Raw genomic sequence first — 57,671 nt, 5'->3', positions numbered from 1 at the left:
ATTAACTCAGCTTTTTCTAACCTTCTAAATGCTGAATATAATGTAGCTTCTTTTAATTCATAAAGATTATTTGTTTTTTCTTTTATTACTTTATTAATGGCGTATCCATAGCTATCGCCTTTTATAAGTTCATTTAATATTATGGTGTCTGTATGTCCCCTTAGTAAATCTGATGTAATTGACAAGAGTAGCATCTCCTTTTTCCTTATTTTACTATTATAGTAACTTTATATACTTCGCCTGTCAAGGTATATACAAAAATATAATATGTTTTTTCTTAGAATATGTTAATAATAAAAAAATAGTAACTATATTAAATATATATAATATAGTTACTATTAACATCGGTTTATATTACTCTTGTACTTTGATGTCGTGCTCAAGCGCAAAATTCCTTATACACCCATTTTTCTTATTTTTTTATAATTAATTAAATGTAAATATTTATAGAAATAATAAATACCCAGTAAACCTACAACATACTTTCGTACAAGCAAAAAGAACTCTAATTGCTAGAGTTCTTCATATACAATTATCTTATATTTTAGATAACTCACTTAGCTTTTTATCTATAATTCTACTTTCCATAATCCATGAAGATTACAATAAGCATATGCTTCTAATACTTTATCATCTTCAGTTAATGTAAATTCTATAATTGGATCACTATCTATTTCTAAATGTTTACGTTGCACACCTTGTGTAGTTAGCAGATATATCCAACTTATATGATGCTCTTGTATCATAGGATGTAATGTGCTTCCAACTTGTACTTTTACTTTATTTTCATTTATATTTAATACTGGTATATGTTTTTCTACTGAGGCTTCTGTTGTATTTGCCACTAGCTCATTCATTGTTTTACCACAACATACTACTTTAGGTCCTTTATGGTCTATCATTTCTATTAAGTTTCCACAAACACTGCATATAAAAAATTTTTTTGAATTGTTCATTCTATAACCTCCTCCATATTAAATCCTCAACTATTAATAATTGTGATTATTTTATAACTTCCAGGTTGTAGCCTCCTAGATAATAATACAAGTATAATTCATCATATACTCTTAATTTTATCTTATATATAATTATAACCACTGTCAATCTCAATCATTCTATCTGACTACTTTCCAAATAATCATTTAAAAGTTTTTTGCTTATAGTAAGCATACCAATGCACTGTTTCTATTAAGTTAAAAATCAAATGAAATAAATAAAACCTTTTTATAATACCTGTTGTTATATTTTGTTAATTTTACTCATAAGACTTTACATTACTATAAAAACAAAAAGGTTGCTATGATCATTTAGCAACTTTTAAATAATTTTAAAATTTATTTAATATTTTTTACTTCATACTAAGCTTTGTATCTTCATCAATTATATTCCTCATTAATCTAAGCTTCCCATTATCTTCAAAATACTGTGATCCATATTTCAAATTAAATTCATAATCAAAATCATCAGGATTTTTCCCTTGGTTGTGTTGAACTATAGTTTCAAGTTTATCCATAGCTTTTACAAGCTTAGCTTCTTTTGTAGAACACTCATTATATTCTTTCCACAAATCATATATTTTACCACTTAAACTTTCTGGTAATGTTGTTAACATTCTTTTCATAGCACTCTCTTCCATATGCGATTTATTATCATCTACACTTTGCAGTTTTGCTGATATATCACCATCATAAAGCTCACCTAAATCATGAATTAAACTCATCTTTATGGCTTTGTTAATATCAACATCTTTAAAATCCTCTTCTAAGACCATTAACAACATTGCCAGCCTCCAAGAATGCTCTGCCGTAGATTCTCTTCGACCAGTTTTTGTCCAAGCAGTTCTTGTAACTGATTTTAAATTTTCTATTTCTTTTATAAATTCAATAACTTGATTAGTATTATTCATAGCAACTCTCCTGTATATATATGTTAATTATACTTTATCATAGACATATTATTAATTTACATGACATATGTCATTCGTGCATATACATTATATGGCCATATTAACTCAGTAAATTTTATTTCACAGGAATATAAAGACCAAAATAATCAATAGGACTTTCATCTTTATATACAGTTAATAACATTTGTCCAAGTATGGGACCAGATACATTAATATTATTTTCTATTACTATTTTTCTTACATATCTTATCCAATTATCATAAGCCTTGTCATCTAAAGCTATTACCGTATACATATATTGTTCTTCTGATATAAATTCAATACTTTTACTTTCTATGTTATCTTTTATTTTTTCTATATTGTCTGTTATAGTAAGGCCCCATTTGATTTTTTTCTCTGCATCATTATCAAATAAATCACCTTCATCTATTAAGAAAGAAAAATTTATATAATCAAATATATATTGATCTATATTTTGAATTTTTTCTACAAGTTCTATAAAATCATTGAACTTATCTTCCTTTGTGATTTCTAAAAAGAAGTAGCTTTCTCTTTCATCTTTTACTAGCTCTACTTTTTTAGAGTCATAAATACACTCTTCCACAGATATTTTCATCATCTCTAGTCTTTGTTGAACCTTCTTTAGTTTTTCGATTTCTTTATGTATGTATATTTCTTTATCTTTAATAAGGCTTAAAACTTGTTCTGGAGAAGAGTCTTTCATTACCTTATCAATATCATTTAAAGAAAGATTTAATGTTTTATAAAAAATTATATCTGTTAAGCAATTTAAATCTTCAATTTTATAATATCTATATCCATTATTTTTATCTTTCTTAGGGCTTAATAAACCTATATTATCATAATGAACCAAGGTGTCCCGGGAAATGTTGAACAGTTTGCTTACCTCTCCAATTAAATATTTATCTTTCATATATACCATCCTTTTTAATCTCATCTCTATACTTATATATTAAAAAAGTGTTTAATATAATGCAATAAATAAGTAAATTTATAATCTTTCAACATAAAAATAAACTACTTAGCACATACCAAGTAGTTTATTTTTTCTTTTTTATAATGGGGTTTTATATATTAATGTTATCAACTATTAAGCTATGTTTTGTTTATTACCCTCAGCTTTTACTTTTCTTACTTTATTAAAGAATATAACTGCGAAAATTAAACCTGCAGCTAAACCTACTCCATTACCTATTGCTGGTGATAATCTAAATCCTTCTGGAGCTTGCATTATATAACTAAATGTTACTACTGTCATAAATATTGCTGGTATAACAGTTATAAAATAGTTTTTATTAGCCTTAAGTAAGAACATTGTTCCTGTCCATAACATTATCATAGCTAATGTTTGGTTTGACCATGCAAAATATCTCCATATTATGTTAAAATCTATAAATGTTAAAGCTACACCTACTGCAAATAAAGGTATTGCTATCATAAATCTATTTTTAATTGCATCTTGTTTTATATTAAATGTGTCAGCTATTGTAAGTCTAGCACTTCTAAATGCTGTATCACCTGAAGTTATTGGACATGCTACAACTCCTAGTATTGCTAGTCCTGCTCCTACTGATCCAAGTAAAGTAACTGACATTTCTTGAACACCTACTGCTGGATTTGTTCCATAAAGTGCTTGTAATTGTGGTTCACCATGGAAGAACGCCATTGCTGCTGCTGCCCATATTAAAGCTATGATGCCTTCTGCTACCATTGATCCGTAAAATACTGGTCTTATTTCTCTTTCATGCTCAACACATCTAGCCATTAAAGGTGATTGTGTTGCATGGAACCCTGATATTGCACCACAAGCTATTGTTATAAATAAATATGGGAAAATTGATTTTCCACCTGGATGTAAGTTAGTTAAAGCTACTTCTGGTATATTGTAACCTTTTACTATTAACCCACCTGCTATACCAACAGCCATTATTATAAGCGCAGCTCCAAATAGAGGATATATTTTTCCTATAACTTTGTCTATTGGAAGTATTGTTGCTAGAATATAATAAGCAAATATCACTACTACCCATACTGTTGTATCGATTTTAGTTAAGTTGTTTAAAAGTCCTGCTGGTCCAGTTACAAATACTACACCTACTAAAACTAATAATACTACACTGAATACTACCATTACTTTTCTTGCATTTTCCCCTAGATAAATACCAACAAGTTCTGATGCTGATACTCCTTTATTTTTAAGTGATAAATAACCTGATAAAAAGTCATGTACACCACCTGCAAATATTGTTCCAAATACTATCCATAAAAATGCTGCCGGTCCAAATAATGCCCCTTGAATTGCCCCAAATATTGGTCCAAGCCCTGCGATGTTTAAAAATTGAATAAGGAATATTTTCTTCCAGTCCATTGGAACATAGTCAACTCCATCTTCTAAAGTTATTGCTGGAGTTTTTAATGAATCATCAATTCCAAATGTTCTTTCTACAAATCGTCCGTATAAGAAATAACCTAAAACTAAAATAACAATTGCACTAAAAAAAGTAATCATAATTCCTACTCCCTCTATAGTTTTTTGTAGAGATTGGTATTCTTTTATCATTTTCCATCTCTATACCAAAATGATACTATTTCTAGTTCGGAAAACTATTTCTTATGTATGAATTGTCATAAATTATACATGAATTGCATTTATATATTCATAAGTTGCCTAAATAATTTCACTCTACCCCTACTTACTGTTATCTCATATTTTCCTTTGTTTAGTTTTAATATATATGTATTGTTAAACCAAGGTATTATTTCTTCTATTTTTTCTAGATTTACTAAATAAGATCTATGGGTTCTAAAAAAACTATCATTATTGATTGTTTTTTCTACTTCTGATATACATTCTCTTATTTCATATTCTTCATCTTTAGTAAAAATATGTGTATATCTTTCTCTTGCTTCACAATAACAAATGTCACTTACATCAACTATATGAATTTTATCATTTTTCCAAAGGCTTATTTTATTGCTAACCTTTTGATACTCGATTTTATCTTTACAATTATCTTCAAGGATAGCATTTTTCAATTTACCTAACATGGAAATTATTCTTTCATCTGAATATGGTTTTAAAATATAGTCAAAAGTATCTAAATTAAATGCTTCCACTGCATAATTATCATAAGCAGTTATAAAAACTATTTTGGGTTTTCTCTCAAATTTATTTATCGTTTTGGCTAAAAGCATTCCATCTAATTTTGGAATATTAATATCTAGAAATATGACATCTAATGTATTTTCCTGTATAAAATTAAGTACATCTAATCCATTATCAAACTCGTCCACAATTTCCATTTCTGTATATTTTTCAATAAAATATCTTAACTCTTTTCTTGCTGGATATTCATCATCAACTATAATAACTTTCATTTCTTACCTCCCCACGTAAAACTCGATCAAGGTTCCACTGTCTAATTTTTTTATGTCTAACCCTCTATGATAATATAATTTTAGCCTTAAATGTACATTATAAAGTCCTATTTTATTTTCAGGCATATTTCCTGAATACAAATCTTCTATAACTTTGTCGTCTATTCCTATGCCATCATCTTTAACAGATACTTTAACTTTTTCTCCTAAATCCTTAACAGAAACAATTACTTGTCCACTTTTATTTTTCTCCTTGCTTAAAATTCCATGAATAATGGCATTTTCAACTAGTGGCTGAATAATTAAACTTGGTATTTTAACATCCACATCATCTATGTCATAAATAACTTTTAGTTTTTCACCGAATCTTGCTTTTTCTATTTCCACAAATGATTTTACCTGATCTATTTCTTTTTTTATACTTATGGGTTTATCATTAAACTCTAAATTGTGTCTAAGATAAGTAGATAAATTTATTATAAGCTCTCTTGCTTTTTGAGGGTCAAAGCGTATAAATGATGCTATTGTATTCAAAGCATTGAATATAAAATGTGGGTTAATCTGCCTTTGAAGGGATGTTATTTCTGCTTTTTTCCTTTCTTCTATCTCTTTTTTATCTTTTTCTATTACTTGTACAATAGAAACCATAAATCCTATCCCCAATTGTCCAACAATAAGAGGTAAATATATGGCCCTTATAATATCAATAGCTAAATTTGTAGGTTTTGAAATAAAATATATTAAAAATATTGTTATATTTTCCGAAATCATACCAATTAAAATTCCCCAAAAAGCCCTTGATGATTTTGGTATTTTTTTGTGTGCGATACCAGATAATATTCCAGCCATAACACTAGATATAAAACAAGGTACAGATGTCATTCCACCTGGATCAATAAAATATCTATGTGCTCCTGCAATAAATCCTGCTGGAATACTAACAACAGGCCCAAATAATACACCACCAGATACTATAGAAATTATTCTTGTATTTACAATAGATCCTTTATAGTGAATTCCGTTATAGGTTGCCATTATTGCCAAAGAAGTAAATATTATAGATATAACAGCTAAATCTTTTTTACTGTATTTTTCTTTTTCAAAAATTCTTTTAAACGTATTTAATCTACTAATTAATAAAAATAGCATTACTAACAAACTTGTCTTTTCCATCAATGCTATTAAATAATCTGTTTTCATATGATTCCTCCATTTCCCTCCACATTAAGTATATATTACTACTTTATTTTATTTCAAATAAACAATCAATTAATATATATTTCATTTCATTAAAAAAGGGTGCATCAATAATGATGCTACCCTTAATAAGTTTAAATTTTATAATAATATGTTTACTTCTTTTAATTCTTTTTTTATTTCTTCTAAAGTATTTTCATCTGGTACTTCTATTGTGTGAACATGATAATCTTGTGTTAAACTGGATAATTGTTTAAATCCATTCTTTTTACTATTTTCCATAAATATTTTGAGATCTCTATTTGATGCAAGATTTAATTCAGCTTTTATAGTTCCATATGTAGGATGATCTACTATAACATCCTTCACCTTTCCACCTAAATCAATAATTGTTTGTAATTCTAATAAAATATGCTCCTCATTATAATGATTCTTACATTTTATTTTAAATTCTTGATTTCTTATAGTGTATATTATATATCCAGTAGATGTAGCTAATATATCAATTCCAGAAGCTCTTAATAATGCAATATCTTTTACAACAATCTGTCTTGTTACATTAAGTTCTTTTGCTAAATCCACACCTTTAACTGGTCTATTATATGTTTTTAGTATATGTAGTAATTTTTCTCTTCTTTCATTGCTATTCATAACACACCTTCTTCTTAAATAATTAGTTTATCTATCTTTTTACTATTCTATATAGATTTTTAATATAAATCAATAGGTCATTTATTATACTTAATATACAATATATCAACATTGCATATTATTAAGTTTTTAACTATTGTATTTTTTGTTGTGTAGTAATAACTGCGGTGTTATAATGTTTTTACAAGTGTATATACACTTGTAAAAACATTATAACAGAAAAGGGTGTAAATATGAGGAATATTTTAAAAGAAAATATTTTGCAGTTAAAAAAAGAAAAAAACGCTATAATACTTGCTCATCTATATGAGCCTGATGAAATACAAGAAATCGCTGATTATGTTGGAGATTCATATTATTTGAGCAAAATTGCTCGTGATTGTGAGGAAGAATTAATTATATTCTGCGGAGTAAAATTTATGGGGGAAAGTGCTAAAATTTTATCTCCACACAAAAAAATCATCTTACCAGCTACTAATGCTGGATGTCCAATGGCTGATATGGCTAATGCTTCTGATTTAGAAGAAATGATGGAAAAATATCCAAATGCTTTTAAAGTATGTTATATAAACTCATCTTATGAAGTTAAAGCCCTTTGTGATGTTTCTGTTACTTCATCTAGTGCTTTAGACATTCTAAAAAATGTGCCTAATAAAGAAATTTTATTTTTACCAGATAGAAATTTAGGTGGCTACATAGCTGAATTTTTCCCAGAAAAAGAGTTTATTTTGTGGGAAGGTTTCTGCCCTACTCATGAAAGACTTACTTCCGAGGAAGTATTAAATGCTAAGAAAGATCATCCAAATGTAAAAATTTTAGCTCATCCAGAATGTAACAAGCCAGTTAGAGACTTGGCTGATTATATAGGAAGCACAAGCGGAATCATAAACTATGCTACAAAATGTGAAGATGAAGAATTTATAATTTGTACAGAGGAAGGTATTTTATATGAATTAAATAAAAGAAATCCTAGTAAGAAGTTTTATTTCCCTGAAAGAATGATTTGTCCTAACATGAAAAAAACTTCTTTGGAAAAAGTTTATGATGCTTTATGTGGCAAAATAGATGAAGTGATTCTAGATAAAGAAATATCAGAAAAAGCTTTAACATCTCTAGAAAACATGCATAAATTAGGGGAGATGGTTCTTTGTGGAAAATAAATATGTAGACGTTTTAGTAGTTGGATCTGGTGTAGCTGGATTGTATTGTGCTCTAAATCTTCGTCAAGATTTAGATGTAATGGTAGTTTCAAAGGATAAAATAGATTGTACTAATACATCTTTGGCTCAGGGTGGTATTTCTGTAGCCAGAGATTTGGATGATGTTCCATTTTTCACGGAAGATACTTTAAAAGCTGGTAAATACGAAAATGATATTCAAGCTGTAAGTGTGCTAACAAAGGAGTCTATTGAAAATGTGGATTACCTAGTCTCTTTGGGACTTGATGTTGATAAAGATGAAAATGGTAATTGGGATTATACAAAAGAAGGTGCTCACTGTGTAAATAGAATTATACACACACAAGATAACACTGGAGAGAACGTTGAGAAAACTCTTGTAAAAAATGCTTTTCAACGTAAAAATGTAAGAATTTCAGAAGATACATTCCTTGTTGATATAATTGAACGAAACGATAAATGTATTGGTGCTATCTTATTAAAAGATAAAGAACAAATCAATGTATTTGCTAAATTTGTAGTTCTTGCTTGTGGTGGAATTGGTGGTTTATATAAAAACTCTACTAGCCAAAGAATTTTAAGAGGCGATGGTTTGGCTGTAGCTCTTAGACATGAAATAGAACTTAAAGATATTAATTATATTCAAATTCATCCAACTGCTTTTTATGATGAATCTGGTGATGAAAGAAGATTTTTAATATCTGAGTCTGTAAGAGGTGAAGGTGGAAAGCTTTACAATATTAATGGAGAGAGATTTGTGGACGAACTTCAACCTAGAGACGTAGTATCTGAGGCAATTTTCAATGAAATGAAAAAAACTAATACACCTTATGTGTATCTTGATATTAGTTTCTTAAATGAAGAATATCTTAAAAATCGCTTCTCTACTATTTATAATAAATGTTTAGAAAAAGGCACTAATATTACAAAAGAGCCTATAAAAGTTTCTCCTGCTCAACATTATTTTATGGGCGGTATAAAAGTTGATTTAAGCAGTAAAACTTCCATGAAAAATCTATATGCTGTTGGCGAAACTGCTTGCACAGGAATTCATGGTGCCAATAGACTTGCTAGTAACTCTTTGCTTGAAGGCCTTGTTTTCTCTAAAAGAGCTGCCAAAAATATTAATGAAAGTATAGATGAATTTAATCTAACAAAAGTAGATATTGATGAAATATATACTAGCAGAGAAGAAATCGAAGAAGCAAATAGACTCATAGTTGTGAATGCTATTAAAGATAAAGGTGGAGTTATAGATGATTAATTTTTTAGTAGTAGATAAAATAATTAAAGATGCTCTTGTGGAAGATATCCCAGGAGAAGATATAAGTACAAATTCTGTAATTAATGAAGATAGTAATTCTACTGTAGATTTAATTTGTAAAGAAGAAGGAATCATCGCTGGACTTAAAGTTTTTGAAAGAGTTTTCAAAATTCTTGGCCATATTGAAGTTACTTTTTTAAAAAATGATGGAGATAAAATTTATCCCGGTGATAAAATAGCTCTTCTAAAAGGTAATACTAGAGTTATTCTTCAAGGCGAGCGTGTTGCTCTAAATTTATTACAAAGAATGAGCGGCATTGCCACACTTACTAATAAATATGTCAAAGAAATTGAGCATACAAATGCTAAATTATTAGATACGAGAAAAACTACACCTAACTTAAAAATCCTTGAAAAATATGCTGTTAAAGTTGGTGGTGGTCATAATCATAGATTTAATTTATCTGATGGTGTTATGCTAAAAGACAATCACATTGCAGCAGCTGGTGGTATTACTAATGCTGTTAAGCTTTGTAGAGAAAATTCATCTTTTGTTAGAAAAATTGAAGTTGAAACTGAAACCTTAGATATGGTTAAAGAAGCTTTACAAGCTAAAGCCGATATTATTATGTTAGATAATATGAGTTTGGAAGTGGCTAAAGAAGCAATAAATATGATTGGTGATAAAGCCATTATAGAGTTTTCTGGTAATGTAAGATTAGAAAACATTAAATCTATTGCTGAGATTGGTGTTGATTTCATATCTGTGGGTGCTCTTACTCATTCTGTAAAAAATCTTGATCTTAGTATGAAAAACTTAAAAAATATATGAAGATGAGCAGTAATAGTTTTAGATAATTTCAATCTAAAACTATTACTCTTTTTATTTATCAAGTAATTTTATATATTAAACTAAATTCCCTCTTGACAACTATAGTTGTCAAAGTTAATATTTAATTATGACAACTATAATTGTCATATTCACAATGTGATTAGTTAGGAGGATTATATGCCATTAAATAATCGTTTAAAAGAATATCGAGCTAAGATTAATGTAAATCAAACTCAGATGGGAAACCTAGTTGGAGTATCTAGACAGACCATTAGCCAAATTGAACGTGGAGATTATTCCCCTTCAGTTACTTTAGCATTAAAAATAGCAAAGATTTTCAATGCTAGTGTGGAGGATATTTTTAGTTATGAGGAGGATGAGGTTATTGAATAATATTCGAGAAATTGAAATAAAAAAAGAAGATAAAAAAGCTTTTAAAGGTTTCGCTATAGTATTAGTTGTGTCTTTCATTTTTGGAGGTATTTTAGGGGGTATGTCTGGATATTTAAAGGAGATTCTTGGAGATAGCGTTCCTAGTCTATTGATAAATATACTTAAGATAATTACACCATTTGCAAGTCTTGTATTTTCTATATTAGTAATAATAGCATATAAAATTGTATACACTAATTCAAAAAAAGAGTATGAATTATGGAAAGAAACAAGTGAAGATGATCATACAATAGATAAAATAGAGGAAAAATTATCTTATATCCTATTGGCTGTTTCAATAAACATGATTATTGGATTATTTTTCTTTGGAGTAGGTACTATATTACTACCTTTTGATAATGTAAGCGGTGAACTAAGCATTATAAAAATTATTTGTTACATTATAGGATTTGTAATATGTATTGTGTCTTCTATATTAATCCAAAAGAAAATAGTTAATTTAGAAAAAGAAATTAATCCTTTCTTAAAAGGTAGTATATATGATACAAAATTTAGTGAAAAATGGATAGATAGCTGTGATGAGGCTATAAAGCTAGGTATATATAAAAGCTCTTATAAAGCATTTTCCTCTGTATCTACAACATGTGTTATACTTTGGATATTTTGCGTTTTAGGCTCTTATTTATGGGGTTTTGGACTTCTTCCTTTGACAATGGTGACAATTATATGGCTAGTTCAAACAGTTTCTTATTGTATGGAGTCAATTAAATGTTCAATATCAAAGTAAAAAACTTCAGAAATATGGAGGCCTTATGAACAATATAGATTATTATGGAAAAATATTATGGAATTACCATATTCTAAATCAAAAACCTGAGAAAGTTGGAGTTATTTTAGGACTTGGAAGCCATGACATACATGTTCCCAAAAGATGTGCTGAACTTCTTTTAAAAGGATATGCTGATAATATAATTTTCACAGGTGGTTTCGGCAGAATTACAAAAGATCTATGGAGTATGACTGAAGGAGATAAATTTGCAGAAATTGCTATGAACATGGGTGTTCCCAAAAACAAAATTATTATCGAAAATGAAGCTTCAAATACTGGTGAAAATATAAGTAAAACAAAAAAAATATTAAAAAATTTAGGCTTGCACCCTTCATCTTTTTTAATAGTAGATAAACCTTATAGAGAAAGAAGGACCTTTGCTACCATAAAAAAACAGTGGCCAGAAATTAATTTTCTTATTACATCTCCTCAACATAGCTATGAGGAATACTGTTCTTTTTATTCTAGTGGAGAGATTTCAAAAGATGAATTTATAAGCATTATGGTTGGTGATTTACAGCGAATTGATTTATATGGAAAAAATGGATTTCAAATTAAGCAAGATATCCCTTGTGAAGTTTATAATGCTTATGAAAAATTAATTAACTTAGGATATGTTAAGCACTTATTATCAACAAAATAATAAAGAGAACTCTCTTAAGGAGTTCTCTTCATCTTAAACTTATATTATTGTGTACGATTATAGTAATATCCTTTTATATAGTCTAAATCTTTATTTATCTTTTCATGTAAAATATTATTATTTTTTTTACTTTGAGAAGAGTTTTTTATCTCTAGTTTTAGTTCACTTATATCTAATTTAATTGTTTCTATTTCTTTATTTATTGGTATAAGTTTTTCATCTAATAATTTATTTATGTTGCTTAATAATTCTTTATCCATAGTCATACCTCCAGAATTCATTCTATATATATTATTAGCTTTTTTAGTTTATAATAATAAAAAATGTCAACATTATGTTGACATTTTTATATTTAAATAAATTTTATACTCTTTTATACTTTCCTTATATTACAACTAACTGTTCTTTATTCAATAGTACCTCTTACATATCTCTATTAATGTATTTTTTATGATAAGTTTACTACCATGGTATAATCATAAATAACCATGCTGCTAGAGCGCCACCTATGATTGGTCCTAATATTGGTACTATAGCATAATCCCATCTAGAACTTCCTTTTCCTTTGATTGGTAGAATTGCATGAGCTATTCTTGGTCCTAAATCCCTAGCTGGGTTTATAGCATATCCAGTTAATCCACCTAAAGACATACCTATTGATACTATTATTCCAAATACAAATAGATAATTTAATCCCATATCTCCAACACCGGCAACATTACCAATTCCTTTTATTGCAAATACTAAAACAAAAGTTCCTATTATTTCACTTAAAAAATTATATGGTTTATTTTCTATTGATGGTGCAGTGCAAAATACACCTTTTAATGTATTTGGATCATCTGTTTCATCAAATTGACATTTAAATAATATATATACTAAGCATGCACCTACAAATGCTCCTGCTATTTGTGCAATTATATATCCTGGTACCATAGACCAAGCAAATGATCCATCAATTGCTAATGCTATAGTTAAAGCTGGATTAAAATGAGCTCCTGATGCTGCTCCAAATATAAATGCTGGTAATAATACTGCAAGACCCCAAGCTATTGTAATCTGTATTGATCCTGCACCTTTCATTCCTGATTTATTCAGATTTACATTGGCAACTACACTGTCTCCTAATAAAATTAGAATCATCGTACCTAAAAATTCTCCTATGTATGGTAACATTTAGATTCACTCCCTTATTTAATTTAATTATTAGCTTAAGCTAGTTGCCTCTTTTGCATCTTCTTTATCTTCTTTTGCCCATCCATATGAACGTTTAACTGCCTTGTTCCATCCTTCAATTTTTTCTTTTCTTTCTTCACATGATATAGCTGGTTCAAATATTTCGTCTATTCCCCAGTTTTTTATTACATCTTCTTTACTTTGCCAATACCCAACAGCAAGTCCTGCTAAGTATGCTGCCCCCATTGCTGTAGTTTCTACACAAACTGGGCGTTTAACTGGTGCATCAATCATATCACTTTGCATTTGCATTAATAAATTATTAGCACTTGCTCCACCATCAACTTTTAATGCTTCTAGCTCTATTCCTGAATCAGCTTTCATAGCTTGTAATACATCATTTACCTGGAATGCTAGTGACTCTAATGTAGCTCTTATTATGTGGTATTTACTTACACCACGTGTAAGACCTACTATTGTACCTCTTGCATATTGATCCCAGTGTGGAGCCCCAAGTCCTGTAAATGCAGGTACCACATAACATCCATTAGTATCCTCTACCTTTTTAGCCATATATTCAGAATCAGCTGCTGAATCTAATATTCTAAGTTCATCTCTTAACCATTGTATAGATGCCCCAGCAACAAATATAGACCCTTCAAGTGCATAATTTACTTTTCCATCAAGTCCCCAAGCTATAGTAGTAACTAATCCATTTTTAGAATATACTGGAGTTTCTCCTGTATTCATCAACATAAAGCACCCTGTACCATATGTATTTTTTGCTTCTCCAGCCGTGAAGCAAGTTTGACCAAATAAAGCAGCTTGTTGGTCACCTGCAGCTCCTGATATTGCTATTTCTTTACCAAAATATGATGAATCTGTATATCCATATACAGCACTCGATGGCATAGCTTTAGGCAACATAGATTCTGGAATATTTAATTCGTCTAATATTTCTTTATCCCAAGTTAAATCTTTTATGTTAAATAATAATGTACGAGATGCATTTGAATAGTCTGTCACATGAACTTTACCCTTAGTTAATTTCCATATTAGCCAAGTCTCTACTGTACCAAATAGAAGTTCTCCTTTTTCAGCTCTTTCTCTTACACCTTCTACGTTATCTAATATCCATTTTAATTTTGTACCAGAGAAATACGCATCTATTATAAGACCCGTTTTTTCTCTAAACTTATCTGTAAGGCCCTTTTCTTTTAGTGTATCACAATACTCTGATGTTCTTCTACATTGCCAAACTATAGCATTATATACTGGTTCTCCAGTATCTTTATCCCATACAATAGTTGTTTCCCTTTGATTAGTAATACCTATTGCAGCTACATCTTCTGCACCTATTCCTAGTTTTGCCATTGCTTCAACTGCAACACCTAACTGAGATGACCAGATTTCATTTGCATCATGTTCAACCCATCCTGGTTTAGGAAAATACTGTGTAAATTCTTTTTGTGCTACACTACACATTTCTCCTTTCTCATTGAACAATATACATCTGTTACTAGTAGTTCCAGCATCAAGTGCCATTACATATTTTGGCATATACATTTCCCCCTTATTTTATAATTAAATTTTATTTAATAAGCTTAAATAGTTTAATTGCATATATAATTATTTATAAAACGTTTTCCCAAGTTATATAATTATTTTTTTAAAATGAATTTACACAAAAAAAGTAATATTAAATAAAGGCTTATGCCAATTTAATATTACTCTCCAATTCTCATGTATTTTTATTCAATTTTATATTTAAATGTTAACATACTATTTTTTCAGTAGCAACTATTGATATTTTATTAACAGAATAATTTTTATTTACAAAAAATTCTACCAAAAGTAATTTTAAAAGCCATTAATAAACTTTATATTAATGACTTTTTCATATCTATATATCTAATTTAACATTATAAAACTTCATCCAGTTATTAAACTGAATTAAATAAGCAATAACTTGTGGACCAGTCATTAATTGTCCATACCAAGGTTGTTCAAAAGATGTGCCTCCTGTATCAATTAATCTAGAAGCAAAATTATAATCCACAATCTGATGAATTGGAGAAGTTTTGTCTTCTAAAATCAATCTTAGCATTTGGCTAACTTCTTTAGTATATTCAGGATTGTGAGTTTTTGGATAAGGACTTTTCTTTCTGTCTATAATGTCATCTGGTACTAAACCTCTTACAGCTTCACGAAGTAGTCCTTTTTCTCTACCATGTAGTAACTTTAAATCTTTTGGCAAATTAAAAGCATATTGTACTAATCTTTTGTCAGCGAAGGGTACTCTGCCTTCCAAACTATTAGACATAGTCATTCTATCTTTTCTATTAATTAAAGTAAGCATAAAGTGCTTAATGTTTATATAAGATAACTCTCTTATTATTTTATCTTCGTGACTTTCTCCTGGTAATTTTTCTACTCTATTTATACTATCTCTACAAGTTTGCTTTGCATATTCTTCAATAGGAAGTTGTTTTAAATCATCTTTTAAAATATTTTTTCTGTAACCTATAGAATTTGCCCAAGGGAATATTTCAATAGAATCGTACTCTCTTGTAAACCAAGGATATCCTCCAAATACTTCGTCAGCACATTCGCCTGATAAAGCTACAGTAGCATATTTTCTTACTTCTTTTGCAAATAAATATAATGATGAGTCTATATCTGCCATCCCTGGCAAATCAGCAGCTATAGTTGCATCATCTAATGCATGCGCCAAATCAATATTATCTAAAACAATGCCATGATGATTACTTCCTAAGAAGTCTACCATTCTTTTTACATATTCTAAGTCAGAGTTTGGTTGATATAAACTTTTCTTAAAATATTTATCATTATTTTCATAGTCTATAGAAAAAGTATTTAGAGTTTTAGATCCCTGTTCTTTAAATTTATCAAAGGCAACCTTTGAAATTATACTTGAGTCAAGTCCTCCAGATAAAAAAGTACACACAGGTACATCACTAACAAGTTGATTTTCTATGATTTCTACTAATAAATCTCTAACAGTATTTTTCGTTTTTTCTAAATCATCCTCATGTTCTCTTACTTCTAGTTTCCAATACTCATTTAAAGTTATACCTTTGCTATTAAATATTAAATAAAATGCTGGTGGAAGTTCTTTTATATCTTTAAATATTCCACTACCTAAGTTTCTTCCTGGTCCTAAAGACATAAGTTCAATCAAACCATCTTTATCTACTACTGAATCTACATTTGGATGTTGTAATAAAGTTTTCATTTCCGATGCAAAAACTAAATTACTATCTTTATAAGAGTAAAAAAGCGGTTTAATTCCAAGTGGGTCTCTACATAAAAATAACTCTTGATTATATTCGTCCCAAATTCCAAATGCAAAAATACCATTAAGATATTCTACGCAGTTTTTTCCATATTCAATATATGATGTTAACAGAACCTCTGTATCACCATAAGAATCAAAAGAATATCCTTTTGCAATTAAGCCAGCTCTTACTTCTTCCGTGTTATAAAGTTCTCCATTATAACAAATCGTATATTCTTTATTACCTATTTTTTTTGTCATAGGTTGAAGACCTCCAGTTGGGTCAACTATAGCAAGTCTTCTATGACCAATTAATGCATGATTATAAACTTTTAATCCTCCTGAGTCAGGTCCTCTAAGCTTAAGTGTACTAATCATTTTGTCCATTATATGGGAGTAATCTCTTATATTATTTTTAAGATTAGACCATCCTACAATTCCACACATAATATAGCCTCCATTTGTTCAAGATATATTACTATATGATGAATACATAATTTTTGATACAACTAAGGTTTATTTGTTTTTGTTAAAATTTTAATGTGGTTAATTTTATTCAAATATATAGTATATAATTAGGTATTTCCCTTATTTTTTAAATTTATTCATCTTTTAAAATCATGCTTAAAAGTAATTATAAAATGTATAAAGTTATCATTTATTTCTGCCTTTATACTACCATTCATCTTTTCAACTAAGAGCTTAGTTATGGTAAGTCCTAATCCAGAACTTTGATTATTTCTTGATTGATCTTTCATATAAAAACGATTAAATAGTTTTTCTACATGAACTTCTTCTAAGTTTTTTACATTATTACTAAAAATTATATCAACATTATCTCTTGATTCTTTTATACATACTTTAAAAGTATCCTTTGTATACTTAATTGCATTTTGAATCAAGTTGATAAAAATTCTTTCTATAATTTTTAAATCACCTTGAATTATTATTGCCTCATCACCAAGGTTCAATTCTACATGTATATTTTTTTTATCAAAATCATTATAAAAAATCAACAATTGTTCCATTAACTCTTTATGTATATCTATATTTTTTGTTTCCATCTTATATTCATCAGTTTCTAGCCTGGATAAATCATAAAAATCTTGAATTAGATTTTTTAATGCTCTAGATTTTTTCTCCACTATTGAAATATATTCATATTTTTCTTCATTGCTTATTTCCTCATCCTTCATCAATTCAACATAACCCAATATGGATGTTAATGGAGTTCTTAAATCATGAGATATATTTTCTATTTCTTTTCGTAATTCTTTTTCTCTTCGTCCATTTTTAATTTTTTCCCTTTGCGTTATTTCTAAATAATTATTCATTTCCTCTAATAAGTTTTCCATATCATTATGTGGAGAAGACAAAGTAAGTCTTCTATTTTGTCCTATCTCTTTGATGATTTCTTTTAAATTATCTTTTGCTTCTCTAATATTTTTAGAAAGTAAAAAAAAGCGTGCAGAGAAATACACACTTGTAAAAAATAAAACTATAACCATAAATATCATAATCTGCACACCCCCTTTTAATATTATTTTATTTCAACCTTTTCAAATAATTTCATTCCCAATAAATAAAATACTATTGTTCCAATGATACCTACAATAAAGCAATTTGTTAATCCTTGTTGGCTACTCCAAAAGAATATAAATTTATGATCTCCACTTCCTTGTGTAATATTTTTCACTATATTCCATGGCATAAAATGTGCTACTTTTTTTAATACCTCAACTCTAGCCCCCAATAACTCTAAAATTTTTGGTATTATAACCATAATTGAAACCCACCACATGGAAACTGTTGTTTCGTTGTCAAAAATAAAGTAAAGGCAATGAGCAACAGTGCTACTAATCAAAAATAATGGTGCACAAGCTATTAAAGCTCTTATTAATTCCTTTAAATAAACTGAACCACTATTATCAAGTAATATCAAACCACTTCCAATATAAACAGCACTAATAACAATTAAGTTAATTAATGCTATTACTAATAAAACTATAAATTTGCCAAAATAAATTTCACTTCTTGGTATACCATAAGAAATAGCATTTTTTAAAGTATGACTTTTGTGTTCTTGCCCAAATACTACTGCTACCATAGGTAGACATAAAACTAGTGGTATCCCCATACTTGAATATAATGATGAAAAAGAAAACCAAGTACCTGCATAAGGAAAGTTTGGTGTATTATTAGCAAAAGCAGCAAGTACTCCATTTAAAAATATAACAAATGACATACACCCAAATAAAAATATATAATTCCCCTTAGAATGTAAATTACGATAAAATTCACTTTTTATATAATTAAGCATGTTGAACACCTCCAATTAAAGACATATAATAATTTTCAAGATTTAAAGATTTTTCCTCCATAGCTAATAACCCTATGCTATTAGAAACAGCTAAATTACTTATTTTTTCTGGCTTATCAATACCTTCAAATATCTGTATTCTATCTTCTGGCAATACTTTATAATCCTTATAGCCTAGCTCTTCTTCTAGTAATGCTGACATTTTTTTAGGACTACTAACTTTTATTTCTAAGTAAGTTTTGCATTTTTCCTCAAGTTCTTTTGCTGATAATTCTTCTACTAAATATCCTTTATTTAAAAATCCATAACAAGTTGCAACATTTGATAATTCAGATAATATATGACTTGATATTAGAATTGTTATGTTCTTTTCTTTATTAAGTTTTAAAAGTAAATTTCTTATTTCTATAATACCCGATGGATCTAGTCCATTTATAGGTTCATCCAATAACAATAATTCTGGCTCTGTCATCATTGCCAATGCTAATCCTAATCTTTGTTTCATACCAAGAGATAAATCTTTAAATTTCTTTTTCTTTGCATCTAATAAATTTACTTCTTCTAAAACTTTATCTATTTTGACCTTACCTGGTATTCCCCTTTGAATTCTATAGTACTCCATATTTTGCTCTACTGTTAATTTTTCATAAAAACTTGGTGATTCTATTATTGTTCCTGTTCTACATCTAGCCTTATTTAATTCTTCTTTTGATGATTTTTCAAATAATTCAAATTGACCACTACTGGCTACTCCTTGACCTGTTAAAATTCTAAGCAATGTAGTTTTGCCAGAGCCATTATTCCCTACTAAACCGTAAATATCACCTTGATTTACAGTAATATTTATATTTGATAATGCAAAATCTTTACCATACTTTTTACACAGTTTATGTGTTCTTATAACTGCTTTCATCCTTAATCTCCCTCAATTTTTTTAAATTTTAATTAACTTTATATTTATAATAATACAAAAATATTTTTAATAAATATTCAAGAAAGTTTAAAGAAAGTTTAAAGATTATTGATTATTATTTAATTTAAATCCTATACCCCAAACTGTTTTTATGTATTCCTCTTCTTTTTCTACTTCTTTTATTTTCTTTCTTATATTACTCACATGCACATTTACAGAATTGTCTTCTCCATAATAGCCACTTTTCCATACTAATTCGTATAAGGCTTCTCTTGAATAAACCTTATCTGGATTTTTTATTAAAATATATAAAATATCAAACTCATGATTAGTCAAAGAAAGATTTTCATTCCTAATCTTAACTGTTCTAGATTGTTCATTTAATACTAATTCTTTAAATTTGTATCCATCTTTATTTTCCAAGTTATAATTAACCGCATTTCCAAATTTTCTATATCTTCTTAGCTGAGAATTTACTCGAGCTAATATCTCTTCTAGTTCAAATGGTTTGGTTAAATAATCATCTGCACCTAAATCTAATACATTAACTTTATCTTCCAAGGAAGTTTTTGCTGAAATAACTATAATAGGCATGTCTTGTTTTTCTCTAATTTCTTTTATTAATTCTTCTCCTGTGATTCCTGGTAACATTAAATCTAACATTACTAAATGAAACTTATCCATAGACAAACGAAGATTAGCTTCACTTCCAGAAAAAGCTTGAGTAACTCTATATTCTTGTTTTTGCAGTGTTTTAGCAATAAGATTATTTATATCATCATCGTCCTCAACTACTAAAATATGTTCTTTCTCCATAATTCTTCTCCTTAAATTAAAAGTTTTTCTCTACATACTATTATATTAGTTAATTTATTCCATTTTAACAAATATGTTTAAGTTATTATAATTTCCAGGAATAATTTTTTAAAGAAATGTAGAATATATATTTAATCCTAAAGGGTGGAATAAAGTTCAAAGAATATATTTTAATGATTCAATTATTTGAAATCCTAAAAGTGAAAGATTAATAATAAAATAAGCTATTTATTTTTATAAATAGCTTATTTTATTATTAAAAAATTAATTAAATTTATACAATATATAAACATATTACCACTACCATGATTCTTTCAAAATACTTTGTAAATATTCAGTTTTTGTGGTATCCTATAATATCGTCAAAATTATTTTAATGAAATTCGGAGGAATTAAAATGTCATTTTTACTTTTAATTATAGGTTTCTTTTTTCTTATAAAAGGAGCTGATTTATTCGTGGAAGGGGCATCATCTATAGCAAAAAAATTTAATGTTCCTGCCATGGTTATAGGACTTACAATTGTTGCCATGGGAACAAGTGCACCAGAAGCAGCTGTAAGTATTACATCATCATTAGCTGGACAAAATGATATGAGTGTAGCTAATGTTGTTGGATCAAACTTTTTCAACATACTTGTAGTTCTTGGTGTTTCAGCAATAATCGCTAAACTACCAGTTCAAAAAGGTACAATAAAAAAAGATGCACCTTTTTTACTATTAGTTAGTGCTTTGCTATTACTATTTGGATTAAATTTAAATATTAGTAGAATAGAAGGATTAATACTACTAGCTGTATTTGCATATTTTTTAATTGATACAGTAAAGTCTGCTAAAAAAAGTAGTCAAGAAACTGCTAACGAGGCTGCAACAACTATGGATGTAGAAGTTGCTGGACAATCATCTATGCCAAAAACTATTTTGCTAAGTATAATTGGTGTTGTTGGTATAGTATTAGGTGGAGATATGGTTGTTGATTCTGCTACTGACATAGCAACATCTTTTGGAATGAGTGCTAACTTAGTTGGATTAACAATAGTTGCTATTGGTACATCGTTACCTGAATTTGTAACATCTGTTGTGGCAATAAAAAAAGGTGAAACAGAAATAGCAATAGGAAACGTTATAGGATCTAACATATTTAACATCTTATTAGTTTTAGGATTGGCTACTACTATAAGTCCTATAACTATAAGTGCCTTTGCCTTAATAGATGTAATATTCATGGTTGCTATAACTGTACTTTTATACTTCTTTATGAAAAAAGACAATTCACTTGTAAAATCACAAGGTATTATATTCCTTATATTATACGTAGCTTATATGGCTTATACTATTATGAGATAAGTAACTAATAAAAAGTAGCTGTCACACAAACAATAAAAAATTGTTGTGCAACAGCTACTTTTTTCTATATTTCTTTTATCATAGCCGGTGATAATACATCGTTTATACCTTCTGTCATAGTTGGATGTGCATAAATTCTATCTCTTAAATATGTGTATTTTACTTTCATATCTATTGCTAATTGTAGTAGATGAATCATTTCACTAGATTCATCACATATGATAGTTGCACCTAAAATCTCTTCTGTATCTTTATCTATAACTATTTTAATAAAACCTTCTGTTTTTCCTATTTGTTTTGCTCGAGGAATATTTTCCGTTTCCATTTTTGCTACTAAAATTTTGTGCCCTTTTTCTTTTGCTTGTTTAATATTTAATCCTACTCTAGCAAAAGGAGGATCTAGAAATAAGGCACTAGGTATATTTTTTCTATCACTGACTTTTCTAGTTTTATCTCCAAATAAATGATTTACAATTATACGATAGTCATCTAGAGAAATATAAGTAAATTGAGGCCCCCCATTTACATCTCCAATTGCCCATATGTTTTTTGTCGTAGTTTGCAAAGTGTTATCTACTTTTATAAATCCTCTATCATTTAGTTTTACACCTGCATTTTCAAGTTTAAGGTTTTCTATATTTGCTTTTCTTCCTGTTGCCACTAAAATTATATCACTTATTAATTCCTTTTCTTCATTTCCATCAGTGTACTGTATTTTTGCAACATTATTTTCTTCTATTATCTCTTTAATTGAAACTTTATTTAATATCTTAACTCCTCTTTTCTCAAGTATACTTACTATTTCAGCTACATCGTCTTCATCTTCTTTAGGAAGAATAGTATCATGAGTATTTATTATTGTCACTTCACTACCAAAAGAACTATAAATACCTGCAAATTCTAGTCCTATAAATCCAGCCCCTATTATAGTTATTTTTTTAGGCAATTGTTTTAAATTCATTAAAGTTTTACTCGTATAAACTATTTGAGTGTTTTCAATACCTTTTATACTTGGTATAAAAGACTTAGAACCTGTATTTATAAATATTTTTTCACCTTCTAATATTATTTTTTCATCATTTAAAGTGTTAACTTCCACAGTATTTTCATTTACAAAAGATGCCTCTCCCGTAAATATTGTTATGTTTTCATTTTTATCTAATTTATTATAATTAGCCATTCTTAGCTTTTTTGTTAAAGCGTCTTTATTTTCTATGGCTTGTTCATATTTTAATTTCATTTCATTAAAATCATTAAGATTGTGTCTTCTAATTTTACTAGCTTGATTCTCTAAAGATTTAGTAGGAATACATGCCACATTTATGCAAGTTCCTCCGTACATTTGTTTAGATTTTTCTATTAAAGCTACTTTTAAACCTTTACTGCCTAAATCAGCACCTAAAGTTTTTCCACCTTTTCCAAATCCTATTATTATAGCATCATATTTATTTATCATATTAAGTCCCCCTGTTATCTCTTTTATTATTCTCGATTAAATAGTAACAAGATTATTAATATGACTCAATTAGGCACTTTTTTGTAACTACTTATGCTCTTTGTCACAAGATAAGTTACTGTTACTCCAATGAATCATACTCTCCATAATAGGAAGTAATTTTAATCCGCTATCACTTAAATAATAAGTAGACTCCATAGTGTTATTTATAGTTTTCTTCTCTTTTACAACTATTTTATTATTAATTAATAAATCTAATTGCTGTGTTAACATTTTTTTGCTACAACCTTCTATTTTCCTTTGTAGCTCTCCAAATCTTATTTTTTCACTTTTTATCTCCCAGATTATAACTGCAACCCATTTTTTACCTAATATATTAGACAAAGCTTCTACTGGACAATCATAAATTATTTCATCTATTTTGAACATTTTTTATCCTCCAATACATATTTATTTTCTTATTATACACTATAATAAAAAATACCTAAGAAATATATAATTATATAACTACTTAGGTATTTTTTTAGGTATATTAATTTTTTATCTATTCTTCCAAGTTAATATAGGTTTTTTCACTGCTCTTGCATCATCAACTCTACTAATAATAGTGTTATGAGGAGCTGAAGTCAATAGTTCTGGGCTCTCTCTTCCTTCTTTTGCTATGGATTTCATAGCTTCTATAAATTTATCTAAAGTCTCCAAGCTTTCTGTTTCAGTTGGTTCTATCATCATTGCTTCTCTAATTATTAATGGGAAGTAAACCGTTGGTGGATGATAGCCATAATCTAACATTCTTTTTGCAATATCCATTGTATTGTATTCTCCATGAGGTCCTTTTAATACAAATTCATGTTTACAAACTTCATCTATTGGCAAATCATAGTTCTCTTTTAGCTTTTCTTTTAAATAATTTGCATTTAAAACAGCCATTTGGCTTGCTTTTTTAAGTCCATCTTTACCCATAGTTAAGATGTATGCAAAAGATCTAACCATTACTGAAAAATTACCATAGTAATTTTTAATTTTTCCTATAGAGTCCTTTTTATCATAATTTAATATATATTTATCATCTACTTTTTCTATTGTTGGCACTGGTAAATAAGGAATTAAATCTTTTTTTACTCCTACTGGACCACTTCCAGGCCCTCCACCACCATGAGGTGCCGCAAATGTTTTGTGTAAATTCAAGTGAACTACATCAAATCCCATGTCTCCTGCTCTAGTTATTCCCATAATTGCATTTGTATTTGCTCCATCGTAATATAAAAGTCCTCCATCTTCATGAACTAGATTTGCTATTTCTTCTATATTTCTTTCAAACAATCCTAGAGTACTTGGATTAGTTAACATTAATGCAGCTACTTCATCATTTAGTACTTCTTTTAATTTATTTATATCAACTGCTCCATTTTTAGTTGATTCAACTTCAATAATATCAAACCCAGCCATATTTGCACTGGCAGGATTTGTTCCATGAGCAGAGTCTGGTACTATAACCTTAGTTCTTTTTAAATCGCCTCTACTTTCATGGTATTTTCTTATCATCATAAGCCCTGTATATTCTCCATGTGCTCCTGCAGAAGGCTGTAAAGTTACCTCATCCATTCCTGTTATTTCACATAACATTTTTGATAAATTGTACATTAATTCTAAAGATCCTTGTGATGTTTCAACTGGCTGATAAGGATGCATATTAGTAAATTTGCTAAGTGAAGCCATATCTTCATTTATTTTTGGATTATACTTCATAGTACAAGATCCTAGAGGGTAAAATCCTGTATCCACACCGAAATTCTTATTTGATAATAAAGTATAATGTCTTACTACATCTAACTCACTTAATTCAGGTAATTCTAAATCAGTTTTCTTTATCATATTATGATCTAGCATTTCATCTAGTTTTGTAAGTTCTACGTCTAGTTTTGGAAGAGAATAAGCTTTTCTTCCTTCCTTGGAAATTTCAATTAATAAGCTATTATATTCTTTCATTTTACATTCCCTCCATAATTCTCATTAATTTATCTATTTCATCTGCACTTCTTTTTTCAGTTACACAAATCATAGTGCAATCTGCCAATTCTGGATAATCTTTGCCTAAATCATATCCTCCAAGTATATTATTCTCTAACAATTTTTTATTTAGTTCCTTTATTTCAATTGGTGATTTCATCACAAATTCATTGAAGAATTTTCCTTTAAATAGTATCTGGAATTTTCCGCCTTTACTTATTTTCTTATATGCATGATGTGATTTTTGTATATTTTGCATTGCTACTTCCTCATAGCCTTTTTTACCCATAGTTGCCATATAAATTGCTGAGTTTAATGCACACAAACCTTGGTTAGAGCATATATTTGAAGTTGCTTTTTCACGTCTAACATGTTGTTCTCTGGTTTGAAGAGTTAAACAGTAACATCTATTTCCATCTCTATCTACTGTTTGACCAACTACTCTACCAGGCATTTTTCTTATTAAACCTGATTTTATAGCTAAGAATCCTACATATGGTCCGCCATAGTTTAATGCATTTCCTAAAGGCTGAGCATCTCCCACAGCTACATCTGCTCCTACTTCTCCTGGAGACTTTAGTACACTCAAAGTTATTGGATTTACACTTAATACATACATAGCTTTTTTGCCATGAGCTATTTGACCCACTTCATCAACGTCTTCTATAACACCAAAAAAGTTTGGGTTTTGAAGTAGTACACAAGCAGTGTTCTCGTCTACTACTTCATTCAATCTATTTAAATCCGTCATACCTAACTCCCTATCATAATCAACTTCCACAACTTCACAATTATTAAATTGTAAATAAGTTTTTAATATTTTTCTTGTTTCTGGATGAACAGTTTTTCCTACTACTACTTTTTTACGTCTAGTTTTTGAAACTGCTAATAAGCATCCTTCCACTGCTGCTGTTGCACCATCATACATAGATGCATTTGCTATATCCATTTTTGTTATTTCTGCTATCATTGATTGGAATTCAAATATACTTTGTAATGTTCCTTGGCTTATTTCTGCTTGATATGGTGTATATGCTGTGTAAAATTCACTTCTTGATGTAATATGTTTTATGATCGAAGGAACATAATGATCATAAGCCCCTGCTCCTAAAAAGCAAGTTAATTCTTCTGTACTTATATTTTTATCTGCTATGTTTTTTACTATTTGACTAACTTCTAATTCTGATTTTGATTCTTCTAACTGTAAATCTCTTTTTAATTTTAAACTGTCAGGTATGTCTGAGAATAGATCGTCTATTGTATTTACTTTACATGCTTTAAGCATTTTTTCTTCATCTTCATGAGTCGCTGGTATATATGAATATTGCTTATATTCTTCCTTTATTATTTCAGATTTTTTATATTGTTTTTTATAAAAAGGTCTTTTTACTATTACTGCACTTACAAGTTTTTTTCTTACTCTTACTCCTATTTCATTTCCAACTTTGGCATAATTACTATCTATAATTGCCATTCCTATAAATTTGTCTAAAGTAGGAGATTTAAGTCCAGTAGTAACAAATCCTATAACTTTATCATCTACTTCTACTTCATAGCCACTTCTTATCATACCTTTTCCTTGCATTTCAAAAGCAACTAATTTTCTTTGAGTTTCCTGTGACTTTAAACCAATTAAAGCTTCTTTACCTATAAAATTTTCTTTATTCAGTTTAACAAATATTCCTAACCCACCTTCTAGAGGAGATATTTCTTCACTTATTTCATGGCCATAAAGAGGTAAATTCACCTCTGCTCTTAAAGTATCTCTAGCCCCAAGACCTGCTGGTGTTATGCTATCTTTTCCTACTTCCAAAATATCATTCCATATTTTCTCTACTACATTTTCATCGCAGTATATTTCAAATCCGTCTTCACCAGTATAACCTGTTCTTGAAACTATACATTTTTCTCCACAAACCTCTATATTATTTTTGAATTTATAAAATTCTATATCATTTAAATTTATATTTACTAACTTAGATAATATTTCTTCAGCTTTTGGACCTTGTATTGCCAATTGAGAAACATAATTAGATACGTTACTTATATTTACATCAAATTCTTCACTTTGATTTTTAATCCATTCATAATCTTTATCTATATTACCAGCATTAATTACTAGTAAATAATTTTCTTCTTCTATCATATAAACTAACAAATCATCTACTGCCATTCCATTTTCATAACACATTGGTGAGTATATAATCTCTTCTGCTTTCAGGTTTGTAATGTCATTTGTAATTAAATACTGTATAAAATTAAATGCTTCTTTTCCCTTGACTTCAACTTCTCCCATGTGAGAAACATCAAATAGCCCAGCACTTCTTCTTACATAGTCATGTTCTTTAGTTGCACTTGCATACTCTAATGGCATTTCCCATCCTGCAAATTCAAACATTTTTGCATTTAATTTTTCATGTGTAGAAAATAACTTAGTTCTTTTTAACTCCATACATTCTATCATTCTCCTACTCCCCCATCACATTTTTTATATAAACATAAAAAAGAGGATATGCAGACACTACAAGTAGTAGCCACATATCCTCTGTTCATTTACCTGAAAGTTTTAGCGAGATAATCTCATTTTCTTCGTCGGTGACTTTCACTCTTAATGAGCAAAGTCTTTCCAGAGTTCCATCAATTTACGATATTCTTGCCTGAAAGTTTCTCTGAAAATTTAATGGCAATTTTCAGATTGCTTCTTCGGCCTTTTTACCTAAGTAAAAACGTCTCTCGTAAATATCATTTGGATTTATTTAATTCTAAAATCATTGTATGTGAGTTCATAATATTTTTCAACTGTTTTTGTTCATTTTCTTATATATTTTTTCTGATTTTTTCGACAATTCAAAATCATTAGATAATTAGATGTAATAAATATACAAAAGTGCTTATAAAAATTATAATCGCTTTTATCATACATTAAAGTTACTTAATAAAAATCAAAAACTTACCCCAATATTAGCCATTATAGTTCTGATATGAATTGCTAAACAACTATTATTTTTAATCTAAATTCGCAGTGGTTAAATCTTATACAAATCATTTTTCTTATATAGCTTGTGAAAATTTAGGTAATTTCACTATAAATTTTTTCCAAACAATACCTATTGTTATAACTTTTAACGGTATCATAATAGCTTCTTTAAGTAAACGCGTTGGTAATAATCCTATAAATCCTTTACCCATTAAAATAGATAACCAATAAGTATCAAGACCTAAATTTAAAATTATATCTATAACTAAAACAGTTCCTATTATTCTTGTCCACGTAACTGCCTTATTATGTAAAAATACTCCATATACTATTCCCGACAATATGGCCGTAAGTGTAAATCCTGGGAAAAAAGCTCCTGTTGGAAATAGTACTACACCTATAATATCTGCTATACCATTTGCAACACCAGACCATATTGGTCCGTACATAATAGCAATTATAGCCACCGGTAAAAAACCGAATCCTATTCTAACTATAGGCGTTTGTATAGAGCAAAATCTAGTTAATATTATTTGTAATGCAACTAATAAACTAGTCTGAACTAGTCTTTTAACATTAAATTTTTTATTCATAAATTTCCTCCTAAATTTGGTTAGCACATAAATAAGTGATTCATGTGTGGAGTTATCAAAAATGATAAATTCTTTATATATATTTTTATTATCATCTATTGATTAGCCTATCTATTAAATTTAAATAACTTAATTAAATTGTAGCACAAAGGTTTTTAAAATAATTAGATTATTAACCTTTTTACAGTAAATCCAATAAATAATTCTATGTAAATAAAAAAAGACACATAAACATAAATGTTTATGTGTCTTAATTATTATTAAATTATATAATTTTAGTAATAATATGGAGAAGAGAACATAAATAAAAATGTTCCTAATGCACCTATCAATAATAAAAAAACTATGGTAATTATAGCTAATATTATTGGTATTGCTATATTAACTCCACCTTTATTTAATATTAATCTTTGCTTTATATCCTCTCCCATATTAGTGAAAGAATTTAATTGCTTTTGTATATGTTTTAAATAAGCTATATTTCCATATAATCCTGAAATCACTGCTATGGCTATACTTGCAATTAATGATACAGTTGGCATCAGCAATCCAATTAATATATCTGCTACAATAAGTCCAAAACCTATAACATACATTTTTCTATATAAAAACCACCATGAATTGAAGAAAAATGCAGCCCAGTTCCAACTAGTAGATTTATATATCTCTTGGATTTCCTTAAATTTAGGTATATAATATTCTTCTTTCGTTTGTATAAATTTAACCATATCTCTATTATCAAAGTCAGCTCTATAATTTTCATCATAATTATTATCTGTAAAACTTCTATATGTTTCATTATTTTTTATAGCATCTTTAATATTTTCAGTAGTACTTTTTATACTATCCTCTATTGTTATTAATTTATTTCCACAATTTGTACAAAACTTAGCATCTTTTGAACTTTTTTTCCCACATTTTGAGCAATATATGAACCTATTATCTTCAGCCATAATTTTCTCTCCTTAAATATTTTTTAATAAGTATTTTTATTTTACTATTATTAATATATTCTTACAATAGAGTCTAATAATATATTTCATTAATTATTTTACTTTATATGCAATAAAAGTTAATGGATTATTCTGTGGCATTAAAACATAATATAAAGTTTCACAATATAATATAAGCCATATTTCATCTAGTCTAATTAAATAAAATACGGCTTAATTCATTATTTTGTTAAAGATATATATTTTTTTGAAGTTAGTAAGTAATAAATAAAATAAATTACTGAGAAAATGCCAGTGGTTAATATTGTAGAGAATCTTCCATCTTGGTTAAACAAATTTGTTACTGCATAACTAGCTACTGCGCTATGAACAATAGCTACTATAGCTGGAAATAAGAAAAATATTCCCACTTGTTTATAAATAGATTTATTAATATATTCTTGATTTGTTCCGATTTTTCTCAATGTATCAAATCTTGGCTTATCTTTACTTGCATCAGAAATACATTTAAAGTACATAATACTTCCTACAGATATTATAAATACCAATGACATAAATAGACCTATAAAGTAAATTGCATTTATAAAATTATACCTATCTTCATTGAAATTATCTACACTATAAGGTTTCATATTACTGTTTTTCTTTATATCTTTCACTATATTGGCACTATTATCAAAGTTTTCTAAGGTGATACAAGATATATTTTCTGTATCTTTATTTAAGTCTTTTTTTAAAGAATTAAATGTACTATCGTTTACAATAACAGATGGAAGATTACCTCTAAAAAATCCAAATAAATTCATTGCATAATAGTCAATTATTTTAATATTTTTATTACCTAAATCAAAATCCACTTTAAAGTCAAAGGCATTTATTAAGTTTTTAGGAATTATTAATATTGCTTCATTATCTTTTATCTGTGTATTTAAAAATTTATTCTCATTATCCAGGTCTCTATACTCACATATTTTTTTTATATCTGAATATTTTATAAAATCCATATTACCTGCAAACATAAACGGTGATTCTTTTTTACCATTTTCAGTAATATCAATATACATAAGCTCAGTTTGTAGTTTAAAATCAACCTTCTCATCACTTTTGTTTAAAGCTTCTTGAACAACCTTATTATCTAAATTTCCTTCATAGGTTATACTGTATGGATATTCAGATTCTTTACCTTCAGTAAAAACAGTCCTAGTGGCAATAGATACTATTACACAAGTTAAGCAACAAGTTATTAATACTGCAATTTGACCTAGAACTTTATTATTATCTCTTATTCTAAAAATTATATTATTGTAACTTAATACATTAGTATTTTTATATAAGAAGTTTTTATTATTAATTAATTTTGACACTAAAAAGGTGAAAAATCCTTTAAACAATAGCATTGTTCCTATTATAACCATAATTACTGTAGCAAATATGGCAATTGGAAATGGTATATTATATCTTTTGTAATATAAAATCACAGCATAAGCTAAAACTATAACTATTAATCCTAAAATACCTTGTAAAGTCTTATTTTTACTATTATCACTTTGATATATATTTGTTGCATTAATAAGTTTTGTTATATCAGTTTTTAATAAAACTATATATTCTTTAATAAAAACACAGACTAATATACATAAAAAAATTAAACTAGTTATTAAAATGGCTTCTTTTGAAATTTCAAACCTCATCACAGTGCTTACTTTAGAAATTTTAGCCAATGCCATTAAAAATAATTTATTAGTTAAAATTCCACCAAGTATACCACCAGCTAAAGCTATTATACCTGTTAGCAATCCTTCACCAGCAAATAGTAAAGCTATTTTATTATTTTCAACACCCATAAAAGTGTAAATACCAAATTCTTTTTTTCTTTGCTCTATAAAAAAACTACTTGAATAAGAAATAAAAAACACGAAAAATAAACACAATACTAATGCACAAACACCTGCTAAAGATGATATTACATTTAAATCCTGTATCTGTCTAAATTGTTCACTAAACATCAATGTTATAAAGTTATAAAATACTACAATAGAAAATACCATAGAAAATATGTACATTCCATAGTTTTTCAAATTTTGTTTTAAGTTCATAAAGGAAAGTTTAAAGAAGTTCATTTACTTCACCTCCCATGGAAGTAAGTAAATTCATTATACTATTGTAAAATTCTTTTCTATTTCCTGAGCTATCTATCCTAGCATTTAGTTTTCCATCTTTCATAAAGATAACCTTTTTAGAGTAACTTGCACTAAATGGATCGTGTGTAACCATAATAACTGTCACGTTAAATTTTTCATTCATATCTTTTAAACAATTTAATAACTCTGATGATGATTTTGAATCTAGCGCTCCTGTTGGCTCATCAGCAAAAATTATCTTTGGTGATGTTATAAGAGCTCTAGCTGTTGCTGCTCTTTGTTTTTGTCCTCCAGATAATTCATAAGGATATTTTTTAAGATGAGCCTCTATTCCAAAAAACTTAGCAAGTCTCATAACTTCTTCTTTTATTTTGCTTTGTTTTTCATTACCAATTACAAGAGGTAGGGCTATATTATCCTCCACGCTCATGCTATCTAATAAGTTATAATCCTGAAAAATAAAACCAATATTATCTCTTCTAAATTTAGATAGCTCTTTGTTATTCATTTTACTTATATCTTTATTCGCATAATATACATTTCCTGATGTAGGTTTATCTACTGTTGATAAAATATTTAGCAAAGTAGTTTTTCCTGCTCCAGAAGGTCCCATTATGGATAAAAATTCGCCTTCTTTTACGTCTAAATTAATATCTTTTAATATCTTAAATGTATTTTTATTATTTTTAATATCTTTTTTCAAATTAATAGTTTTTAACATATTACCCTCCAAATTTCTAATATTTATTATACTTATATTTTATAGGTTTAAGGTATTTGCTTCCATCTCTTAACCTAACACTTTGGAGATAATATGTGTCATTTATGTCACATTGAAGTAATCTGATAAGTTGTAGAAAGTAATATATATATCACAAAATTCATTTGGCGTTGATATTACATTTATATCGTGACTTAATTTATTTAAGATTTTCTTTGATATATAAAGTCCCATACCCGTTGATTTTGTTTTCTTTCTTCCATTTTCTCCAGTGAATCCTTTGTCAAATATTCTTTCTATATCTTGAGGTACAATTCCCATACCATGGTCTTTTATATGAAGTTCACATGCTTTTTTATTTTCCTTCAAATAAATTTCTATTTTTCCACCCATATGACTATACTTGATTGCATTATCAATTATTAGCTCAATTATATGAGTAATCCATTTTTTATCAGTAAGAACAGTTTTATTTAACTGATTAACATTCAAATCAATTTTGTTATATATAAATTGATATTTATTTTTCTTTATTACTTCTTTTACTACTTGATCCAAGTTTACTTCATTTATTATAAAGTCTGAATTATAGTTTCCTGCTCGACTTGAATACATTGCTTGTTCCACTAGTTTATCTATACGACTAACTTCACTGTTAATTTGCTTAGATAATTCCCTCCTATTATCAATTTCATTTACTCTTTTTCCTATTATTTGGAGAACCGAAATTGGAATCTTCACTTCATGAATCCAGTTTGTCATGTAATCATTTATATCTTCTAATTCATTTCTTAAACTATCTACTTCTTTCTCATTCTCTTCAATTAAATGTTTTACATTCTTATAAATATAATCCCTTTCCAAATCATCATGTTCTTCTCTTATGTTATGTATTGAATTTATAAGTTTTTTTATTTTTTTCTTATAATTGCCATATCCAATAAATATGAAAATAACAACAGATAAAATTGATAAAATATCAATATAAATTAAAGTATCCATACTATTACTTAAATTAGGATCTAGTAGCATGGTAACATCAACTATTAACATTATTAAAATTATTAAAATCAAAAATATTTTTACTTCTCTTAAATATTTTATTAAACTCATTTTATTATATATCCTTGTCCTTTTTTAGTTTCTATAAAGTCATTTAGTCCTATTGAGTCTAGTTTCTTTCTCAACCTATTAACATTTACTGTTAAAGTATTTTCACTTATAAATTCATCTGTATCCCAAAGTTCTTCTATTATTTCATCTCTACTTACGATTTTTTCTTGATTTTCCATTAATATTTTCATTATTTTCAACTCATTTTTAGTAAGCTCTGTATTTTCATCTTTAAAGTATATCTTGGCGTCAACTATATTCAGTGTTATATCTTTGAATTTTATTATTTCACTTTTTAAGTCATTATTATAAGAATAAGTTCTTCTAAGTATGGCTTGAATTTTTGCAACTAAAATTTGTGGCGAGAAAGGTTTAGTAATGTAGTCATCTCCCCCCATATTTATGGACATTATTATATCCATATCATTATCTCTAGAAGAAATAAATATTATTGGCACTTTCATAAAATTTCTAATTTGTGAACACCAATAAAATCCATCATAACAAGGTAAATTAACATCCATTAAAATTAATTTTGGATTACATTGTAAAACCTCATCTGTTATATTTTCAAAATCATTCACTTCACAAGCGCTGTATCCCCACTTACTTAAAGTTAAGCTAATTTCTCTGCTTAAAGCTATATCATCTTCTATTATAAAAATATCCATTATTATATCCCTCCTTATTTTTTATTTTCAAATCAATATTATTATATATTAATTATAATCCATTCTATTGTTTTTCTTTCAATTTGTATATCATTAAGATTTGATTTTAGATAATATTTAGCTTATTTTATTATTTTTATGTAAATAATAAATAGAACTATTTAAACTAATTGGAGGTGTATTTTTTGAATTATAAAAATACCATAAATCATAATTGTAATATTAAGTGCCCTAAATGCAATCATACATACCCATATGACTTTAAAATTGAAGGTTTGATAAAAACTACTAATAAAAGAGGCTCTGTTGAAAATTCCTTTGAATTTTTAACTTATTTAATTTGTAAAAATCCATTATGCAATTACGATATTGAAATCAAAGGAGAAGCTATTTTAAGTTCTTCAAATAATCTGGATTCAATAAAAATCACTTCTATTAAATAATATAAAGAGCTCATAAAATATGAGCTCTTTATATTATTTAATTACTTTATTTATTAATCTGTTTTTTTTAGCATGATCAAATGCAATATCTGATGGTTAAAAGTTAATTTTTTATTAACTAATTTATAGCTATTTTTAATTAAATCCATATAAACTGTAATACACTAAAAATAAGTTAACTACGTCTCCATAACTTGCTGTACCTTCTTTTACTCCATTAGCTTTTAAATAATTGTTATTCATTTTGTCTGATACTTCATTTACCTTTCCTTCATATTTACTCCAAAACTCACTACTATTATTTAAGTCATTTTTTACTGATTGAGATAAATTACTACTTAAATCTTTAAATTTATCATAGTCTACTTTTGCAAGAGCTGATGCTGTGTATTTAAGTGCTAATATATATCCTGAGTATTGAAAATCAAAGTCTCCATTATTTATACAAGCTAAATAAGCTAAAAAGTTACACTCATCTTCACTGCCATAACCCCTTTGATGAGCCATTTCATGTAATGTGGTAAAAGGAATATAAATATCTGGTGCAGCAATATTTACATTTGCTTCTCCTGTAAAAGGTGAGTAAATTCCTGTTATTCCTGTGTAACATAATAAATTTGAGTTCAATATTGCTTTTGCATGAGCATAATTTCCTATTTTATTTAAATTTAAAATACTAACATTTTCATATCCATTATTAGCTCTTTTCAAAACTTCTTTGCGATTTGTATTACATTTCATTACATTTTTATCATCTTCCAAAACTTTATTCCTTGTATCATTACATTTTCCAACTAAAAACTTATATAAATTTACTAAATCATCTTTATCATAATTAACGTTTTTAATATTTTCATTATGACTTATATTATAATCTGCAATTAACGAGTCTTTCAAATCCATGCGATTGTAATTTATTCCCCATAATACAACAAACAGAAAATAAACTATACCTACTACGGATATTATATTTAATATTGAATTTTTTAAGTAAACAAAAGTCTTTCTAGGATTTTTAAGTATAAAATAAATTGAGTAAATCAAAAATATTAACATAGACAATACTGCAATATAAATTAGAATTTCAAATAAAGAAAAAGGAAAAATACTAAAAATCTTACTCATAAATTTTATAATGTATATGTTAATTCCATTGGAATAATATTTCTCCACCAAATTCGGCATATTATTTGTGATTACATTAAGTAAAACACCTAGTATTAACAAGGAAATAGATATAATTCTAAACTTTTTTATTACCATCACCACCTTTATTTCTAATAACTATATTATAAGTTTATTTTTGATATATTGGTAAAAAAATAAAGAAGCAATAGAAAATAGCAAAAACTAATTCATTACTTCTTTACCAAATAAATTCTAAGCTTTAATACATTTACTCCACAGAACAAATGCAATAACTATTAAAATTATGCTATATCCTATTAATGCATATACATTAAACAACGCCAAATAATTTATTCCTACTCCTACGCATAAAATAACCATACCTAATAAAGTATTAATTAAATTTTGACTTTTATTTACGTCTCCAAATTTTAGTGTAAAAGGCAAGGCATTTTTACCTAACATATGCTCAATGACTATGAAAACTAATAAGAATGCAAAAGCAATAATTAAAATTGGCAATACTTTAGTACCAAAAATGACTATGAAAATGATACTTTCAAATAAATATAATGGTAATAATATATTGGCTAATAATGCTTTATATGCACCTTTATATATATTAGATTTATCACTTATATAAGTTGTTTCATAAATCCATGCACCTTTATAATCATTAGAATATTGTAGTGTCATTAATAGTGTAGGAACCATAAAAATAAACCAATAAATATTTAATGACATATATAACGATATATTTTTTATTTCACTTATAGAATCCATTGAATACATAAATATGAATAATAGTGGAAATACAATATCAAATCCTAAGCTAGGATATGTCATAAGTTTAAATTCTCTTTCTCTTTTTATTATAGAAGCAGAAAGATCATAAACTGCTTTTTCTTCATTATTTCTGCATGTCCATTTTCCAATTCTATAAAAAAGTCTATTTTTCTTTTCTTTTTCACTATCTTTTGCAATGTTTAATTTAGAAAGAGAATCTTCAAACTTAGATGTATTCTTTATATATAAACTAATGGCTATTATTGGTACAATAACTGCTAATATAATTAAAATAATTATTATTTTATTAATTTGACCTCCATCAATCACATGTAAAGGTGATGCAAACCACATAGGTGGTAAAAATAAGTTCCATATATTACTTTTGTATACTATATTTATATCAACTATATCAAACATTCTACCTAAAAATTGATAACTTATCGTCATTATTATCGTTAATCCTATTTGAACAAAATTTATTATGTCTTTAACTTTTTCACCATCAAAAAATCTTAAAATCAATAGATATAATAGTGCAGTTATTACAACCATAAATACATCTATTACCATTAATTCTAATATAAAAATAATTCCTATTAAAATACCTGATTTAAATGAACCTATTATTGCAAGCCAAGATAATGCCAATGAAGTTAGAAAGATATAATAACATATATGTGTTAGCTTTGCTGCATTAATTGTCTTATTATCAACACCTTTAGTCCCTATTATATTCTTATCTCTCACATCTAAAAGAACACTTGAAAAATCTGATATAAAAATTGTTAATATAAAAAACATAAACATACCAAAAACTATGGTATAAGTATACATAGTATTAAATGGAAACATTGTTATTATTCCAATGAAAATACCCATAATTGCATACATGATTAATGCTTTATTAAATGAATTTTTGTCCTCTTTGTCACCTTCACTATTAGAGTTTTGCATTACTGTAGATGTTCTTCTACTATCAAGAGTCAATTTCATACTTAAAATTATTCTCATACTTTCATAATCTACGCCCATTTTAGTATATATGCTCTTAAATTTATCTAAAATATTTAAAAATTTATATTCTTTCATATTACTCACCTACTTAATTGCCATTGCAATTTTATCTGCAATTTCTTTGTGATTGTTAAATCCAGTCATTTCATTAAATATTTCTTCCAGTGATCCTTCATGAGAACTTTCTTTAAGTTCTTTAAAACTTCCGTCAGCAACTATTTTCCCATTATTAAGAAGAACAATTCTATGACTTATTTTCTCTACCACATCCATAATATGAGATGAATAAAAAATAGTCTTTCCTTCCTTTGCAAAAATTTCAAGAAGCTCCTTTACAATCATTACAGAATTAGCATCTAGTCCACTTAGGGGCTCATCTAAAAATAGTATATCTGGGTTATGAATAATACTAGAAATAAGTATTAATTTTTGTCTCATTCCTTTGGAAAATGTTAATATCCTTGTGTTCAAATAATCTGCTATTCCAAATAAACTCATAAGTTCCTTTGCTTTTATTGTTGATGTCTCTATATCTAAATCGTATAATTGACCAATAAAATTTAAATATTCCATTGCAGTTAAGCTTTCATATACGTCTGATACTTCTGGCACATAACCTATTTTCTTTTTATATTCGCCTTTTGTATTTTTAATATTTTTATCAAATATTATTACATCCCCTTCATATCCATCTACAATTCCCAGCATAATTTTTACAGTTGTGCTCTTACCTGCACCATTGGCACCTATATATCCAATAATTTCTCCTCTTTTTACTTGGAGATCAACACCTTTTAATACTTCTTTTCCTCCAAATTGCTTTCTCAAATTTCTTAGTTCTAATATTACCTCATACATATCTCAATCCCCTTTATATATATAGATTCAAAACTTTTATAAGATCATAAAAATTATTAAATAACAAATATTAATGTTTTGCAACTACTAATTATTTTATAAGACTTATTAAACCTAGTCTATAATATATAAAGATTAAAAAAGTATCTTACGCAATTGTAAGATACTTTTTTAATCTTTATTCTTATCCAAATAGGCTTAGTAAAATACCTGCTGCTACTGCTGAGCCTATAACGCCTGCAACATTCGGTCCCATAGCATGCATTAATATAAAGTTTCCTGGACATTCTTCTTGAGCAACTTTTTGAGATACTCTAGCTGCCATTGGAACTGCTGATACACCAGCTGAACCGATTAGTGGATTTACTTTTTCCTTACATATTAAGTTCATTAATTTAGCAAATAATACACCTGCTGCTGTTCCTATACCAAATGCCAATACTCCAAGTCCAAATATCATAAGAGTTTGAGAACTTAAGAATATGCTTGCTTCTGCAGATGCACCAACTGATACACCTAAGAAAATAGTTACTATATTCATTAATGCATTTGAAGCTGTATCAGATAATCTATCTGTAGCACCAGACTCTTTAAGTAAATTACCAAACATAAGCATTCCTATTAAAGTAGCTGCTGATGGTAATAATAATGATACTACAATTGTAACCGCTATTGGAAATATTATTTTTGCTTTTTTAGAAACTGGTTTAGATTGAGTCATAACTATACATCTTTCTTCTTTAGTAGTTAAAGCTCTCATTATTGGCGGTTGAATTATTGGAACTAATGCCATATAAGAATACGCCGCAACTGCTATTGGTGCTAATAAGTGCGGTGCTAATTTAGTTGCTAAATATATTGCTGTTGGTCCATCTGCTCCACCTATTATACCTATTGATGCTGCTGCTTGTGCTCCAAATCCTAATACTAAAGCACCTAAAAAAGTTGTAAATATACCAAATTGTGCTGCTGCACCTAATAATATACTTTTAGGATTTGCTATTAACGGTCCAAAATCTGTCATAGCACCCACTCCTAAGAAAATTAATGGAGGAAATATTCCAAGTTCATCTCCTAAAAATAAATACCCTAACATTCCTCCTGGAGCTTGTGTGCTAATATGTGCTGATGCTCCTTCCTTTAATGCCTCTACTCCTTCAGGTGATATAAGCTGTATTTTAGAAACTGCTTCATTCATAACTCCTGATAATGGAAGGTTTGATAATAACATACCAAATGCTATTGGAATTAATAATAATGGTTCAAATCCTTTAGCAATGGCCAAATATAATAGAACACACGATACTAGTATCATTACCATCTGTTGCCAAGTTATATTGACAATCCCCATTGTTTGTATAAAATTTATTATAACCTCTCCCACGGGTTTTTCCCCCTTCTATCTATATTTAAAATTATCCTATTCTAACTAATAAATCTCCTGAGCTAACAGAAGCACCTTTAATAGCTTTTACTTCTTTTACTGTACCATTAGCTGGAGCTAATATTTCATTTTCCATCTTCATAGCTTCTAATATTAATAAAATATCACCCTTAGCAACATTTTGACCTTCACTTATCTTAACATCACTTATTGTTCCTGGCATTGGTGCTAATACATTTCCGCTTCCTCTTACAGGATCTGACGTAGCTTTTTTTTGAGCTACTTCCTGTTTTTCAGTAGGTTTAGATATTACTTGATCTTGTGGTCTTACAATACTTTCAACACTTGCTCCTAGTTCTTCAACTTGAACTTCATAAGTATTTCCATTTACTACTATATTGTAATTTTTTATCATTATTAGTCCCCCCTATTTTATACCTCTATATTATGTGTTTTTTCCCAGTTACTTTGTATGTTATTTGTTCTACTTATTCTTTTAACAATTATATTTTTATTTCCAGAAGCAATAATTGCTGCTGTTATCACTGCAATTAAATCATCATTACTATCTAGATTTGATTCTTCTAAAACTTCTTTATTCTCATCAGTCTTTATCTGCATCATCTTATTTTTTTTATCTTCTGGAGCTACATTTACTATTCTTATAATCAAAGCTATTAATACTAATACTATAAATACAACTCCCATAGATAATAATGCTGTAGCACATCCTGCTAAAAGACGTTCACTCATCGGCATTGAGGCTGCATCTACTTTCAATGCCTCTAATAATTGACTTATACTCATTATTTATCACCTTCCTATAGAGGTATATTTCCATGTTTCTTAAATGGTCTGCTTTCTCTCTTTGATGCTAGCATATCTAGAGCATCGGCTATTCTTATTCTACTAACTTCTGGCTCTATAACATCATCTATATATCCTCTTTCTGCTGCTTTATATGGTGTTGCAAACTCATTTGTATATTCTTCGATTTTTTGTGATCTCATTTTTGCTGGATCTTCTGCATCTTTTATATCTTTCTTAAATACTATATTTGCTGCACCACTAGGCCCCATAACTGCAACTTCTGCAGTTGGCCATGCTAATACTACATCTGATCCTAAGTCCTTCGAGCACATCGCTAAATAAGAACCTCCATAAGCTTTCCTTGTTATTAATGTAATTTTAGGAACTGTTGCTTCACTATATGCATAAAGCATCTTAGCACCATGTCTAATTATTCCACCATATTCTTGTTCTGTACCTGGTAAAAATCCTGGTACATCTACCAAACTAATTATTGGAATATTGAAAGCATCACAAGTTCTTATAAATCTTGCTGCTTTATCTGATGCATTTATGTCTAAACTACCTGCCATTGCACTTGGTTGATTTGCTATTATACCTATACTTTCACCATTTATTCTTGAGAATCCAGTTATTATATTTTTTGCAAAGAAAGGTTGTACTTCGTAAAAATCACCTTCATCTACTATTTCATATACAATATCCTTCATATCGTATGATTTATTTGATCCATCAGGAATGATAGTATTTAACTTATCTAATACTACATTTGGAGAGTCATTTGTTCCAACTAACGGTGTCTTTTCAGTATTGTTAGATGGCAAGAAACTTAATAATTTTTTAATTTGATTTATACAATCTTCATCACTTTGAGCTATAAAATGAGCTACACCCGAAGTTGTATTATGAGTTGATGCTCCACCTAATTCTTCTGCACTTACTTCTTCACCTGTAACTGTTTTTATAACTTGTGGACCTGTTATAAACATTTGACTTGTTTGATCTACCATATATATAAAGTCTGTTAATGCTGGTGAATAAACTGCTCCACCTGCACAAGGTCCCATTATAGCAGATATCTGAGGTATAACACCCGAAGCTACTGTATTTTTGAAGAATATTCCACCATATCCTGCAAGGGCATCTACAGCTTCTTGTATTCTTGCTCCACCCGAATCATTAAGTCCTACTACTGGAGCTCCCATTTTTATTGCTAAATCCATTACTTTTACTATCTTCTTAGCATGCATTTCTCCTAGCGAACCACCAAGGACTGTAAAATCTTGAGCATATGCATAGACTAATCTTCCATTAACTTTTCCATATCCACATACTACACCTTCGCCTGGAGCTGCTTGTTTTTCCATTCCAAAATTTGTACATCTATGTTTTACAAAAGCATCAACTTCAACAAAAGTATTTTCATCGAATAATAAATTCAATCTTTCTCTTGCAATTAATTTACCTGATTTATGTTGTTTTTCAATTCTTTTTTCTCCACCACCAAGCTCTATTGTTTCTCGAGTTTTTTTAAGCAAATTTAACTTTTCAACAGACATCTATATCCCTCCAAGACTTATTTTCTTTCACTTAGTTCTAATAACATTCCACTTGTACTTTTGGGATGACAAAATGCTATACTAGCATTTCCTGCACCATATCTTGGTTTTTCATCAATCATTCTATATCCTTTTTCTTGAATTTCTGCTATAGCTTCTTCTATATTATCAACTCTTAAAGCAACATGCTGTATTCCGCCTCTTCCACCATTCTTTTGAATGAACTTAGCTATAGGACCATCTTCAGTTGTAGATTCTAAGAATTCTAACTCTGCTTCACCTATTGGTAAAAATCCAACTTTTACTTGTTGATCTTCAACGATCTCAGTTCCTTGACATTCTAAACCCAATACGTCTTCAAAAAATTTTAAAGCTTCCTCTAAATTAACTACAGCAATACCAATATGGTCAACATTTTTTACATTCATTTTTTAATCCTCCTTATTTTATAATACTTTCAAAAATTTTTTCCCCAATTGTATATGGGTCTGCTTCTTTGGTTATCGTCTTAGCTAGTAATGTATCTACATCTTTAGTTGACTCTATTTCATTAACTTTTTTTTCAATTCTTCTATGGACAATTTCTTTAACTTCTAATTTATTACGATTCAATCTTCTATTATATATTTCTTTGCTATCATAAAGATATTTTCTATGTTTAGTTATATTTTCAAAGGCAGTTTCTACTCCTTCTCCATTTTCTGATATAACCAAACTTACTGGTGGTCTAAAATCCCAATTATTTTTAAAATCAAGCATCATTTCAATTTCTATGGATGTTTTTTTTGCTCCATCTTTATCAGCTTTATTAATTACAAATACATCTGCAATTTCCATTACCCCAGCTTTTATCGCTTGTATGTCATCACCAAGGCCTGGAACCATAACCATTATAGTAGTATCTGCCGTTTTGACTATATCAACTTCAGACTGACCAACACCTACAGTTTCTATAAATATATAATCGCATCCATACGCATCAAGTACTTTTATAGCTGCTTGAGTAGCATTTGATAATCCGCCTAAGCTTCCTCTGGTTCCCATTGAACGTATAAATACACCTTTATCTGTATTTAAGTCATTCATTCTGATTCTATCTCCAAGTATGGCACCTTTAGTAAATGGACTTGTTGGATCTATGGCAATTACACCAACTTTTTTATCTTTTTCTCTTAGTAATTTAACGATTTTATCAGTAAATGTAGATTTCCCTGCACCTGGAGGACCTGTTACACCAATAACATAAGCCTTCCCAGTATGTTTATATATTTGTTTTAGGAAATCTTCATATCCATCAACTTCATTTTCAATCATAGTAATAAGCCTTGCACATGCTCTTTTATTGCCATTAAGAAGTTCCTCTATAAGATTTTCCATAACACTCTCTCCTAATCATTTAGTGCTAATTTCTTTAAGTTTTCTTTTATAAAATTAATAGTTACAGATGTTGGAGTTCCAGGAGTAAATATTTCTGCTACTCCTTTTTCTTTTAAATATGGTATATCTTCTTCTGGTATAACACCTCCGCCTATAACCAATATTTCATCATAAGCGCCTTCATCTTTTAATAAATCAACAACTTTTGGAAGTAAATGATTGTGAGCTCCAGACAAAATACTCATAGCTACTACGTCAACATCTTCTTGTATTGCCGCCTGAACTATTTGTTCTGGCGTTTGTCTAAGACCTGTATATATAACTTCCATTCCTGCATCTCTAAGTGCTCTAGCTATAACTTTAGCACCTCTATCATGACCATCAAGACCTGGCTTTGCAACTAATACTCTAATAGGTTTCATTATATTTCCCCCTCAAAACATCTATTTTAATTTCTTTAATTTTTATATCATTACAGTTTGTTTATACTCACCAAATTCTTCTCTCATAATCCCACATATTTCTCCCAATGTAGCGTAACTTTCTACTGCATCTAAGATAAATGGCATTATATTTTCATTGCCATCGCATGCTTTTCTTAATGCTTCTAAACTTTCTTTTACTTTTTCATTATCTCTTTTTTCTTTAAGAGCTTCTATTTTTCCTTTTTGTCTTACACCTACTTTAGGGTCAACTCTCAATAGACCTTTTGGAGGTTCTTCTTCTACTTGAAATTTATTTACTCCTACTATTATCTTTTCATTTTTTTCTATTTCTTTTTGATATTTATAAGCACTATCCATTATTTCTTGCTGTATAAATCCCTTTTCTATTGCTGATGGTGCTCCACCTAATTCATCTATTTTTTCTATCAACTCTATTGCTTCTTTTTCTATCTTATTTGTCAAACTTTCAACGTAATAAGATCCTGCAAGTGGATCTATAGTATCAGCTGCTCCACTTTCATATCCAACTATTTGTTGAGTTCTAAGAGCTACTCTAACAGAGTCTTCTGTAGGTAAGGCTAAAGCTTCGTCCTTAGAATTAGTATGAAGAGATTGTGTTCCACCAAGTACAGCTGCTAAAGTTTGTATTGCAACTCTTACTATATTATTTTCTGGTTGTTGCGCTGTCAAAGTACAACCAGCTGTTTGAGTATGGAATTTAAGTGCCCAAGATTTTGGATTTTCAGCCTTAAATCTATTTTTCATTATATTAGCCCATATTCTTCTTGCTGCCCTAAACTTAGAAACTTCTTCAAATAGGTTGTTATGTGAATTAAAGAAGAACGATAACCTTGGTGCAAAATCATCAATATGAAGTCCTGCTTCAAGGGCTGCATTTACATATGCGATACCATCAGCTAAAGTAAATGCAACTTCTTCTACTGCATTCGCTCCAGCTTCTCTTATGTGATAACCTGAGATGCTTATAGTATTCCATTTAGGTACATTTTTTGAACAATAATCAAATATATCAGTTATAAGCCTCATTGATGGCTTAACTGGGAATATATATGTTCCTCTTGCTACATACTCTTTTAATATATCATTTTGAATTGTTCCTCTTAATTTATCTGGTGTTACACCTTGTTTTTTAGCAACGGCTATATACATAGCTAATAAAACAGAAGCCGGTGCATTTATAGTCATTGATGTTGATACTTTATCTAATGGTATCCCATCAAATAAGATTTCCATATCTGCTAAAGAATCTATAGCTACTCCAACTTTTCCTACTTCTCCTTCTGATATTGCATCATCTGAGTCATATCCCATTTGAGTTGGTAAATCAAATGCAACAGATAATCCCATAGATCCTTGTTCTATTAAAAATTTATATCTTTGATTAGATTCTTCTGCTGTTGCAAAACCTGCATACATTCTCATTGTCCATAGCTTTCCTCTATACATAGTTGGTTGAACGCCTCTTGTATATGGAAATTGTCCTGGATAGCCTAAATCTTTTTCATAATCTACTGATACATCAAGAGGAGAATATAATCTTTGTACAACTTCTCCTGTATCAAATTTAAATTCTTCTTTTCTTTCCGGGAATCTAACTAAACTTTTCTTTACTTTCCCTTCTTCCCATTTTTCAAAGGATTCCTTAATATTTTTATTTTCCATAGAACTTCCCCCTATTTTGTAATCTTCATTTATTAGATATATCTTAATATTTCTATCCAAATTATCTTTTAATTATCATTATTATAAGATAAAGAGTTTTATTATCACCTCAATTATAGTATCCTTCTGTTTTTAATCTGCATCCTCCAAAGCAAATTGCTTCATAGTACCTGTTTTTAAAAATCTTTCATGCCAAGAAAATGCTTCTTCTAATATGTGAGGTGTGTGTTTAAATTTGCCTTCTTGAGCTTTATTAAAGTAATTCCATAAAGCCTCTTTATAATCTGGATGTGCACAATTTTCAATTATACATTTTGCTCTTTCTTTTGGTGATAAACCTCTTAAATCGGCTACTCCTTGTTCTGTTACTATAACCATTACATCATGTTCTGTGTGATCATGATGACTTACCATTGGAACTATGCTTGAAATATCTCCTCCTTTTGCTATAGATTCAGTAGTAAATATAGTTAAATATCCATTTCTAGCGAAGTCACCAGAACCTCCTATACCATTCATCATTCTACTCCCCATAATATTGGTAGAATTTACATTCCCATATATATCAACTTCTATAGCTGTATTTATAGCTATAACTCCCAATCTTCTTGCAACTTCTGGATTATTGCTTATTTCTTGCGGTCTAAGAATTATTTGATTTTTATATTCATTAAAGTGTTCATAAAAATCATCTAATCTATCTGGTGATATTGTAAGTGATGTTCCTGATGCAAATTTAACCTTTCCTGATTTAATTAAGTCAATTACTGAGTCTTGTATTACTTCTGAATAAACTACTAAGTCTTTAAATTTAGAATTTTCTAATCCAGCTAAAATAGCATTTGCAACACTTCCAACACCTGATTGTAATGGAAGTAAATTCTTTGGTAATCTATTTTCTTTTACTTCATTTTCTAAAAAAGCAATCATATTTTGAGCCATTTTATTTGAAACTCCGTCAACAGGCGATACTACTCTAGTTCTATCTTTCAAATCAGTAAAAACTATTGCTACAATCTTATCTAAATTGCATTTTATATAAGGTTCACCAATTCTATCTTCTGGATGAATTAAAGGTATTGGTTCTCTTTCTGGAGGATTTTTCAAGTCATAAATATCGTGTATTCCTTCTAATTCAATTGGTTGAGAAATATTAATCTCTATTATTACTTTATCTGCTACTTCAGCAAATATATTTGAATTTCCAATTGATGTAGATGGTATTATATAACCTTCCTCCGTAATACTAACCGCCTCTATTAAAGCTATATCCATTTTTCCTAAAAATCCATACTTAACATATTGCGGTGTATGGCTTAAATGCATATCACAATATTGAACACTATCATCATTTATTGCATTTCTCATTGCTCCAGTAGTTTGATATGGATATCTTCTTTTTACCACTTTTGATTTTGTCAAAGCTTCATCCAATTCTGGTCCAACTGATGCTCCTGTTATTATTGTTAAATCTATTTTGTCCCCCGCATCTGCTCTTTTTGCAATTTCAAGTGGAATTGCTTTTGGGTATCCAGCAGGGGTAAATCCACTAGTTCCCACAATCATATTATCTTCAAATAACATTGCCGCTTCTTTTGGAGTCATTACTTTATCTTTTAATTTTTCACATCTTAATCTTTCCATAATTGCCCCCCTAAATATTATTTATATATAAATACTACATAGGCAGTTTGTGCAGTATTATTGTAAATATAACCATTCCTAATAAAGCAAATGGGTATGTTGCACCATATCCTGCAGCTGGCTCATCACTTCCGGCTGCTTCTATTGCAGCTCCAAGACCTGGTGTAGAAGTCATACCTCCACATATTGCTCCAGATAACATTAACCAATTAATTTTAAATACATATCTTCCTAGTAAAAATCCTATCATCATACCTACTATTCCAATTACTAAAGATATTATTGCTAAAAATGCTCCAGATCCAACTAAGGCATCTATCGCTTTGTATCCATATCTAAGTCCTACTATTGCAAGGAAGAAAACTAAAGATACATCTCTAATTACACCTAATATTTTTCCATCCATTCTAAAACTAATTTTGCCAAATTTACCTATATAACCTACTATTAATGATCCAATTAAAACTCCTCCTGTAGAACCTAGACTAAAATATCCTACAAATGGTAGATAAATATTTATATTTCCTATTAAATATCCAAATACACATGCTATAGTAAAACCTAACATATCAAATTTTGTTTCTGGAATTTTTTTACCTTTAGAAGTTTTTCTAGCATCTTCTAATTCTTTTCTATATTGCAGTCTTTCTTTTTCAACATCAATTTTAAATATAGATGGTAAGAAATTAACAGCTAATATTACTATAAATACACCAAATGGATATCCTATAGCGTGACCTGCACCTATACTTGCTTCTGCATTTATAATAAACTGTTGTTTTATTTCATCAGTTAATTGAAAAGCATTTACGTCTTTCGGTATATCTTTTTCATCCACACCAGCCATTTCTAAAAACTTAACTTTTTCTTCATCTATCATACTTTCATAATTTAAAGTCTTTTCAGTCGCATGCCCTCTTGCTGTTTCTATTGCTGCTGCAAGCCCTGGAGAACTTGTTAATGCACCAGTATAAACGCCTGATACTTCATACGTATTTGAATCTTTACTAAACCAAGTTGCCATATAAGTTGTAGCAGCGCTAAAAAATGTTATAACAATACCTAAAATAACGAACTTTGCTCCATACTTTTTTAATACAACCCCCATATCTTTAGCTGCAAGTAAACCCACTGCCGCAACAAATAGAATTAAAAATATATCAAAGAATTCGCTAGGTATAACCCCAGAGTCTAATAAACTCTGTGCTGCTTCATATGCTCCACCATTTCCTGGTATACTTGATGCATATTTAAATGCTACCCATCCAATAAACAACCCTGTGAATAAAGCTCCTGATATACCAAAACTAAACTTTCCAAACTTTATTTTTCCAAAAAGAAGCCCTGTAATAATAGCTAAGAACATCAGTATGTATGGGCTTAAAAAAACACTAGCAAAATCAAATCTCATACATTTCCCCCTCAACAATATTTTTTATTAATTTTTCGATTTATATAAATCATTTTTTTTAATTATATTGTAGGTTTTTTATCAAGACTTGTATAATATATATATATATATATATCTTATATACTTTTGGGTATAAAGGTTTGAGGGAGTTGATTTGATGGAGTTATTGCACTTAAAATATTTTTTAACAGTTGCAAAAACTGAACATATGACTAAGGCTGCTAACGAACTTCGAATTGCACAACCAGCTCTTAGTAAAATTATTCGTAATTTGGAGAAAGAATTGGAAGTAAAACTATTTGATAGAAGAGGAAAATCTATTATTTTAAACGATGCTGGAAAATACTTTTGTGAAAAAGTAGAAGAGGCATTAGTAATTCTCGATGGAACAGTCAATGAAGTAAAAGAATTTGATTTAATTGAAAAAAACAAAAAAGTAAGGTTTTTATCACTTTGTGCCTCATCAATTATTTCAGACATACTAATCGATTTTAAGTCTGTTTATCCAGATATTCAATTAGAATTAACTCAATCATTGAGTAATTTAGATAATAACTTTGATAGTTATGATTTATGTTTGTACTGTACTAATAAGCCTAATCCTTATAAGAATTCATTCTGTTTACTTGATGAAGAGATTTTACTAGGAGTATCACCTAAACATCCTTTAGCAAATAAAGGCACTATTAGTTTATATGAAGCCAAAAATGAAAATTTCATAGCTCTCGGACAGGGTCATCTAAGAAATTTAATTTATGATTTTTGTAAAACTGCTGGATTTAAGCCTAATATAACTTTTGAAAGCACTAATAATTCATTCATAAGAGATCTAATTGTATTTGGCCAAGGTGTTGCATTTATTCCCGAAATTTCATGGAAGCTTGATAATTATAATGGAATTAAATTCTTACATATAAAAAAACCTTTTTGTAATCGATCAATATATCTTTACTCAAAATGTATGGATAACCCGCCAAAAAATGTTCAAATATTCAAAAATTTTATTATTAATCATTTTAAAAGTATACAAATGTAATATTTAATGCTATTTACTTAACTATTTAATTATTAAAAAATACATCTAACTTATTATTATCATTACATATATTCTTATAAGTTCAACAAATTTATTAATTTTTATTTTACAATAAATTAATTAAGTTTATAATTATCAAACTATTTTATTAATTTTTAATTATTAAAATAGTTTATCAATTACTTAATATTTTCATAAAAAAGAGTTGTCTATTTTTAATAATTAAAAATAGACAACTCTTTTTATTTATATTATATTAGCAAGTAGCTCCTCCAACTAAATGAAGTTCTGAATTTATTATTTCTTCTTTTCTCTCAAGTAAATCATTTGGTAGTAATTGTTTTTCTACATTTTCAAAACCTAAACGCTCTATAGTTGAAGCAAAACGCTCACCTGTTTTTCCTTGTTCTCTGTACAATAATATTGCTTTTTCTATCACATCTAAAGCTTCTTCTTTGTTAGTAAACACCTTATTTAAAGCCATTCCATGATTTATTTTTTTACCCCATCTTCCACCGATATAAATTTTGTAACCATAAGTCCCATCTTCTATTGCATCAAAAGGACATTTACCTATGCAACGACCACAGTGATTACACACTTCTTCATCAATTTCTAATATTCCATCAACAACTTTACAAGCATTTATTGGACATAGTTTTTCTATTGCGCATTTTTTACATCCGTTACATAAGTCTTCATCAAATTTTGGTATATATTGTCCTATTATTCCTAAGTCATTTAAATCTGGCTTTACGCAGTTATTAGGACATCCCCCTGTAGCTATTTTAAATTTATGAGGTAATTTCACTTTTGCATAACCTTTATAAAATCTTTTATGAATTTCTTCTGATAATTCAAATGCGTCTATTAATCCATATTGGCAAGTAGTTCCCTTACATGATACAACTGGACGTACTTTTGAGCCTGTTCCCCCTGTTTCAAGACCTTCTTTAGCTATATAAGCTCTAAAATCTTCAATTTTATCATACGGTATGCCTTGCACTTCTACTGTAAGTCGAGTTGTAAATGTTACTATTCCATTCCCAAATAACTGAGCTGCTTCTCCTATACATTTTTGCTGTTCTGCTGTTATTTTTCCATTTACAGTTATTACTCTCCCCGAAAAATTATCCGTTCCTTTATTACTCAAAAATCCTAAAGCTTTTACTCTTTTTTCATCTTCCTTACTGATTGTTAATGTTGCCATTATTTTTCCTCCTTTTCAGTAACACTTATTTATAATTATTCTTCCTCTTCATCTATCTCATTAAAAGTCAATCCACCTTCAAGAACTTTCGTATTATTATATCCATAAAATTTCAAACGATTTTGTAACATATATGCACGTTTTCCTTTTGCACATATTAATAGTAATTTTTCATCAGTATTATAATCTGAAATCACACCTTCAATCTTTGTTAAATCTATATATGGAGCAGTTTTTAAAGTTGGTGATATGGATGCATCAATTATTTTATAATCTTTAGCTTTTCCTTCTTTAAATTCCAATGGTGTTATTGTCTCAAATTCTTTATCTATTTTATTTTGTAATATATTCAATGTATGAGCGAAAGGATGTATTGCTGTAGAAAATGGTGGTGCATAAGCAAAGTCCAAGTTTTCTAAATCATCTATTGATGCATTTAATGATATGGCAGTGACTGCTATATCAATCATTTTATCTACATCCCCACTTCCTATCACTTGTAATCCTAGTAATTTTTTTGTATCTTTATCAGCTATCATTTTTACAATGAAACTACCTGCACCTGGGTAATAATGAGCCTTATCATCTACAACACTTATAACACTAATTTGATTGTATCCAGCTTCTTTAGCAGCAACTTCAGTAAGCCCTGTTCTTCCTGTATTTAGATTTGGTAATTTACAAACTGCAGTACCAAGAACACCTCCATAAGGTTTATTTTTACCTAATATATTTTTAGCAGTAAGTCGTCCTTCTATATTTGCAGAGGATCCCATTGGCGACCATTGAGGTAATTTTGTAATTTTATTTACTACGCAGGCACAATCTCCTATAGCATATACATCATCAATATTTGTTTGTAAATATTCATTTACCTTTATGGTTTTATTTGGCATAAGTTCTATTCCACTATCTTGTAAAAAAGATGTATTTGCGCGAATACCAATAGATAAAACTACTGCATCTGCCTTCATTGCACGTCTAGAAGTTTTGACTTTTTCAACTCTATCAGTACCTATAATTCCCTCCATTTTTACTCCTGTAGCAGTCATTATTCCATTTTCGGCTAAATGATTTTCTATATATTCACTCATTTCTTCATCAAATCCTGGAAGTACATGCTCTGCCATATCTATAACAGATACTTTAACTCCCTGTTTCGCCATATTTTCTGCAACTTCTAATCCTATAAAACCAGCGCCTACAACTACAGCTCTTTTAATTTCATTTTTTTCTATTGATGCTCTTAATTTAATAGCATCTTCAGGTGTTCTCATAAAGAAAACTCCCTTTAAATCTAAACCTTTAACTGGTGGTTTTATAGGCGATGCACCACTGGCAATTACTAATTTATCATAACCATAATCATATTTTTCATTACTTTGTAAATTTACTACTTCTACAGTTTTTTCTTTAGTATTAACTTTTATAACTTCCATTTCTGTTAGTACATTCACACCTGTTAGCTTCTCAAATTTTTCTGGTGTATTTACAATTAACTGTTCTTTTTCCCTTATAACATTTCCCACATAATAAGGAAGACCACATCCTGCATATGATATATCTTTATCCTTAGTAAGAATAGTTACGTCTAAACTTCTATCTTCACGTTTTAATTTTGCTGCAACCTTTGTTCCTGCTGCAACACCTCCAACAATAAGCACTTTCACACTTATCAACCCCTTTTTTATTTGTATACCTAAATACAAAATTTACATTTTTTTCCTGTAATTTAATTTTATTGTAGCACTTGTGATATACTATTAAAAGTGATATTATCTTATGAAAAACATAGGTAAAACCTATAGATAATCAGTATCATTTAACCATATTTATTAATAAAAAAGGGGGAATTCTATGACAATTAGACACTTACGAATTTTTATTGAAGTAGCAAGAACAGGTAAAATGAGCTTAGCTGCACAAAGATTATTCATATCTCAACCTACAGTAAGTCAAGCTATTCGTGAATTAGAAAATCACTATGGTCAAAAACTCTTCGAAAGATTATCAAAAAAATTATATATAACATCCTTTGGCAAAGAACTTTTCTCATATGCAACTCAATTAGTTAAACAATTTGATAATTTAGAGAAAACAATGAATGATAATCTTCATATAGAAAATTTACGCATAGGTGCTTCTGTAACTGTTGGAACTTGTCTTTTATCTAAAATAATAAAAGAATTTCATGGCCTTGCCCCTAAAGTAAACACTTATGCTTATGTTAATAATACTACTATGGTTGAAAAAAAATTATTAGAATCTGACTTAGATATTGCTATTGTAGAAGGCGAAATTCATTCTCAAGATTTAGTTACTACTCCTGTAATCGATGATTATCTTGTTCTCTTATGTAATAATAATCATCCTCTTTCAAAAAAAGAGAAAATAACATTGTATGATTTGGAAAATCAAAGGTTTGCTATGCGAGAAGACGGCAGCGGTACAAGAGAATTTTTTGAACAAATTTTACATAAGTATAAAATTCAAATACAATTAGTATATGAGGCTAGTTCAACAGATACAATTAGAAGGGCTATTTTAGATGATGGTTGTTTATCCCTCCTATCTATACATACTTTTGAAGAAGATATCATATGTGGCAAAATCCAGATTATAAAAACTAATTTAAATACATTAAAAAGATCCTTTAAACTTGTTCATCATAAGGATAAAATCATGACTCCTTCAATAATAACATTAAAAGAAATTTTGAAAAAATACAAAACATCTGACTTTATGAAAGATTTATTAATAAAAAAATAAGTATAACTTATTAACTGAAGTTATACTTATTTTTTATGTATGTATTATATAATTCTTTTACTAATCTGTTTTAGACATATGCATATAAATAAGACAACTCCCAATATACCTGTAAATGGATATACATTTCCCACTAATTTTTCAAATGGAAATAATCCAAAGAAAAAAGCCAAAATTGAAATAATAACGGCAATAATATTTGCATTGTACTTTCCTTCCTTTGAAACTTTGTCACATACTGTCCAAAAATTTGGTGCAGCTGTTGAAAAAATACCACATAATAAAACAACAGAAAAAACTTTACCAAATATAGGTGATATGGATTTTGCAAAATATAAAGTTGGTATGGATAATTTATAAATATCCTTTATTTTTGATAGCAACGCAAAATTCATAACTAAAATAACTATCATCAATAATAGGCTTCCAACAATAGCTCCATACTTAGCTTCTCTTCTAGTATCTGCACTATTTCCAAGAGACGTAAAGAAAAATAATCCACTTACCATGTTATATGATGCATATAATATACCACTCTTAATACAGTTTCCTCCTGCTTTTTTAAGATTAACATCCACCATTATCTGTGAAATATTGTTTAATCCATCTAAGTTTTGAATTAAAATAGTAAATCCTACAATCAAAGAAAAAATAACTATAACAGGACCAATAAAACCAATTATATTAATAAGACTATCTAAACCACAAATAAAAGCAATAAGTACTAATATCGTCATCATAGCGCAACCAACATAATAATTTAATCCGTAATACTCTTGTAGTGTTGCCCCAGCCCCTGATATCATAACGATAACGCTTATAAACAATAACACTGGTACAAAATATTCATAAAAAAGTCCTACCTTATTTCCACAAAAATATTTGTATGGTCTGTATTTTTTATAACCTCCGTAATCGTATCCAGCTTCCATAACAGTACTTCCGAAATATGTAAATAAAATCAAGCTTATAACTATTGATACTAAACTATTTAAACCATTAGAAGTAAAAAACTGCATAATCTCCTGTCCTGTTGCAAATCCAGACCCAATAATAAAAGCTATAAAAGCACCTGCAAATTTCATCACATTTAATTTGTTGATTTTTTGCATCATATATAATACCTCCCTATGATAAATGTTTAAGGGCTAGTACTAAATATATGTATATATAAACTTTGTATGACTCCTTATACAGTTAATAAACGGTTTTAAAATTTCATATTATTAATTATTTATTGTCTCTTTTTTTAAATAATTATATAAATATATCAAAAGTACATATATCTTTAAAATATACAGTATAATTTCTTCATGAACACCCTATATTTGTGCTAAAATATGAATTATATAATTTCATGAGGAGGTTTTTATTTGAACAAAACAGATGCAATTAAGGTAATTAAATTATCATTTGGAAGTATCTTAGCTATTATTATTGCATCTTTATTTAATTTGCAATATTCAATTGTAGCCGGAGTAATCACTCTTTTAGTTGTAAAAGATACAAAAAAAGAAACTTTAGCAGGAGCTTTGAGCAAACTATTTGGATTTATACTATGTACAATTTATTCTTATGTTTGTTTTCGTTTATTAGGATATAATTTGTTTGCTTTTTCATTATACATATTTATTACAATAGGTACTTGTTTTGCACTGAAAATTAGCAATGTTATTGCTATGTGTGTAGTTATTGCCTCTCATTATTTACTTCAAGGTTCTATGAGTATTTATTGGATATTAAATGAAACAGGTCTTTTTATAATTGGAGCTGGTATAGGTATAATAATCAATATGTTTATGCCTTCTAATTTTCATAAAATATATTTTGGCCAACAAAAACTCCAAGAACAAGTTAGCTTGATTCTAATAGATATTTCCAACATAATCATTGGTCCATGTAAAGACATTTATTTTCAACATAATTTAGACGAGCTAAATAAATTAATAAATAATAGCACAAAAGATGCTTATGAGAATATTAATAACAATTTGCTAAGTGATACTCAGTATTTTTTAGAACATATGGAAATAATCAAAAGTCAAAGAGATGTTCTAAGTAATCTATATGACTTAGTTTCTCGACTAAGCTACGTTCCTTATCAAGGATATATAATTGCAATATTTATTAATAAAGTTGGTAATACTTCTTTTGAATCAAATACTGTCACTAATTTATTAAATGATTTAGATATGATTTATAAAGATATGAAAATTCAACCTCTTCCTAAAGATAGAGACGAGTTTGAAAATCGAGCTATTTTATTTTTATGCCTAACTGAACTAAAAAAATATTTAGTTAATAGAAAGAATGCTCAACTCTTAAGAGATAATTATTTTTAATATAATACACACACTTACTCTATTAAATATAATATAAAAAAATCTATAAAATTATTTGAAATTTAGGCATACTAGTTATAAGTATTAAAGGAGGTTAGTTTTACATGAACAAAATACTAAAAAAAATTGATTCATATATGCTTTGTATAGTAATTGAGCTATTTTTAGTAGTTTCTCTGTTTGTTATAAATAAAGAAACAACAAACACAACGATTGACTTCATTATGCTTTGCATAACATTTTTCACAGTAATAATAACTTATATATCAGGTATAGTTGTAGGTTTAATTCTTAGTTCTATAATAGTATTTTCCTATGCAAGTTATATATTTTATATGAATCTTATAAAGGGTGTTGAAATACAATTTATTTCTTACGTATGGTTAGTTTCTATTCCACTATTATCATACACTATGGGGAAATTATCTAGCCATATTAATACACTACAACAGTCTAATATTAGATTAATCAAAAATCATAAGGATTTAATAACTATAGATAAAGAAACGGGTCTTGGAAACATAAAATTATTTTATATGAACTTAGAAAAAGAAATGAGTAAATCTAGTCGCCATAATACACCTTGTACTCTTATGTTAATAAAACTTCCTTATTATAAAGAAATAAGAAAAATTATTGGTGAATCAAAAACTAATAAATTAATCAAGGATATTTCTGACGTCATTACTAACTCTACTAGAAATGAAGATGATAGGTATACTCTCGAAAACGATACTTTAGCTGTTATAATGTCCGTAACCGATTTATATGGAGCTAGTATAGTAAAAAATAGAATTAAAGATCACATAGAAGAATTGAACTTGAAATTAAAAGAAAATAAAGACTATGTAAACATAGATGTAAAAATAGCTGTATTGCAATATAGTAAAGAAATTAAAAGTGCCATGGAGTTTAAAATATTAGCTGAAGAGGAACTTCAATATGACGTGTAAAAATAAGTGCTTAATTTTAT

The 57,671-nt window shown here is 28.3% G+C and carries 55 protein-coding genes and 1 riboswitch (2 of these 56 cut by a window edge); of the genes, 13 read left to right on the top strand and 42 right to left on the bottom strand.

What is annotated here, in order from left to right; all coding sequences use genetic code 11:
- The 8 genes from TEGL_RS03265 to TEGL_RS03230 form a co-directional block, all read right to left on the bottom strand.
- Window positions 1-194 carry the 5' portion of a PadR family transcriptional regulator gene (locus TEGL_RS03265; protein WP_338460401.1) on the bottom strand. The gene continues 136 nt to the left of window position 1, outside the view, so 194 of the gene's 330 nt are visible here — the first part of the coding sequence; its start codon is at window positions 192-194; its stop codon lies off the left edge, out of view.
- Window positions 195-569: 375 nt separating this feature from the next.
- Window positions 570-956 carry a desulfoferrodoxin family protein gene (locus TEGL_RS03260; protein WP_018592327.1) on the bottom strand — a complete coding sequence of 129 codons (387 nt, stop codon included), beginning with the start codon at window positions 954-956 and terminating at the stop codon, window positions 570-572.
- Between the two features lie 392 nt (window positions 957-1,348).
- A complete protein-coding gene (locus tag TEGL_RS03255) occupies window positions 1,349-1,906 on the bottom strand; it encodes an HD domain-containing protein (RefSeq protein WP_018592328.1) in 558 nt (185 codons plus the stop codon).
- A gap of 115 nt (window positions 1,907-2,021) precedes the next feature.
- A complete protein-coding gene (locus TEGL_RS03250; protein ID WP_161618796.1) occupies window positions 2,022-2,840 on the bottom strand; it encodes a MerR family transcriptional regulator in 819 nt (272 codons plus the stop codon).
- A 177-nt stretch (window positions 2,841-3,017) separates the two neighbouring features.
- Window positions 3,018-4,436 carry a carbon starvation CstA family protein gene (locus tag TEGL_RS03245; protein ID WP_026255196.1) on the bottom strand — a complete coding sequence of 473 codons (1,419 nt, stop codon included), beginning with the start codon at window positions 4,434-4,436 and terminating at the stop codon, window positions 3,018-3,020.
- A gap of 140 nt (window positions 4,437-4,576) precedes the next feature.
- On the bottom strand, window positions 4,577-5,305 hold the full coding sequence (locus TEGL_RS03240; RefSeq protein WP_018592331.1) for a LytR/AlgR family response regulator transcription factor: 729 nt from the start codon (window positions 5,303-5,305) through the stop codon (window positions 4,577-4,579).
- A gap of 3 nt (window positions 5,306-5,308) precedes the next feature.
- On the bottom strand, window positions 5,309-6,505 hold the full coding sequence (locus TEGL_RS03235; protein WP_018592332.1) for a sensor histidine kinase: 1,197 nt from the start codon (window positions 6,503-6,505) through the stop codon (window positions 5,309-5,311).
- 138 nt (window positions 6,506-6,643) lie between these two features.
- Window positions 6,644-7,153, bottom strand: a complete 510-nt coding sequence (locus tag TEGL_RS03230; RefSeq protein ID WP_018592333.1) for a transcription repressor NadR — start codon at window positions 7,151-7,153, stop codon at window positions 6,644-6,646.
- A 233-nt stretch (window positions 7,154-7,386) separates the two neighbouring features.
- Between TEGL_RS03230 and nadA the strand changes: the two genes are divergently transcribed.
- The 6 genes from nadA to TEGL_RS03200 all read left to right on the top strand — a co-directional run bounded on the left by nadA (window position 7,387) and on the right by TEGL_RS03200 (window position 12,292).
- Entirely contained in the window at window positions 7,387-8,313 is a 927-nt protein-coding gene (gene nadA, locus TEGL_RS03225; RefSeq protein WP_018592334.1) for a quinolinate synthase NadA, read from the top strand.
- Window positions 8,303-9,595: an L-aspartate oxidase gene (locus tag TEGL_RS03220; RefSeq protein ID WP_018592335.1), complete on the top strand. Its 1,293-nt coding sequence runs from the start codon at window positions 8,303-8,305 to the stop codon at window positions 9,593-9,595. The genes nadA and TEGL_RS03220 overlap by 11 nt, the downstream gene beginning before the upstream one ends.
- On the top strand, window positions 9,588-10,427 hold the full coding sequence (gene nadC, locus TEGL_RS03215; RefSeq protein WP_018592336.1) for a carboxylating nicotinate-nucleotide diphosphorylase: 840 nt from the start codon (window positions 9,588-9,590) through the stop codon (window positions 10,425-10,427). Before TEGL_RS03220 ends, nadC begins: the two co-directional genes overlap by 8 nt.
- Before the next feature lie 177 nt (window positions 10,428-10,604).
- On the top strand, window positions 10,605-10,820 hold the full coding sequence (locus TEGL_RS03210; RefSeq protein ID WP_018592337.1) for a helix-turn-helix transcriptional regulator: 216 nt from the start codon (window positions 10,605-10,607) through the stop codon (window positions 10,818-10,820).
- Window positions 10,804-11,607, top strand: a complete 804-nt coding sequence (locus TEGL_RS03205) for a DUF3169 family protein (RefSeq protein WP_338460400.1) — start codon at window positions 10,804-10,806, stop codon at window positions 11,605-11,607. The genes TEGL_RS03210 and TEGL_RS03205 overlap by 17 nt, the downstream gene beginning before the upstream one ends.
- A gap of 25 nt (window positions 11,608-11,632) precedes the next feature.
- A complete protein-coding gene (locus TEGL_RS03200) occupies window positions 11,633-12,292 on the top strand; it encodes a YdcF family protein (protein WP_018592339.1) in 660 nt (219 codons plus the stop codon).
- A gap of 44 nt (window positions 12,293-12,336) precedes the next feature.
- Here TEGL_RS03200 and TEGL_RS03195 read toward each other — a convergent pair whose 3' ends face one another.
- The 8 genes from TEGL_RS03195 to TEGL_RS03160 all read right to left on the bottom strand — a co-directional run bounded on the left by TEGL_RS03195 (window position 12,337) and on the right by TEGL_RS03160 (window position 20,815).
- Entirely contained in the window at window positions 12,337-12,552 is a 216-nt protein-coding gene (locus tag TEGL_RS03195; protein WP_018592340.1) for a hypothetical protein, read from the bottom strand.
- Window positions 12,553-12,754: 202 nt separating this feature from the next.
- Window positions 12,755-13,468, bottom strand: coding sequence for an MIP/aquaporin family protein (locus tag TEGL_RS03190; RefSeq protein ID WP_018592341.1), 714 nt, complete (start codon window positions 13,466-13,468; stop codon window positions 12,755-12,757).
- Window positions 13,469-13,498: 30 nt separating this feature from the next.
- A complete protein-coding gene (gene glpK / locus TEGL_RS03185; protein ID WP_018592342.1) occupies window positions 13,499-15,028 on the bottom strand; it encodes a glycerol kinase GlpK in 1,530 nt (509 codons plus the stop codon).
- A 343-nt stretch (window positions 15,029-15,371) separates the two neighbouring features.
- On the bottom strand, window positions 15,372-17,213 hold the full coding sequence (gene asnB / locus TEGL_RS03180) for an asparagine synthase (glutamine-hydrolyzing) (protein ID WP_018592343.1): 1,842 nt from the start codon (window positions 17,211-17,213) through the stop codon (window positions 15,372-15,374).
- Between the two features lie 158 nt (window positions 17,214-17,371).
- Window positions 17,372-18,283, bottom strand: a complete 912-nt coding sequence (locus TEGL_RS03175; RefSeq protein ID WP_018592344.1) for a sensor histidine kinase — start codon at window positions 18,281-18,283, stop codon at window positions 17,372-17,374.
- 23 nt (window positions 18,284-18,306) lie between these two features.
- Window positions 18,307-19,086, bottom strand: coding sequence for an ABC transporter permease (locus tag TEGL_RS03170; RefSeq protein WP_018592345.1), 780 nt, complete (start codon window positions 19,084-19,086; stop codon window positions 18,307-18,309).
- Window positions 19,079-19,999, bottom strand: coding sequence for an ABC transporter ATP-binding protein (locus TEGL_RS03165; protein ID WP_018592346.1), 921 nt, complete (start codon window positions 19,997-19,999; stop codon window positions 19,079-19,081). Before TEGL_RS03165 ends, TEGL_RS03170 begins: the two co-directional genes overlap by 8 nt.
- Window positions 20,000-20,104: 105 nt before the next feature.
- Entirely contained in the window at window positions 20,105-20,815 is a 711-nt protein-coding gene (locus tag TEGL_RS03160; RefSeq protein ID WP_018592347.1) for a response regulator transcription factor, read from the bottom strand.
- A gap of 397 nt (window positions 20,816-21,212) precedes the next feature.
- On the opposite strand from TEGL_RS03160, the gene TEGL_RS03155 reads away from it, so the two are divergent.
- Window positions 21,213-22,160 (top strand): calcium/sodium antiporter, encoded by a 948-nt coding sequence (locus tag TEGL_RS03155; protein WP_018592348.1) that lies wholly within the window; start codon window positions 21,213-21,215, stop codon window positions 22,158-22,160.
- Window positions 22,161-22,224: 64 nt separating this feature from the next.
- Here the strand turns inward: TEGL_RS03155 and TEGL_RS03150 are convergent, their stop codons facing one another.
- The 10 genes from TEGL_RS03150 to TEGL_RS03105 form a co-directional block, all read right to left on the bottom strand.
- Window positions 22,225-23,616, bottom strand: a complete 1,392-nt coding sequence (locus TEGL_RS03150; protein WP_018592349.1) for a dihydrolipoyl dehydrogenase family protein — start codon at window positions 23,614-23,616, stop codon at window positions 22,225-22,227.
- Between the two features lie 87 nt (window positions 23,617-23,703).
- Window positions 23,704-24,045 carry a winged helix-turn-helix transcriptional regulator gene (locus tag TEGL_RS03145; RefSeq protein ID WP_018592350.1) on the bottom strand — a complete coding sequence of 114 codons (342 nt, stop codon included), beginning with the start codon at window positions 24,043-24,045 and terminating at the stop codon, window positions 23,704-23,706.
- A gap of 111 nt (window positions 24,046-24,156) precedes the next feature.
- Window positions 24,157-25,605, bottom strand: coding sequence for an aminomethyl-transferring glycine dehydrogenase subunit GcvPB (gene gcvPB / locus TEGL_RS03140; RefSeq protein WP_018592351.1), 1,449 nt, complete (start codon window positions 25,603-25,605; stop codon window positions 24,157-24,159).
- A gap of 1 nt (window position 25,606) precedes the next feature.
- On the bottom strand, window positions 25,607-28,090 hold the full coding sequence (gene gcvPA, locus TEGL_RS03135; protein WP_018592352.1) for an aminomethyl-transferring glycine dehydrogenase subunit GcvPA: 2,484 nt from the start codon (window positions 28,088-28,090) through the stop codon (window positions 25,607-25,609).
- A 171-nt stretch (window positions 28,091-28,261) separates the two neighbouring features.
- Window positions 28,262-28,372, bottom strand: a riboswitch (glycine riboswitch).
- Between the two features lie 305 nt (window positions 28,373-28,677).
- Window positions 28,678-29,196: a folate family ECF transporter S component gene (locus TEGL_RS03130; RefSeq protein ID WP_018592353.1), complete on the bottom strand. Its 519-nt coding sequence runs from the start codon at window positions 29,194-29,196 to the stop codon at window positions 28,678-28,680.
- 275 nt (window positions 29,197-29,471) lie between these two features.
- On the bottom strand, window positions 29,472-30,149 hold the full coding sequence (locus TEGL_RS03125) for a DUF2628 domain-containing protein (protein WP_018592354.1): 678 nt from the start codon (window positions 30,147-30,149) through the stop codon (window positions 29,472-29,474).
- A gap of 221 nt (window positions 30,150-30,370) precedes the next feature.
- Window positions 30,371-32,269: an FtsX-like permease family protein gene (locus TEGL_RS03120; RefSeq protein WP_018592355.1), complete on the bottom strand. Its 1,899-nt coding sequence runs from the start codon at window positions 32,267-32,269 to the stop codon at window positions 30,371-30,373.
- Complete coding sequence (locus TEGL_RS03115; RefSeq protein ID WP_018592356.1) at window positions 32,256-33,011, bottom strand: ABC transporter ATP-binding protein; 756 nt, start codon at window positions 33,009-33,011, stop codon at window positions 32,256-32,258. Before TEGL_RS03115 ends, TEGL_RS03120 begins: the two co-directional genes overlap by 14 nt.
- 102 nt (window positions 33,012-33,113) lie before the next feature.
- Window positions 33,114-34,124: a sensor histidine kinase gene (locus TEGL_RS03110; protein WP_018592357.1), complete on the bottom strand. Its 1,011-nt coding sequence runs from the start codon at window positions 34,122-34,124 to the stop codon at window positions 33,114-33,116.
- Entirely contained in the window at window positions 34,121-34,795 is a 675-nt protein-coding gene (locus TEGL_RS03105) for a response regulator transcription factor (protein ID WP_018592358.1), read from the bottom strand. The genes TEGL_RS03110 and TEGL_RS03105 overlap by 4 nt, the downstream gene beginning before the upstream one ends.
- A 185-nt stretch (window positions 34,796-34,980) precedes the next feature.
- On the opposite strand from TEGL_RS03105, the gene TEGL_RS03100 reads away from it, so the two are divergent.
- The gene (locus tag TEGL_RS03100) at window positions 34,981-35,238 is read left to right on the top strand and encodes a hypothetical protein (RefSeq protein WP_018592359.1); all 258 of its coding nucleotides are present in this window, start codon (window positions 34,981-34,983) and stop codon (window positions 35,236-35,238) included.
- A gap of 135 nt (window positions 35,239-35,373) precedes the next feature.
- On the opposite strand, the gene TEGL_RS03095 is transcribed toward TEGL_RS03100, so the two are convergent.
- From TEGL_RS03095 to TEGL_RS03035, 13 genes are all read right to left on the bottom strand, one after another.
- Window positions 35,374-36,501, bottom strand: coding sequence for a DUF3810 domain-containing protein (locus tag TEGL_RS03095; protein ID WP_018592360.1), 1,128 nt, complete (start codon window positions 36,499-36,501; stop codon window positions 35,374-35,376).
- A 117-nt stretch (window positions 36,502-36,618) separates the two neighbouring features.
- On the bottom strand, window positions 36,619-38,244 hold the full coding sequence (locus TEGL_RS03090; protein ID WP_018592361.1) for a hypothetical protein: 1,626 nt from the start codon (window positions 38,242-38,244) through the stop codon (window positions 36,619-36,621).
- A 9-nt stretch (window positions 38,245-38,253) separates the two neighbouring features.
- Complete coding sequence (locus TEGL_RS03085) at window positions 38,254-39,027, bottom strand: ABC transporter ATP-binding protein (protein WP_018592362.1); 774 nt, start codon at window positions 39,025-39,027, stop codon at window positions 38,254-38,256.
- 184 nt (window positions 39,028-39,211) lie between these two features.
- Window positions 39,212-40,378: a sodium ion-translocating decarboxylase subunit beta gene (locus TEGL_RS03080; protein ID WP_334290559.1), complete on the bottom strand. Its 1,167-nt coding sequence runs from the start codon at window positions 40,376-40,378 to the stop codon at window positions 39,212-39,214.
- 64 nt (window positions 40,379-40,442) lie between these two features.
- Window positions 40,443-40,826, bottom strand: a complete 384-nt coding sequence (locus tag TEGL_RS03075; RefSeq protein WP_018592364.1) for a biotin/lipoyl-containing protein — start codon at window positions 40,824-40,826, stop codon at window positions 40,443-40,445.
- Window positions 40,827-40,843: 17 nt separating this feature from the next.
- Window positions 40,844-41,218 (bottom strand): OadG family protein, encoded by a 375-nt coding sequence (locus TEGL_RS03070; RefSeq protein ID WP_018592365.1) that lies wholly within the window; start codon window positions 41,216-41,218, stop codon window positions 40,844-40,846.
- Between the two features lie 14 nt (window positions 41,219-41,232).
- The gene (mmdA, locus tag TEGL_RS03065; RefSeq protein ID WP_018592366.1) at window positions 41,233-42,780 is read right to left on the bottom strand and encodes a methylmalonyl-CoA decarboxylase subunit alpha; all 1,548 of its coding nucleotides are present in this window, start codon (window positions 42,778-42,780) and stop codon (window positions 41,233-41,235) included.
- A gap of 17 nt (window positions 42,781-42,797) precedes the next feature.
- Window positions 42,798-43,208, bottom strand: coding sequence for a methylmalonyl-CoA epimerase (gene mce / locus TEGL_RS03060; protein ID WP_018592367.1), 411 nt, complete (start codon window positions 43,206-43,208; stop codon window positions 42,798-42,800).
- Window positions 43,209-43,221: 13 nt separating this feature from the next.
- Complete coding sequence (meaB, locus tag TEGL_RS03055) at window positions 43,222-44,157, bottom strand: methylmalonyl Co-A mutase-associated GTPase MeaB (protein ID WP_018592368.1); 936 nt, start codon at window positions 44,155-44,157, stop codon at window positions 43,222-43,224.
- 11 nt (window positions 44,158-44,168) lie between these two features.
- Window positions 44,169-44,579, bottom strand: coding sequence for a cobalamin B12-binding domain-containing protein (locus TEGL_RS03050; protein WP_018592369.1), 411 nt, complete (start codon window positions 44,577-44,579; stop codon window positions 44,169-44,171).
- Between the two features lie 42 nt (window positions 44,580-44,621).
- On the bottom strand, window positions 44,622-46,286 hold the full coding sequence (locus tag TEGL_RS03045; RefSeq protein WP_018592370.1) for an acyl-CoA mutase large subunit family protein: 1,665 nt from the start codon (window positions 46,284-46,286) through the stop codon (window positions 44,622-44,624).
- Between the two features lie 132 nt (window positions 46,287-46,418).
- Window positions 46,419-47,930, bottom strand: coding sequence for an acetyl-CoA hydrolase/transferase family protein (locus TEGL_RS03040; protein ID WP_018592371.1), 1,512 nt, complete (start codon window positions 47,928-47,930; stop codon window positions 46,419-46,421).
- A 34-nt stretch (window positions 47,931-47,964) separates the two neighbouring features.
- Window positions 47,965-49,341: a hypothetical protein gene (locus TEGL_RS03035; RefSeq protein ID WP_018592372.1), complete on the bottom strand. Its 1,377-nt coding sequence runs from the start codon at window positions 49,339-49,341 to the stop codon at window positions 47,965-47,967.
- 157 nt (window positions 49,342-49,498) lie between these two features.
- On the opposite strand from TEGL_RS03035, the gene TEGL_RS03030 reads away from it, so the two are divergent.
- Window positions 49,499-50,377 (top strand): LysR family transcriptional regulator, encoded by an 879-nt coding sequence (locus TEGL_RS03030; protein WP_018592373.1) that lies wholly within the window; start codon window positions 49,499-49,501, stop codon window positions 50,375-50,377.
- A gap of 256 nt (window positions 50,378-50,633) precedes the next feature.
- Here TEGL_RS03030 and TEGL_RS03025 read toward each other — a convergent pair whose 3' ends face one another.
- Both TEGL_RS03025 and TEGL_RS03020 read right to left on the bottom strand, forming a co-directional pair.
- Entirely contained in the window at window positions 50,634-51,587 is a 954-nt protein-coding gene (locus TEGL_RS03025; protein ID WP_018592374.1) for a 4Fe-4S binding protein, read from the bottom strand.
- A 35-nt stretch (window positions 51,588-51,622) separates the two neighbouring features.
- A complete protein-coding gene (locus TEGL_RS03020) occupies window positions 51,623-53,257 on the bottom strand; it encodes an FAD-dependent oxidoreductase (RefSeq protein WP_018592375.1) in 1,635 nt (544 codons plus the stop codon).
- Between the two features lie 187 nt (window positions 53,258-53,444).
- Here TEGL_RS03020 and TEGL_RS03015 point away from each other — a divergent pair, with 187 nt between their 5' ends.
- Window positions 53,445-54,356 (top strand): LysR family transcriptional regulator, encoded by a 912-nt coding sequence (locus TEGL_RS03015; RefSeq protein WP_018592376.1) that lies wholly within the window; start codon window positions 53,445-53,447, stop codon window positions 54,354-54,356.
- A gap of 44 nt (window positions 54,357-54,400) precedes the next feature.
- Here the strand turns inward: TEGL_RS03015 and TEGL_RS03010 are convergent, their stop codons facing one another.
- Entirely contained in the window at window positions 54,401-55,471 is a 1,071-nt protein-coding gene (locus TEGL_RS03010) for a hypothetical protein (protein WP_018592377.1), read from the bottom strand.
- A 258-nt stretch (window positions 55,472-55,729) separates the two neighbouring features.
- Between TEGL_RS03010 and TEGL_RS03005 the strand changes: the two genes are divergently transcribed.
- The 3 genes from TEGL_RS03005 to TEGL_RS02995 all read left to right on the top strand — a co-directional run.
- Window positions 55,730-56,698 (top strand): aromatic acid exporter family protein, encoded by a 969-nt coding sequence (locus tag TEGL_RS03005; RefSeq protein WP_018592378.1) that lies wholly within the window; start codon window positions 55,730-55,732, stop codon window positions 56,696-56,698.
- 104 nt (window positions 56,699-56,802) lie between these two features.
- On the top strand, window positions 56,803-57,651 hold the full coding sequence (locus TEGL_RS03000) for a GGDEF domain-containing protein (RefSeq protein WP_018592379.1): 849 nt from the start codon (window positions 56,803-56,805) through the stop codon (window positions 57,649-57,651).
- On the top strand, window positions 57,641-57,671 hold the start of the coding sequence (locus tag TEGL_RS02995) for a DUF2334 domain-containing protein (protein WP_018592380.1). The gene runs 1,496 nt beyond the window's last position; only the first 31 of its 1,527 coding nucleotides appear in the window; it begins with the start codon at window positions 57,641-57,643; the stop codon falls past the right edge of the window. Before TEGL_RS03000 ends, TEGL_RS02995 begins: the two co-directional genes overlap by 11 nt.

The organism is Terrisporobacter glycolicus ATCC 14880 = DSM 1288 (assembly GCF_036812735.1).
Classification (GTDB): Bacteria; Bacillota; Clostridia; order Peptostreptococcales; family Peptostreptococcaceae; genus Terrisporobacter; species Terrisporobacter glycolicus.
Note: the sequence above shows the minus strand (reverse complement) of the source record. Positions and strands in the feature narration are given on the sequence as shown.

Coding starts and splice junctions, on each gene's coding strand:
- TEGL_RS03260 (WP_018592327.1), bottom strand. CDS start 956: ATGAACAATTCAAAAAAATTTTTTATATGCAGTGTTTGTGGAAACTTA.
- TEGL_RS03080 (WP_334290559.1), bottom strand. CDS start 40,378: ATGGGGATTGTCAATATAACTTGGCAACAGATGGTAATGATACTAGTA.
- nadA (WP_018592334.1), top strand. CDS start 7,387: ATGAGGAATATTTTAAAAGAAAATATTTTGCAGTTAAAAAAAGAAAAA.
- TEGL_RS03035 (WP_018592372.1), bottom strand. CDS start 49,341: ATGAGATTTGATTTTGCTAGTGTTTTTTTAAGCCCATACATACTGATG.
- TEGL_RS03110 (WP_018592357.1), bottom strand. CDS start 34,124: ATGAGTTTAATAAAATATTTAAGAGAAGTAAAAATATTTTTGATTTTA.
- TEGL_RS03165 (WP_018592346.1), bottom strand. CDS start 19,999: ATGAAAGCAGTTATAAGAACACATAAACTGTGTAAAAAGTATGGTAAA.
- TEGL_RS03160 (WP_018592347.1), bottom strand. CDS start 20,815: ATGGAGAAAGAACATATTTTAGTAGTTGAGGACGATGATGATATAAAT.
- TEGL_RS03085 (WP_018592362.1), bottom strand. CDS start 39,027: ATGTATGAGGTAATATTAGAACTAAGAAATTTGAGAAAGCAATTTGGA.
- TEGL_RS03015 (WP_018592376.1), top strand. CDS start 53,445: ATGACAATTAGACACTTACGAATTTTTATTGAAGTAGCAAGAACAGGT.
- meaB (WP_018592368.1), bottom strand. CDS start 44,157: ATGGAAAATCTTATAGAGGAACTTCTTAATGGCAATAAAAGAGCATGT.
- TEGL_RS03120 (WP_018592355.1), bottom strand. CDS start 32,269: ATGAACTTCTTTAAACTTTCCTTTATGAACTTAAAACAAAATTTGAAA.
- TEGL_RS03025 (WP_018592374.1), bottom strand. CDS start 51,587: ATGGCAACATTAACAATCAGTAAGGAAGATGAAAAAAGAGTAAAAGCT.
- TEGL_RS03030 (WP_018592373.1), top strand. CDS start 49,499: ATGGAGTTATTGCACTTAAAATATTTTTTAACAGTTGCAAAAACTGAA.
- TEGL_RS03155 (WP_018592348.1), top strand. CDS start 21,213: ATGTCATTTTTACTTTTAATTATAGGTTTCTTTTTTCTTATAAAAGGA.
- TEGL_RS03195 (WP_018592340.1), bottom strand. CDS start 12,552: ATGGATAAAGAATTATTAAGCAACATAAATAAATTATTAGATGAAAAA.
- TEGL_RS03150 (WP_018592349.1), bottom strand. CDS start 23,616: ATGATAAATAAATATGATGCTATAATAATAGGATTTGGAAAAGGTGGA.
- mmdA (WP_018592366.1), bottom strand. CDS start 42,780: ATGTCTGTTGAAAAGTTAAATTTGCTTAAAAAAACTCGAGAAACAATA.
- TEGL_RS03205 (WP_338460400.1), top strand. CDS start 10,804: ATGAGGTTATTGAATAATATTCGAGAAATTGAAATAAAAAAAGAAGAT.
- TEGL_RS03210 (WP_018592337.1), top strand. CDS start 10,605: ATGCCATTAAATAATCGTTTAAAAGAATATCGAGCTAAGATTAATGTA.
- TEGL_RS03245 (WP_026255196.1), bottom strand. CDS start 4,436: ATGATTACTTTTTTTAGTGCAATTGTTATTTTAGTTTTAGGTTATTTC.
- TEGL_RS03190 (WP_018592341.1), bottom strand. CDS start 13,468: ATGTTACCATACATAGGAGAATTTTTAGGTACGATGATTCTAATTTTA.
- gcvPA (WP_018592352.1), bottom strand. CDS start 28,090: ATGATAGAATGTATGGAGTTAAAAAGAACTAAGTTATTTTCTACACAT.
- asnB (WP_018592343.1), bottom strand. CDS start 17,213: ATGTGTGGAATTGTAGGATGGTCTAATCTTAAAAATAATATAAGAGAT.
- TEGL_RS03095 (WP_018592360.1), bottom strand. CDS start 36,501: ATGGTAATAAAAAAGTTTAGAATTATATCTATTTCCTTGTTAATACTA.
- TEGL_RS03050 (WP_018592369.1), bottom strand. CDS start 44,579: ATGAAACCTATTAGAGTATTAGTTGCAAAGCCAGGTCTTGATGGTCAT.
- TEGL_RS03070 (WP_018592365.1), bottom strand. CDS start 41,218: ATGAGTATAAGTCAATTATTAGAGGCATTGAAAGTAGATGCAGCCTCA.
- TEGL_RS03040 (WP_018592371.1), bottom strand. CDS start 47,930: ATGGAAAGATTAAGATGTGAAAAATTAAAAGATAAAGTAATGACTCCA.
- TEGL_RS03200 (WP_018592339.1), top strand. CDS start 11,633: ATGAACAATATAGATTATTATGGAAAAATATTATGGAATTACCATATT.
- TEGL_RS03145 (WP_018592350.1), bottom strand. CDS start 24,045: ATGTTCAAAATAGATGAAATAATTTATGATTGTCCAGTAGAAGCTTTG.
- TEGL_RS03230 (WP_018592333.1), bottom strand. CDS start 7,153: ATGAATAGCAATGAAAGAAGAGAAAAATTACTACATATACTAAAAACA.
- TEGL_RS03170 (WP_018592345.1), bottom strand. CDS start 19,086: ATGCTTAATTATATAAAAAGTGAATTTTATCGTAATTTACATTCTAAG.
- TEGL_RS03075 (WP_018592364.1), bottom strand. CDS start 40,826: ATGATAAAAAATTACAATATAGTAGTAAATGGAAATACTTATGAAGTT.
- TEGL_RS03090 (WP_018592361.1), bottom strand. CDS start 38,244: ATGAAAGAATATAAATTTTTAAATATTTTAGATAAATTTAAGAGCATA.
- TEGL_RS03255 (WP_018592328.1), bottom strand. CDS start 1,906: ATGAATAATACTAATCAAGTTATTGAATTTATAAAAGAAATAGAAAAT.
- TEGL_RS03240 (WP_018592331.1), bottom strand. CDS start 5,305: ATGAAAGTTATTATAGTTGATGATGAATATCCAGCAAGAAAAGAGTTA.
- TEGL_RS03235 (WP_018592332.1), bottom strand. CDS start 6,505: ATGAAAACAGATTATTTAATAGCATTGATGGAAAAGACAAGTTTGTTA.
- glpK (WP_018592342.1), bottom strand. CDS start 15,028: ATGCCAAAATATGTAATGGCACTTGATGCTGGAACTACTAGTAACAGA.
- mce (WP_018592367.1), bottom strand. CDS start 43,208: ATGAATGTAAAAAATGTTGACCATATTGGTATTGCTGTAGTTAATTTA.
- TEGL_RS03045 (WP_018592370.1), bottom strand. CDS start 46,286: ATGGAAAATAAAAATATTAAGGAATCCTTTGAAAAATGGGAAGAAGGG.
- nadC (WP_018592336.1), top strand. CDS start 9,588: ATGATTAATTTTTTAGTAGTAGATAAAATAATTAAAGATGCTCTTGTG.
- gcvPB (WP_018592351.1), bottom strand. CDS start 25,605: ATGAAAGAATATAATAGCTTATTAATTGAAATTTCCAAGGAAGGAAGA.
- TEGL_RS03125 (WP_018592354.1), bottom strand. CDS start 30,149: ATGGCTGAAGATAATAGGTTCATATATTGCTCAAAATGTGGGAAAAAA.
- TEGL_RS03105 (WP_018592358.1), bottom strand. CDS start 34,795: ATGGATATTTTTATAATAGAAGATGATATAGCTTTAAGCAGAGAAATT.
- TEGL_RS03130 (WP_018592353.1), bottom strand. CDS start 29,196: ATGAATAAAAAATTTAATGTTAAAAGACTAGTTCAGACTAGTTTATTA.
- TEGL_RS03250 (WP_161618796.1), bottom strand. CDS start 2,840: ATGAAAGATAAATATTTAATTGGAGAGGTAAGCAAACTGTTCAACATT.
- TEGL_RS03115 (WP_018592356.1), bottom strand. CDS start 33,011: ATGTTAAAAACTATTAATTTGAAAAAAGATATTAAAAATAATAAAAAT.
- TEGL_RS03000 (WP_018592379.1), top strand. CDS start 56,803: ATGAACAAAATACTAAAAAAAATTGATTCATATATGCTTTGTATAGTA.
- TEGL_RS03175 (WP_018592344.1), bottom strand. CDS start 18,283: ATGATATTTATGGTTATAGTTTTATTTTTTACAAGTGTGTATTTCTCT.
- TEGL_RS03010 (WP_018592377.1), bottom strand. CDS start 55,471: ATGATGCAAAAAATCAACAAATTAAATGTGATGAAATTTGCAGGTGCT.